General features: G+C 68.3%; 56 protein-coding genes (1 of these 56 running past the window's edge). 27 read left to right on the top strand and 29 right to left on the bottom strand.

The genetic code is table 11. The features are described from left to right. Together CFP71_RS10390 and CFP71_RS10385 are read right to left on the bottom strand one after the other, a co-directional pair. Window positions 1-131 carry the 5' portion of a sensor histidine kinase gene (locus tag CFP71_RS10390; RefSeq protein WP_208635923.1) on the bottom strand. It extends 973 nt beyond the left edge of the window, so only the first 131 of its 1104 coding nucleotides appear in the window; the start codon lies at window positions 129-131; the stop codon falls past the left edge of the window. A gap of 353 nt (window positions 132-484) precedes the next feature. Then, the gene (locus CFP71_RS10385; RefSeq protein WP_093933624.1) at window positions 485-1483 is read right to left on the bottom strand and encodes a LacI family DNA-binding transcriptional regulator; all 999 of its coding nucleotides are present in this window, start codon (window positions 1481-1483) and stop codon (window positions 485-487) included. Window positions 1484-1644: 161 nt separating this feature from the next. Here CFP71_RS10385 and CFP71_RS10380 point away from each other — a divergent pair, with 161 nt between their 5' ends. The 6 genes from CFP71_RS10380 (at window position 1645) to CFP71_RS10355 (ending at window position 10201) form a co-directional block, all read left to right on the top strand. Continuing rightward, window positions 1645-2715, top strand: coding sequence for an ABC transporter substrate-binding protein (locus CFP71_RS10380; protein ID WP_093933623.1), 1071 nt, complete (start codon window positions 1645-1647; stop codon window positions 2713-2715). Window positions 2716-2717: 2 nt separating this feature from the next. Then, a complete protein-coding gene (locus tag CFP71_RS10375; RefSeq protein WP_093933622.1) occupies window positions 2718-4190 on the top strand; it encodes a sugar ABC transporter ATP-binding protein in 1473 nt (490 codons plus the stop codon). A 38-nt stretch (window positions 4191-4228) separates the two neighbouring features. Then, window positions 4229-5185 carry an ABC transporter permease gene (locus tag CFP71_RS10370; protein WP_093933621.1) on the top strand — a complete coding sequence of 319 codons (957 nt, stop codon included), beginning with the start codon at window positions 4229-4231 and terminating at the stop codon, window positions 5183-5185. Continuing rightward, a complete protein-coding gene (locus CFP71_RS10365) occupies window positions 5182-6174 on the top strand; it encodes an ABC transporter permease (protein ID WP_167406066.1) in 993 nt (330 codons plus the stop codon). The genes CFP71_RS10370 and CFP71_RS10365 overlap by 4 nt, the downstream gene beginning before the upstream one ends. A gap of 9 nt (window positions 6175-6183) precedes the next feature. Next, window positions 6184-8907: an AbfB domain-containing protein gene (locus CFP71_RS10360; protein WP_093933620.1), complete on the top strand. Its 2724-nt coding sequence runs from the start codon at window positions 6184-6186 to the stop codon at window positions 8905-8907. A gap of 562 nt (window positions 8908-9469) precedes the next feature. After that, window positions 9470-10201 (top strand): LysR family substrate-binding domain-containing protein, encoded by a 732-nt coding sequence (locus CFP71_RS10355; RefSeq protein WP_093933619.1) that lies wholly within the window; start codon window positions 9470-9472, stop codon window positions 10199-10201. Here CFP71_RS10355 and CFP71_RS10350 read toward each other — a convergent pair. The 3 genes from CFP71_RS10350 to CFP71_RS10340 all read right to left on the bottom strand — a co-directional run bounded on the left by CFP71_RS10350 (window position 10198) and on the right by CFP71_RS10340 (window position 12041). Further along, the gene (locus CFP71_RS10350; protein WP_093933645.1) at window positions 10198-10548 is read right to left on the bottom strand and encodes a DUF5997 family protein; all 351 of its coding nucleotides are present in this window, start codon (window positions 10546-10548) and stop codon (window positions 10198-10200) included. The two genes, CFP71_RS10355 and CFP71_RS10350, sit on opposite strands and share 4 nt — an antisense overlap. A 75-nt stretch (window positions 10549-10623) precedes the next feature. Beyond that, a complete protein-coding gene (locus CFP71_RS10345; RefSeq protein ID WP_093933618.1) occupies window positions 10624-11649 on the bottom strand; it encodes a DUF1648 domain-containing protein in 1026 nt (341 codons plus the stop codon). After that, complete coding sequence (locus CFP71_RS10340) at window positions 11646-12041, bottom strand: GntR family transcriptional regulator (protein WP_093933617.1); 396 nt, start codon at window positions 12039-12041, stop codon at window positions 11646-11648. Before CFP71_RS10340 ends, CFP71_RS10345 begins: the two co-directional genes overlap by 4 nt. A 71-nt stretch (window positions 12042-12112) precedes the next feature. On the opposite strand from CFP71_RS10340, the gene CFP71_RS10335 reads away from it, so the two are divergent. After that, on the top strand, window positions 12113-12475 hold the full coding sequence (locus CFP71_RS10335) for a hypothetical protein (RefSeq protein WP_093933616.1): 363 nt from the start codon (window positions 12113-12115) through the stop codon (window positions 12473-12475). Here CFP71_RS10335 and CFP71_RS10330 read toward each other — a convergent pair. Then, complete coding sequence (locus CFP71_RS10330) at window positions 12472-12966, bottom strand: hypothetical protein (protein ID WP_093933615.1); 495 nt, start codon at window positions 12964-12966, stop codon at window positions 12472-12474. The genes CFP71_RS10335 and CFP71_RS10330 overlap by 4 nt on opposite strands. Window positions 12967-13179: 213 nt before the next feature. On the opposite strand from CFP71_RS10330, the gene CFP71_RS10325 reads away from it, so the two are divergent. After that, on the top strand, window positions 13180-14316 hold the full coding sequence (locus tag CFP71_RS10325) for a serine hydrolase domain-containing protein (RefSeq protein ID WP_093933644.1): 1137 nt from the start codon (window positions 13180-13182) through the stop codon (window positions 14314-14316). A gap of 93 nt (window positions 14317-14409) precedes the next feature. On the opposite strand, the gene CFP71_RS10320 is transcribed toward CFP71_RS10325, so the two are convergent. The 6 genes from CFP71_RS10320 to pdhA form a co-directional block, all read right to left on the bottom strand. After that, window positions 14410-15192 carry a PE-PPE domain-containing protein gene (locus CFP71_RS10320; protein ID WP_093933614.1) on the bottom strand — a complete coding sequence of 261 codons (783 nt, stop codon included), beginning with the start codon at window positions 15190-15192 and terminating at the stop codon, window positions 14410-14412. Window positions 15193-15295: 103 nt separating this feature from the next. Beyond that, a complete protein-coding gene (locus CFP71_RS10315) occupies window positions 15296-15577 on the bottom strand; it encodes a VOC family protein (RefSeq protein WP_244199624.1) in 282 nt (93 codons plus the stop codon). Beyond that, window positions 15477-16865 (bottom strand): MFS transporter, encoded by a 1389-nt coding sequence (locus CFP71_RS10310; protein WP_093933612.1) that lies wholly within the window; start codon window positions 16863-16865, stop codon window positions 15477-15479. Before CFP71_RS10310 ends, CFP71_RS10315 begins: the two co-directional genes overlap by 101 nt. Window positions 16866-16946: 81 nt before the next feature. Beyond that, window positions 16947-18143 (bottom strand): dihydrolipoamide acetyltransferase family protein, encoded by a 1197-nt coding sequence (locus CFP71_RS10305; protein ID WP_093933611.1) that lies wholly within the window; start codon window positions 18141-18143, stop codon window positions 16947-16949. Beyond that, the gene (locus CFP71_RS10300) at window positions 18136-19134 is read right to left on the bottom strand and encodes an alpha-ketoacid dehydrogenase subunit beta (RefSeq protein ID WP_093933610.1); all 999 of its coding nucleotides are present in this window, start codon (window positions 19132-19134) and stop codon (window positions 18136-18138) included. The genes CFP71_RS10305 and CFP71_RS10300 overlap by 8 nt, the downstream gene beginning before the upstream one ends. Continuing rightward, a complete protein-coding gene (pdhA, locus tag CFP71_RS10295; protein WP_093933643.1) occupies window positions 19134-20231 on the bottom strand; it encodes a pyruvate dehydrogenase (acetyl-transferring) E1 component subunit alpha in 1098 nt (365 codons plus the stop codon). Before pdhA ends, CFP71_RS10300 begins: the two co-directional genes overlap by 1 nt. A gap of 134 nt (window positions 20232-20365) precedes the next feature. Between pdhA and CFP71_RS10290 the strand changes: the two genes are divergently transcribed. The 3 genes from CFP71_RS10290 to CFP71_RS10280 all read left to right on the top strand — a co-directional run bounded on the left by CFP71_RS10290 (window position 20366) and on the right by CFP71_RS10280 (window position 22658). After that, window positions 20366-20845: an Lrp/AsnC family transcriptional regulator gene (locus CFP71_RS10290; RefSeq protein WP_093933642.1), complete on the top strand. Its 480-nt coding sequence runs from the start codon at window positions 20366-20368 to the stop codon at window positions 20843-20845. A gap of 144 nt (window positions 20846-20989) precedes the next feature. Then, window positions 20990-21916: a lysyl endopeptidase gene (locus CFP71_RS10285; protein WP_093933609.1), complete on the top strand. Its 927-nt coding sequence runs from the start codon at window positions 20990-20992 to the stop codon at window positions 21914-21916. A gap of 280 nt (window positions 21917-22196) precedes the next feature. Further along, the gene (locus tag CFP71_RS10280) at window positions 22197-22658 is read left to right on the top strand and encodes a hypothetical protein (RefSeq protein WP_093933608.1); all 462 of its coding nucleotides are present in this window, start codon (window positions 22197-22199) and stop codon (window positions 22656-22658) included. Here CFP71_RS10280 and CFP71_RS10275 read toward each other — a convergent pair. After that, window positions 22615-23790, bottom strand: coding sequence for an ROK family transcriptional regulator (locus tag CFP71_RS10275; protein WP_093933607.1), 1176 nt, complete (start codon window positions 23788-23790; stop codon window positions 22615-22617). The two genes, CFP71_RS10280 and CFP71_RS10275, sit on opposite strands and share 44 nt — an antisense overlap. A 96-nt stretch (window positions 23791-23886) precedes the next feature. Between CFP71_RS10275 and xylA the strand changes: the two genes are divergently transcribed. Further along, a complete protein-coding gene (gene xylA / locus CFP71_RS10270; RefSeq protein WP_093933606.1) occupies window positions 23887-25056 on the top strand; it encodes a xylose isomerase in 1170 nt (389 codons plus the stop codon). Here the strand turns inward: xylA and CFP71_RS10265 are convergent. Both CFP71_RS10265 and CFP71_RS10260 read right to left on the bottom strand, forming a co-directional pair. After that, complete coding sequence (locus CFP71_RS10265; protein ID WP_093933605.1) at window positions 25053-26069, bottom strand: alpha/beta fold hydrolase; 1017 nt, start codon at window positions 26067-26069, stop codon at window positions 25053-25055. The two genes, xylA and CFP71_RS10265, sit on opposite strands and share 4 nt — an antisense overlap. 111 nt (window positions 26070-26180) lie before the next feature. Next, window positions 26181-26936: a thioesterase II family protein gene (locus CFP71_RS10260; protein ID WP_093933604.1), complete on the bottom strand. Its 756-nt coding sequence runs from the start codon at window positions 26934-26936 to the stop codon at window positions 26181-26183. A 162-nt stretch (window positions 26937-27098) separates the two neighbouring features. Here CFP71_RS10260 and CFP71_RS10255 point away from each other — a divergent pair, with 162 nt between their 5' ends. Then, window positions 27099-27476 (top strand): hypothetical protein, encoded by a 378-nt coding sequence (locus tag CFP71_RS10255; RefSeq protein ID WP_093933603.1) that lies wholly within the window; start codon window positions 27099-27101, stop codon window positions 27474-27476. On the opposite strand, the gene CFP71_RS10250 is transcribed toward CFP71_RS10255, so the two are convergent. Continuing rightward, window positions 27473-28333, bottom strand: coding sequence for an alpha/beta fold hydrolase (locus CFP71_RS10250; protein WP_093933602.1), 861 nt, complete (start codon window positions 28331-28333; stop codon window positions 27473-27475). The genes CFP71_RS10255 and CFP71_RS10250 overlap by 4 nt on opposite strands. Window positions 28334-28390: 57 nt before the next feature. Between CFP71_RS10250 and CFP71_RS10245 the strand changes: the two genes are divergently transcribed. Then, the gene (locus tag CFP71_RS10245) at window positions 28391-29227 is read left to right on the top strand and encodes a helix-turn-helix domain-containing protein (protein WP_093933601.1); all 837 of its coding nucleotides are present in this window, start codon (window positions 28391-28393) and stop codon (window positions 29225-29227) included. Here the strand turns inward: CFP71_RS10245 and CFP71_RS10240 are convergent. Continuing rightward, window positions 29198-29890 (bottom strand): hypothetical protein, encoded by a 693-nt coding sequence (locus CFP71_RS10240; RefSeq protein WP_244199623.1) that lies wholly within the window; start codon window positions 29888-29890, stop codon window positions 29198-29200. The genes CFP71_RS10245 and CFP71_RS10240 overlap by 30 nt on opposite strands. Before the next feature lie 97 nt (window positions 29891-29987). Between CFP71_RS10240 and CFP71_RS10235 the strand changes: the two genes are divergently transcribed. Beyond that, on the top strand, window positions 29988-30845 hold the full coding sequence (locus CFP71_RS10235) for a fructosamine kinase family protein (protein WP_093933600.1): 858 nt from the start codon (window positions 29988-29990) through the stop codon (window positions 30843-30845). A gap of 1 nt (window position 30846) precedes the next feature. Here CFP71_RS10235 and CFP71_RS10230 read toward each other — a convergent pair whose 3' ends face one another. Beyond that, complete coding sequence (locus CFP71_RS10230; protein WP_093933599.1) at window positions 30847-31521, bottom strand: TetR/AcrR family transcriptional regulator; 675 nt, start codon at window positions 31519-31521, stop codon at window positions 30847-30849. Window positions 31522-31613: 92 nt separating this feature from the next. Here CFP71_RS10230 and CFP71_RS10225 point away from each other — a divergent pair, with 92 nt between their 5' ends. After that, window positions 31614-32339 (top strand): SDR family oxidoreductase, encoded by a 726-nt coding sequence (locus CFP71_RS10225; RefSeq protein WP_093933598.1) that lies wholly within the window; start codon window positions 31614-31616, stop codon window positions 32337-32339. A 224-nt stretch (window positions 32340-32563) separates the two neighbouring features. Here the strand turns inward: CFP71_RS10225 and CFP71_RS10220 are convergent, their stop codons facing one another. Beyond that, entirely contained in the window at window positions 32564-33373 is an 810-nt protein-coding gene (locus tag CFP71_RS10220) for an RDD family protein (protein WP_093933597.1), read from the bottom strand. Continuing rightward, window positions 33370-34116: a hypothetical protein gene (locus CFP71_RS10215; protein ID WP_093933596.1), complete on the bottom strand. Its 747-nt coding sequence runs from the start codon at window positions 34114-34116 to the stop codon at window positions 33370-33372. Before CFP71_RS10215 ends, CFP71_RS10220 begins: the two co-directional genes overlap by 4 nt. Before the next feature lie 105 nt (window positions 34117-34221). On the opposite strand from CFP71_RS10215, the gene CFP71_RS10210 reads away from it, so the two are divergent. Next, complete coding sequence (locus tag CFP71_RS10210; protein WP_244199622.1) at window positions 34222-35064, top strand: helix-turn-helix domain-containing protein; 843 nt, start codon at window positions 34222-34224, stop codon at window positions 35062-35064. Here CFP71_RS10210 and CFP71_RS45520 read toward each other — a convergent pair. Beyond that, window positions 35037-35453 carry a DUF397 domain-containing protein gene (locus CFP71_RS45520; protein ID WP_093933594.1) on the bottom strand — a complete coding sequence of 139 codons (417 nt, stop codon included), beginning with the start codon at window positions 35451-35453 and terminating at the stop codon, window positions 35037-35039. The two genes, CFP71_RS10210 and CFP71_RS45520, sit on opposite strands and share 28 nt — an antisense overlap. On the opposite strand from CFP71_RS45520, the gene CFP71_RS10200 reads away from it, so the two are divergent. Then, window positions 35452-36228: a helix-turn-helix domain-containing protein gene (locus CFP71_RS10200; RefSeq protein ID WP_093933593.1), complete on the top strand. Its 777-nt coding sequence runs from the start codon at window positions 35452-35454 to the stop codon at window positions 36226-36228. The two genes, CFP71_RS45520 and CFP71_RS10200, sit on opposite strands and share 2 nt — an antisense overlap. Before the next feature lie 66 nt (window positions 36229-36294). Here CFP71_RS10200 and CFP71_RS10195 read toward each other — a convergent pair whose 3' ends face one another. Genes CFP71_RS10195 through CFP71_RS10185 form a run of 3 tightly spaced genes read right to left on the bottom strand, consistent with a single transcriptional unit; the run spans window position 36295 to window position 38391 of the window. Further along, complete coding sequence (locus CFP71_RS10195) at window positions 36295-36615, bottom strand: amphi-Trp domain-containing protein (protein WP_244199621.1); 321 nt, start codon at window positions 36613-36615, stop codon at window positions 36295-36297. Between the two features lie 18 nt (window positions 36616-36633). Further along, on the bottom strand, window positions 36634-37233 hold the full coding sequence (locus tag CFP71_RS10190; RefSeq protein WP_093933592.1) for a formylglycine-generating enzyme family protein: 600 nt from the start codon (window positions 37231-37233) through the stop codon (window positions 36634-36636). 12 nt (window positions 37234-37245) lie between these two features. Continuing rightward, window positions 37246-38391: a Cmx/CmrA family chloramphenicol efflux MFS transporter gene (locus CFP71_RS10185; protein WP_093933591.1), complete on the bottom strand. Its 1146-nt coding sequence runs from the start codon at window positions 38389-38391 to the stop codon at window positions 37246-37248. A 396-nt stretch (window positions 38392-38787) separates the two neighbouring features. On the opposite strand from CFP71_RS10185, the gene CFP71_RS10180 reads away from it, so the two are divergent. Together CFP71_RS10180 and CFP71_RS10175 are read left to right on the top strand one after the other, a co-directional pair. Further along, window positions 38788-39867 (top strand): NAD(P)H-dependent amine dehydrogenase family protein, encoded by a 1080-nt coding sequence (locus CFP71_RS10180; protein WP_093933590.1) that lies wholly within the window; start codon window positions 38788-38790, stop codon window positions 39865-39867. Then, complete coding sequence (locus CFP71_RS10175; protein ID WP_093933589.1) at window positions 39864-40343, top strand: carboxymuconolactone decarboxylase family protein; 480 nt, start codon at window positions 39864-39866, stop codon at window positions 40341-40343. The genes CFP71_RS10180 and CFP71_RS10175 overlap by 4 nt, the downstream gene beginning before the upstream one ends. Before the next feature lie 399 nt (window positions 40344-40742). Here the strand turns inward: CFP71_RS10175 and CFP71_RS10170 are convergent, their stop codons facing one another. Beyond that, complete coding sequence (locus CFP71_RS10170) at window positions 40743-42362, bottom strand: GMC oxidoreductase (protein WP_482746719.1); 1620 nt, start codon at window positions 42360-42362, stop codon at window positions 40743-40745. A 141-nt stretch (window positions 42363-42503) separates the two neighbouring features. On the opposite strand from CFP71_RS10170, the gene CFP71_RS10165 reads away from it, so the two are divergent. The 3 genes from CFP71_RS10165 (at window position 42504) to CFP71_RS10155 (ending at window position 46405) form a co-directional block, all read left to right on the top strand. Continuing rightward, window positions 42504-42869, top strand: coding sequence for an RNA-binding S4 domain-containing protein (locus CFP71_RS10165; protein WP_093933588.1), 366 nt, complete (start codon window positions 42504-42506; stop codon window positions 42867-42869). Window positions 42870-42992: 123 nt separating this feature from the next. Then, a complete protein-coding gene (locus CFP71_RS10160) occupies window positions 42993-45329 on the top strand; it encodes a cellulose binding domain-containing protein (protein ID WP_244199620.1) in 2337 nt (778 codons plus the stop codon). Then, window positions 45326-46405: a right-handed parallel beta-helix repeat-containing protein gene (locus tag CFP71_RS10155; RefSeq protein ID WP_244199619.1), complete on the top strand. Its 1080-nt coding sequence runs from the start codon at window positions 45326-45328 to the stop codon at window positions 46403-46405. The genes CFP71_RS10160 and CFP71_RS10155 overlap by 4 nt, the downstream gene beginning before the upstream one ends. Window positions 46406-46449: 44 nt before the next feature. Here CFP71_RS10155 and CFP71_RS10150 read toward each other — a convergent pair whose 3' ends face one another. Further along, window positions 46450-47253 carry a class I SAM-dependent methyltransferase gene (locus CFP71_RS10150; protein WP_093933585.1) on the bottom strand — a complete coding sequence of 268 codons (804 nt, stop codon included), beginning with the start codon at window positions 47251-47253 and terminating at the stop codon, window positions 46450-46452. A gap of 50 nt (window positions 47254-47303) precedes the next feature. Between CFP71_RS10150 and CFP71_RS10145 the strand changes: the two genes are divergently transcribed. Further along, on the top strand, window positions 47304-47876 hold the full coding sequence (locus CFP71_RS10145) for a TetR/AcrR family transcriptional regulator (RefSeq protein ID WP_093933584.1): 573 nt from the start codon (window positions 47304-47306) through the stop codon (window positions 47874-47876). Between the two features lie 44 nt (window positions 47877-47920). On the opposite strand, the gene CFP71_RS10140 is transcribed toward CFP71_RS10145, so the two are convergent. From CFP71_RS10140 to CFP71_RS10130, 3 genes are all read right to left on the bottom strand, one after another. Beyond that, on the bottom strand, window positions 47921-48754 hold the full coding sequence (locus CFP71_RS10140) for a bifunctional 5,10-methylenetetrahydrofolate dehydrogenase/5,10-methenyltetrahydrofolate cyclohydrolase (RefSeq protein ID WP_093933583.1): 834 nt from the start codon (window positions 48752-48754) through the stop codon (window positions 47921-47923). Further along, complete coding sequence (locus tag CFP71_RS10135; protein WP_093933582.1) at window positions 48751-49374, bottom strand: cyclodeaminase/cyclohydrolase family protein; 624 nt, start codon at window positions 49372-49374, stop codon at window positions 48751-48753. Before CFP71_RS10135 ends, CFP71_RS10140 begins: the two co-directional genes overlap by 4 nt. A 121-nt stretch (window positions 49375-49495) precedes the next feature. Continuing rightward, complete coding sequence (locus tag CFP71_RS10130; protein WP_093933581.1) at window positions 49496-50326, bottom strand: peptidoglycan-binding protein; 831 nt, start codon at window positions 50324-50326, stop codon at window positions 49496-49498. Window positions 50327-50499: 173 nt separating this feature from the next. On the opposite strand from CFP71_RS10130, the gene CFP71_RS10125 reads away from it, so the two are divergent. The 3 genes from CFP71_RS10125 (at window position 50500) to CFP71_RS10115 (ending at window position 54912) form a co-directional block, all read left to right on the top strand. Then, a complete protein-coding gene (locus CFP71_RS10125; protein WP_093933580.1) occupies window positions 50500-50955 on the top strand; it encodes a hypothetical protein in 456 nt (151 codons plus the stop codon). A 189-nt stretch (window positions 50956-51144) separates the two neighbouring features. Continuing rightward, a complete protein-coding gene (locus CFP71_RS10120) occupies window positions 51145-53478 on the top strand; it encodes a chitobiase/beta-hexosaminidase C-terminal domain-containing protein (RefSeq protein ID WP_093933579.1) in 2334 nt (777 codons plus the stop codon). A 141-nt stretch (window positions 53479-53619) separates the two neighbouring features. Further along, entirely contained in the window at window positions 53620-54912 is a 1293-nt protein-coding gene (locus CFP71_RS10115) for an aldehyde dehydrogenase family protein (RefSeq protein ID WP_093933578.1), read from the top strand. The last annotated feature ends 335 nt before the right edge of the window (window positions 54913-55247 follow it).

Here is a 55247-nt window from a genome sequence, read left to right as displayed (position 1 = left end):
CCGGCGATCGCGATCGCCGCGTAGACCAGACCGGTGAGGAGCGTCGGCAGCACGAGCGTCTCGTATTTGGCCGAGCCGAGGGGCAACGTCACGTACGCGACGAGGGTCAGCGCGGCCAGGGCCCGGTTCACGGACACACAATGCTGGACTCCGCGCTATCGCCGCAAGTAGTCACCTGCTCGCACCGTCTCGCTCCGGTCCGTGAAGGCCTCCTTACCTACCCTGAAGGTAGTGAAGGAGGCCTTCACGGACTTGCGGATCGCTACGCTCGCGCCAGGCGCACCAGATGTCACGGCGGCTGCGCGTGGATGCGCCGCGGCCTGGCCACGTGAACGTCCCGATTCCTACATCGTCACGAGCGCGACCCGGCCGGCGAGCTTGATCAACCCCTACCGACAGCCGAGCGGGGAAGAATCCGGACACTCGACGCCCGAAGTACCCGTCCGCTCCAACCCGAATCGCCGCTCACGACCCGAGGCGGGAGTCAGGCGACGGTGCTGTTCCGGATCTCCAGCGAGAACGGCGTCTGGACGTCCTCGGGTTCGATGTCGCTGCCGCCCGCGATGCGCCGCCGCAGCAGATCGACCGCCGTCCGCGCGATCGCCGCCTTGTCCGGCGCGATCGTCGTCAGCGAGGGGAGGCTGTACGCGCTCTCCTCGTTGTTGTCGAAACCGACGATCGCCATGTCCGACGGCACCTGGACCCCGCGTTCGGCCGCGGCGCGAAGGGCGCCGATGGCGAGGAGGTCGTTGAAGCAGAAGACCGCGTCGGGCGGCTCCGGCAGTGCGAGGAGATGCGCCATCGCCTCGGCGCCGTTGGCGCGGTGGTAGCGCAGCGCGGGCAGGACCAGTTCCGGAACGGGCGCGAGCCCAGCCTCCTCGAGCGCAGAGTGGTAACCCTCCAGGCGCTGCGCGGCGGTGTGGCGCTGCGGATGCGCGCCGATCGCGGCGATCCGCCGCCTGCCGAGCGAGAGCAGGTGCCGCACCGCGATCCGGGCGGCCTGGACGTTGTCGATGCCGACGTGATCTATCGGGACGTCGACGACGTGCTCGCCGAGCATCACCAGCGGGACACCCGGTGCGAGGTCTTCGAAGTCGTTGGTGTGCAACGCTTCCGGGCTGATGATTGCGCCGTCGATCAGATGCGGGCCCAGCGCGGACAACGTGTTGCGCTCCCGCTCCCTGGTGCCGAGGGTCTGCTCGATGAGCACGTTCCACTCGTGCTCCTGCGCCGCCTGGAGCACGAGGCCCGCCAGTTCGCCGAAGTACGGGATGCTCAGTTCGGGCAGCATCAACCCGAGGAACCCGGTGCGGCCGCGACGGAGGTTGCGGGCACCGAGATTGGGCCGGTAGCCGGTCGACGCCAGTGCCTCCTCGACGCGCTTGCGGTTCTCCGGCTTGACGAAGTCGTAGCCGTTGACCACGTTCGACACGGTCTTGACGGAGACGCCCGCAAGCTTGGCGACGTCCTTGAGCGTGGCCACCCTCGCTCCCCTCTGCAGTGGTCCGGCACAGATCCGGCACAGCCTAGCCGCGCGAACGGCGGATTTACAACGTTGTACCAACGATGTAAATCTGGCATCGTCCCTATGAGTGACATGGGTCACCGCAGATCCGTGTGCTCGACTTTCCCGAGGAGCGATCGATGTCCCTGCCCATCCGCCGCACCCTGCTCCTGGTGACCGGCCTCGCGCTCGCGCTGACGGCCTGCACCAGCCGTGAGACCCAGCAATCCGCCCCGTCCGGGGCGGGGCCGGCCGCTTCGGCGGCGCCGAGCCAGGCCGCCGCCGGACCGGGATGCGCCCGCGAGAAGACCGGCTACCCGCAGGTGGACGTGAAGAACGCGGTCGTCGGTTTCTCCCAGTCGGAGAAGGAGGCGAACCCGTTCCGGATCGCGGAGACGCAGTCCATTAAGGACGAAGCCGCGAAACTCGGCATCCCGGCGGACAAACTCCTGGTCACCAACGCGCAGAGCGATCTCAACAAGCAGGTCAGCGACATCAAGTCGTTGCTGGACCGGGGCGCGCAGCTGCTCATCGTCGCGCCGCTGAACTCCGACGGCCTGCAGCCCGCCCTCGACGCGGCGAAGGCCAAGAAGGTCCCGGTCGTCACGATCGACCGCAAGGTGACTTCGCAGCCGTGCTCGGACTACTTGACCTTCATCGGCTCGAACTTCGTCGAGCAGGGCAAGCGCGCGGCGCAGGAGATGGTGAAGGCGACCGGCGGCACCGGCAAGGTCGCGATCCTGCTCGGCGCGTCCGGCAACAACGTGACCACCGACCGCACCAAGGGTTTCAAGGACGAGATCGCCGCCACGGCGGGCATCCAGATCGTCGCCGAGCAGACCGGTGAGTTCGACCGCTCCAAGGGGCAGGCGGTCATGGAGCAGCTGATCCAGAGCAACCCCGAGATCACCGCCGTCTACGCCGAGAACGACGAGATGGGCATCGGCGCGGTCACCGCGCTCAAGGCCGCGGGCAAGACGCCGGGCAAGGACGTCAAGGTCGTCTCGATCGACGGCACCCGCAACGCCGTCCAGCTCATCGCCGACGGCAGCTACAACGCGGTCATCGAATCCAACCCGCGCTTCGGCCCGCTGGCCTTCTCCACCTTGGCGGACTTCGCCGCCGGCAAGGAGATCCCGGCGACCGTGGTCATCTCCGACGACCAGTACGACTCGGCGAACGCGGCCCAGAAGCTCGGGAACGCGTACTGACGATGGAACCGGTTCTCGAGGTCGAAGGCGTGACGAAGACGTTCGCCGGGGTGCGCGCGCTCGACGACGTGTCGTTCGCGCTGCGGCCGGGCGAGGTGCACGCGCTGGTGGGCGAGAACGGCGCCGGCAAGTCGACGCTGATCAAGGTGCTCACCGGCGTGCACAAGCCGGATTCCGGCACGATCCACGCGCGGGGCGCGATCTCCACGATCTACCAGGAGGTCAACCTCATCCCGCTGATGAGCGTGGCGAGCAACGTGTACCTCGGCCGCGAGCCGAGGAAGAGGTTCGGTCTGGTCGACTGGGCGCGGATGAACTCCGACGCGGCGGCCCTGCTGGCGGACTACGGCATCGAAGCCGACGTCCGCCGTCCACTCGGGACACTCGGCGTCGGCGCCCAGCAGATGGTCGCGCTCGCCCGCGCGGTGTCGGTCGACGCCGACGTCGTGATCATGGACGAGCCGACGTCCTCACTGGAACCGCGTGAGGTCGAGACGCTGTTCGAGGTCATCGGCAGGCTGCACGAACGCGGGATAGCGATCGTGTACGTCAGTCACCGGATGGACGAGCTGTACCGGATCTGCGAACGGGTGACGGTGCTGAGGGACGGCAAGCGGGTCCACACGGGACCACTCGCCGACCTGCCGCGCCTGGAACTGGTGTCGATGATGCTCGGCCGCAGCGTCGGCGACATCCGCTCGCACGGCGCGACGGCCTTCGAAGGCGACCACGAGGCGGGCCGGGAACCGGTGCTGCGCGCGGAGAACCTCACCAGCGGCAACCGGCTGGCCGGGGTCTCGGTGGACATCAAGCCAGGCGAGATCGTCGGGCTGGCCGGGCTGCTCGGCTCCGGCCGGACCGAGACCGCGCGGGCGATCGTGGGCGACCTGCCGCTCTCCGGCGGCACGGTGCTCGTCGGCGGAAGGCAAGTGCCGCAGGGGAATGTGGCCGCCGCGATGCGCGCGGGCGTCAGCATGCTCGCCGAGGACCGCAAGACCGAGGGGATCATTCCGCATCTTTCGGTGCGGGAGAACATCGTGCTCGCCGCGCTGCCGAAGCTGTCCCGCTTCGGCCTGGTCAGCCGCGCCCGGCAGGACCGGATCGTCGACACGTTCGTGAAACGCCTGCGGATCAAGGTGTCCAGTCCCGATCAGAAGGTCGCCGAACTGTCCGGCGGCAATCAGCAGAAGGTGCTGCTGGCTCGCTGGCTGTGCACCGAACCGAAGGTGCTGCTGCTCGACGAGCCGACCCGGGGCATCGACGTCGGCGCGAAGGCGGAGGTACAGGCGCTGATCGACGAACTCGCCAAGGACGGACTCGCCGTCCTGCTCATCTCGTCCGAGATGGAGGAACTCCTCGACGGCGCCGACAGGCTGGTCGTGCTCAAGGACGGCGCGGTGGTCGGCGAGCTGGCGGGTGACCGGCTGACCCAGGACCACGTGCTGGCCGCGATCGCCTCGGGCGGCGCGGAATGACCAGTACCCAGCGCAGAACAGAGGAACCGGGAACCACCATGACGGACACGGCGAAAACGGTGGACCGGACCAAGGTAGCGCGGTGGCTGCAGGAGTACGGCGTGTACGTCGCCGTCGTGGCGCTCGTGCTGTTCAACATCGCGTTCACCGCGAACTTCCTGACCGTCGGCAACTTCCGGACCCAGCTCATCCAGGCCGCGCCGGTACTGGTGGTCGCGCTCGGGATGGCGCTGGTGATCGGCACCGAGGGCGTCGACCTGTCGGTGGGCGCGGTGATGGCGCTGTCGGCGGCGATCATCCCGTTGTACCTCGGAGCCGGGACGCTGCCCGCGGTCGCCATCGCGCTCGTCGCGGGGCTGGCCGCCGGGACGCTGAACGGTGTCCTCGTGGCGAGGATCGGGATCCAGCCGATCGTGGCGACCCTCGCGTTACTGGTCGGCGGGCGCGGGCTCGCGCTGGTGCTCGCCGACGGCCAGCTCGTCCAGCTGCACGATCCGGACTTCCTGGCGCTGGGCACCGGCGAGGTGCTCGGGATCCCGGTGAGCGTCCTCATCGCGGCCGTGCTGGCGGTGCTGATGGCAGCGCTGGTCGGGAAGACGACGTTCGGCAGGCGGCTGGTCGCGATCGGCGGCAACCGGCGGGCCAGTGTGCTCGCCGGTCTGCCGGTGAACCGCGTCCTCGTCGGCGTCTATGCCATCTGCGGTCTGCTCGCGGCCTTGGCCGGGGTGCTCTCCACCGCCCGGCTCGGCGCCGGCGACCCCGCGGACGCCGGATTGCTGATGGAACTGTCCGCGATCACCGCGGTGGTGGTCGGCGGCACCCCGCTGACCGGCGGGCGCGTCCGCATCCTCGGCACGGTGATGGGCGTCCTGCTCATGCAGCTCGTTCGCGCCACGCTCATCAAGCACAACCTGCCGGATTCGACCGCGCAGATGATCCAGGCCGCGATCATCGTCGGCGCGGTGTACGTCGCACGGGAACGGAGCAGCCGATGACCGCGGCGCCCACGATGGCCGCCCAGGACTCCACCCGGCGCGAGCTGATGACCGGGGTCCTGCAGAAACAAGGCGCGGCGATCGCGCTGGTGCTCATGGTCGCCGTCGCGTGGCTGCTGTTCCCGCGCTTCGGCAGCCTGGACAACCTGCGCGACATCGCCTTGCAGAGCTCGTTCCTCGCGATCATCGCGCTCGGGATGACGTTCGTGATCATCACCGGCGGGATCGACCTGTCGGTGGGTTCGGTCTACGCGCTCGGCGGCGTCCTCGCCGCGTACGGGTCGCAATGGGGCTTCCTTGTCGCGTTGCTGCTGCCGCTCGCCGTATGCGGGCTGATCGGGCTGATCAACGGGCTTCTCGTGGCGAAAACCGGGATGGCGCCGTTCATCGTCACGCTGGCGTCCCTGCTGTTCGCCCGCGGGCTGCTGCTCGCGATCACCAGCGAGGGCGCGACGACGTACAAGATCCCGGCGGGGGAGGCGTTCGTCGAACTCGGCCGGGGCACGCTCTTCGGGTTCGGCTATCCGGTGTTCATCGCCGCGGCGCTGTGCCTGATCGGCGGGCTCCTGCTGCGGCGGACCCGGTTCGGCCAGTCGGTGTTCGCGACCGGCGGCTCGGAACAGTCCGCGAAGCTGATGGGACTTCCGGTGGCGCGCACCAAGGTCACCGTCTACGTGATGAGCGGCGTCCTTTCCGGTCTCGCGGGCGCGCTCACCGCGGCCTACCTGCAATCCGGCGTCACGGTGATCGGGGTCGGCCTCGAACTGGACGCCATCTCCGTCGTCGTCATCGGCGGCACCCTGCTGACCGGCGGGATGGGCACGATTCTCGGAACGGTCATCGGCGTGGGCATCCGAACGGTCATCCAGAACGTCATCAACCAGATAGGAACTCTCGACAGCAACTACCAATCGGTGGTCAGCGGTGCGTTCCTCTTGGTGGTCGTTGTGCTGCAACGGTCATTGGCCCGCACGACCGCCCGGAGATAGGGAGATCGCATGCACCGAAGAACCGCGCGCGCCCTGAGCGTCGTGGCCGGTCTGCTGGCCGCCGCGACGACGCTCGTCCCCATCGCCCAAGCCGCACCGGTCCCGCTGCCCACCCCGTGGACGGACCAGGTCTCGCCGTCGAACGCGCTGCCCGAGTATCCGCGCCCGCAACTGGTGCGCTCGGAATGGCTCAACCTCAACGGGACCTGGGGGTTCACCGGCGCGCCCAACCTGAACTCGCCGCCGATCGGCAGGCCGCTGAGCGAGAACGTCCTCGTGCCCTACCCGATCGAGTCGATGCTGTCGGGGGTCAAACGGCACGAGGACAACATGTTCTATCGCCGGACGTTCACCGTTCCGTCCACTTGGGACGGTCGGCGGGTGAAACTCAACTTCGGCGCCGTCACCTGGGAGACCAGGGTCTGGGTCAACGGGACGTCGATCGGGAGCCACACCGGCGGCTTCGACGCTTTCTCGTTCGACATCACCCCGGCGCTGAAGGCGGGGGAGAACGAGATCGTCGTCGGCGTCGCCTCACCGGTCGACGGCAGCCGCTACCCGGTCGGGAAGCAGCGCAGGACGCCCAGTGGCATCTTCTACACGGCGGCGTCCGGGATCTGGCAGACCGTGTGGCTGGAACCGGTCCGGGCGGAGCACATCACCCGGCTCGACACCACACCCGACGTCCCGGGCGGCGCGCTCGACCTCGTCGTCCAGGGCACGGCCGGGCAGCAGGCGACCGCCGAAGTGCTTTCCGGCGGTCAAGTCGTCGGCACCGCCACCGGCGCCGTCGGATCCCACCTGCGGGTCCCGGTCCCGAACGCGCGGCTGTGGTCACCGGACGATCCTTTCCTCTACGACCTGCGGGTGCGGCTGCCGGGAGGTGACGTCGTCACCGGGTACTTCGGGATGCGGTCGCTGGGCAAGGCGATGGTCGGCGGCGTGATGAGGCCGCTGCTCAACGGCAAGTTCGTCTTCCAGATCGGCACGCTGGACCAGGGCTATTGGCCGGACGGCATCTACACCGCGCCGACCGACGCGGCGCTGCGGTTCGACCTCGAACGCCAGAAGGCCTTGGGCTTCAACATGGTCCGCAAGCACATCAAGGTCGAACCGGCGCGGTGGTTCTACCACGCCGACAAACTCGGGCTGATGGTCTGGCAGGACATGCCCGCGCTGGACGCCGTCGACGAGGTCCCGAACGGGCATGCGAACTACGAATCCGAACTGCGGCGGATGATCGAGCAGCACAAGGGCATCACCTCGATCGTGCAGTGGGTGCCGTTCAACGAAGGCTGGGGCGAGTACGACGCCGGCCGGATCGTCGACCTGGTCCGGTCGATCGACGACACCCGGCTGATCAACCACAACTCGGGCTCCAACTGCTGCGTGTCCGATCCGGATCCGGGCAACGGCGATGTGATCGACGACCACGCCTACCAGATCTCCACCGGCACCAGGCAACCCGACGCGAGACGGGTCGCGGTGCTGGGGGAGTACGGCGGCCTGGGCAGACGCGTCACCGGGCACGAATGGGAGCCGGGTAAAGGTTTCGCGTACGGCGCGCTGTACCCGGACGAGACGTCGCTGACGAACCGGTACGTCGAGATCACCAAGCAGGTCGGGCGGATGGTGCACGGCCGCGGGCTTTCCGCGTCGGTCTACACCGAGCCGTACGACGTCGAGAACGAGGTCAACGGCTTCTACACCTACGACCGTCGCGTGCTGAAGATGACCGAGGCGCGGGTACGCGAGATCAACCAGAAGGTGCTCGCCATCGCCAAGGGCACCGAGGTGGGCCGGGGCGAACTGGTGTCGCTGCGGGTCACGACGCCCGGGTACACGGACCGGTACCTGCGACACCAGGACGACTTCGTCCGGACAGACGTACTCGGCGAAGGCAGCCCTGACGTCGCCCAGAAGGACGCGACCTTCTGGGTCCGGCAAGGGCTGGCCGACGCGTCGTGCCTGTCGTTCGAGTCGCGCAACTACCCCGGGCAGTTCCTGCGGCACGCGTCGTCGAGGATCCGGAAGGACGCGAACGACGGCTCGGCCCTGTTCGCCGGGGACGCGACCTTCTGCGCTCGCGAAGGCGCGGGCGGAACGGCGCTGGAGTCCTTCAACCAGCGTGGCGCCTACCTCCGCCATTACGCCGAGACCGTCTATCTCGCGCGCAGCGGCGGGGCGAACCCTTGGGACACGCCGTCGAGCTTCGCGGAGGACACGACGTGGGCGGCTTCGGTCCCGCTTTGGCGCAGCGGCGCCGACCTGCCGCTGGACCAGGCGCGATCGTTCAAGGTGACCACGCCCGGCTTCACCGACCGTTTCCTGCGGCACCGTGACGGCCTCGCGCGGACGGACGTGGTGAACGCGTCGAGCGCGGCGCTGCTCAAGGCGGACGCGACGTTCGTCGTGCGGCGTGGCCTCGCGGATCCGTCGTGCTACTCGCTGGAGGCGCGCAACTATCCGGGCCGGTTCCTGCGGCACGCGGACTTCCGGGTGCGGCTGGGAGCGAACGACAACACCGACCTGTTCCGGAGGGACGCGACCTTCTGCGCCCAGCCGGGTGCCGGTGGGGTCCGGCTGGCGTCGGTCAACGAGCTCGGCACGAACATGCGGCACTACGCCGAGGAGGTCTTCGTCGCCACCAGCGGCGGTGGCCACCCGTTCGACAACCCGGTCTCGTACGACCAGGACGTCACGTGGGCGGTCTCGGCGGCCTGGGCTCCGTAACCGGTCCTGTCCGTGAGGGCCCCTTACCTACCCTGGCGGTCAGGGTCCCGGCAAAGGGTCGTGAGTGGTAAAGAGGGTTAGAACCCTCTTTACCACTCACGACCCACCGATAAAACCGGACATATATGCTTCAAGTGGGCACACTTCGGTGATCCGGGGTCCTTTGTGGACACCACAGTTCAGGCTCTCAGGTCGTCTGCCCTGTCCGGAGGTCCCGTTCGAATCATCAAGAGCGGCATCGGCCTGCGTTCTTTCGACTTTGCCGAGACCCTGACCGTGAAGGTAGTGAAGGAGGCCTTCACGGACTTGCGGATCGCCATGTTCGTCCCAGAAGCACCAGCAGTCACAGCAGTCACGACGCCTCGGCGAAGTACGTGATGGCCCCCTTCACTGCGCTAGGCGCAAGGAAGGGGCCATCATGTACCGGCGTGCCTGCTTGGGATGTTGTGAAAGTGGCTTTCACAACCTTCAATGTTGCGAAAGTGGCTTTCGCAACGCCGCCGCCTCGTCGGACCGCGCGGGGTCAAGGTGGCGGCGGATCACGCCCGGTAGCCTTGCCCCCATGACCGGCCCGGACACCCCCGCCTCCTTCAAACTCGCGTACGTCCCCGGCGTGACGCCCTCGAAGTGGGTCCGGATCTGGGCCGAGCGGTCGCCCGACGTCCCGCTCGACCTCGTCCAGACGACCGCCGCCGACGCCCGGGCGCTCGTCCGGGACCGCGAGGTGGACGCCGTCCTGCTGCGCCTCCCGATCGACCGCGAGGGCCTGCACGCGATCCCGCTCTACACCGAGACGACCGTCGTGGTCGTCCCCAAGGACCACCTGGTCGCCGCCGCGGACGAGGTCTCCGTCGACGACATCGCCGACGACGTCGTGCTGCATCCGCTCGACGACACGCTGGACTGGGACACCCCGCCCGGGAAACCCGCGCTGGAGCGCCCCGCCACCACGGCGGACGCCATCGAGCTGGTCGCCGCCGGTGTCGGGCTCCTCGTGGTCCCGCAATCCCTCGCGCGGCTGCACCACCGGCGTGACCTGACCTACCGCCCGATCTCCGGCACGCCGGAGTCCGGGGTCGCGTTGTCCTGGCCGGACGAGGAGACCAGCGACCTGATGGAGCAGTTCATCGGGATCGTCCGCGGCCGCACCGTCAACAGCACCCGGGGCAGGCAGCAGGTCCAGGAAAAGCCGGAGAAGAAGACCCCGGCGAAGAGCAACCGCCCCCAGGCAGGCGGCCGGAAGCCGCCGCCCGGGCGGCGTGGCGCTCCCAAGGGCGGGAAACGCCGCCGCTAGCCCTCGCCGCGGGAGGCCTTCACCCGGGCCTCTTCCTTGCGGACCTCGGCCTGGGTCTCGCGCTCCCGCTTCAGCCAGTCGGGGTTCTCGGTCTTGACCGCGTCGATCTGCTCGGTGGTGAGGGCGTCGGTGATGCCGCCCCGCGCGAGGCCGCTGATGGAGATGCCCAGCTTCGCCGCGATGACCGGACGCGGGTGCGGCCCGTTGCGGCGCAGGTCGCGCAGCCATTCGGGCGGTTCGGTCTGCAACGCGTTCAACTCGTCGCGGGAGACGACACCCTCCTGGAACTCCGCCGGGGTGGCTTCGAGGTACACACCCAGCTTCTTCGCCGCTGTCGCGGGCTTCATCGTTTGAGGGGTTTTCTGCGACGTCATTGCCTCAGGGTAACGAGCGGCCCGGGCACCTCCGATCACACCCGGTGATCAGCCTTTCGCCGGGAGGGTCACGACACCGAATCCGGCGAGCACCCCGATGACGGCGACCGCGGCGAGAACCAGCCAGGCCACCGGACGCCCGAGGTTGAGCGTCCAGTAGGTCCCGACCCGCCGGTGCACCAGCAGCGCCGGATCGTTCCGGTTCAGGTAGACCATCCCGGCCGCGTACCAGTGGCGGTCGTCGTCGCGTTGTTCGTACCGGGTTTCGGGTTCGTCGGCGGTGGGGGACAGCCGGTGCCCGGCGTCGCCGCTCCTGACCGAGAAACCGATCCAGGCGATGAAGGCGGCGAGCAGGGGAAGATAGGCCACGATCGTGACCGGCACGGTCGTTTCGACGACCTCCCACAGCTGGAGCGAAACGACGAGCAACGTCGCGTTGGCGCAGCCGGCGGACACCAGCAGCAGGCTGAGCACGCCGTGCAGATACTCCCGATAGCGCGACGCCGACGCGGCAGGCTGCGCGGCGTCGATCTCGGGACGGGCGCGGGAGATCGCGACGGTCAGCAGCGCCACCAGGACGGCGATCAGGGCCTGCGCGAAGACGGTGGAGAAGCTCGTCGTGCCCTTGACCAGGCCGATGACGGCCGTGACCACGGCCAGCAACACCGACGGCGTCAGAAGGATCCACTGTGGACGAACCGGGTCCGAGCGCAGCGAGGTGTCGGCGGCGACAGCCTGCCGTGTCCCGGCATACCAGCCGCCATCGCGTTTCGCGACGACGATCGAACGATGCGCCAGGCCGCCGAGCAGCGCGTAGAGCACGCCGAGACCGGCGATGACGAGGTCGATTCGCGCGGTCCAGCCGGTCAGGACGACGGCGCAGGCGATGACCGCGCCCGCCGCGATGCCCCGGTTGTAGCGACGGCGCGCGAGGGCGATGGCGGGTTCGCCGGCGCGCCCAGCGGGAATCCGGACACCGAAGGGAAGCGTCGGCCGAGCCAGTGCGGGGCCCGAGCTGAAGGCGGCCGAGACGAACGCGATCAGGGCCAGGTGCGGCCAAACCGGTCCGGTCATCGCCGCGCGCTCACCGCGAAGGAGTCCAGCACGGTTTCGCACCGGCTCGTCACCTCGCGCGGGCCGAGGCCGAGCGCGACGGCCTCGGCGAGCAGGGTGCGCAGGCGTTCCTGCCACTCGTCCGCGTAGCCGTCCTCCGCCGGACCGGACGACGCGTCCCGCCGGACGACGGCGCCGGTCTTGCGGTTGATCCGGATGAACCCCTGTGTCCGCAACAGGTCGTACGCCTTGTTGACGGTGTGGAAGTTGATCCCGAGATCGGCGCCGAGCTGCCGGGTGGAGGGCAGGGCGGTGCCCTCGGCCAGTGCGCCGTCGGCGACGGCTTCGACGATCCGGTCGCGGATCTGCTGGTAGATCGGAACCTCGCTGTCGAGGTCGAGAGTCAGCAACACCCGTCAAGGATATCTGCTATACACTTGCTATAACAACTACATCAGCTAGCTATCATGGGAAGGTGGTCAGGATGGCGACGATCGACATCGCCGACGGCGGCGTACGAGTGCGGTTCCCGGGTTGGGAGAGGCTGGCCGTGTGGCGCGAGGAAGCGGTCGTGCCGCGGGCGGCGATCAGGGCCGTCGAACTCGTCGACGCGCCGGTGGGGCGGGCGCGGGGAGGCCGGGCCGGAGTGCTGGTCAGCGGAGTGCTGAAGGTGGGTTACTGGGGGCTGGGGACAGGAGTCCGGCAGCTCGTGTCGGTGCGCAGGGGAGTCCCGGCGCTGCGGATCGCGATCGATCGCGAGGCCGCCGGGCTCCCCTTCGACGAGGTGCTCGTCAGTGCGCGGAACGCGGCGGAACTCGCCGGCGCGCTCGTGCCGAGCAACGTCTAGAGATAGTCGAAGAACCGGTCCCACCACGACGGTGGCCGGTCCGGCGGATAGAGGGCGTCGAATCCGCTGATCCCGGTGTACTTGGTCCATAGCGGGTGTTCGGGGACGGGCAGGTAGCCGAGCGCTTCCAGTTCGTCCTCGACCCGTCTTCGATCCCGCGCCGGGAAGAGCTCCCGCTCCTCGTCTTCGTCGTAGCTGCCCGGATTCCCCAGTGTCACCGCGACGAGTCCGCCGAAGTTGCTGACCGTGACGGTCACCTGGTCCTGCGCGGACGTCGCGCTCGCCGGGATCACGATCCTGCCGAGATGACTGGCGTCCTGGACGTGGCGATCGACTTCGCACGTGCAGTCGAAACGCAGGTCGAGCCGTTCGGACAGCCGCTCGAAGCGCGCCCGCGCGGCCGGTCCGTCGAAGTCGTGGGGCACTTCCCAGTGGCCGGGTTCGTCCAGCTCTCGCAGTAGTGCCCAGGTCTGCTGTTCGTCGAGGGGCATCGTCGCCTCCCGGCCTCGGGTGGTCTAGTCCACTTATCGAACTGACTTTAGCGAGCCGCGTCCCGTGCGGACAATGGTGGGACGAATTCCGGTCCGAAAATATTCGCTCCGGTAGCGCCAGCGCTACCCGATATTCGGCAGCCTGCACTCCTGACCTTCGTGCCCGATTCGACCAGTGTCGTCGGTGTCGAACCGATCGAGCAAGGAGTACGGATGACAGTACGCAAGGGGGTTGTGGTCCTGACGGTGGCGGGGCTGCTGGGCACCGTGTGGACCACCACGGCGGACGCGGCCCCGACCAAGGGACAAGAGCTTCAGAAGAGCCTCGACTCGTTGGTGCGCCAGGAGAAGTTCCCGGCCGCGCTGGCCTCCGTGACCGGCGGGCGCCGTACGACGTCGCTGGTCGCGGGGTCCTCGCGGATCGATCGCCAGGTCCCCGTCCCCCGGGACGGCACGGTCCGGGCGGGCAGCAACACCAAGACGTTCACCGCGGTCGCGGTCCTGCAGCTGGTGGCCGAAGGCAAAGTGGAACTGGACGCGCCGATCGAGAAGTACCTTCCCGGGATCGTGCGCGGGGAGGGCATCGACGCCGGCAAGATCACCATCCGGCACCTCCTCCAGCACACGAGCGGACTGCCGAACTACACCGAGTACCTCGGGCTCGAGGACTTCGAGAAGGTGCAGCACCGGTACGTCCCGAACCACGAACTGCTCGCCGCGGCGCTGAGCCATCCGGCGAAGTTCGCACCCGGCGCCAACTGGGAGTACAGCAACACCGGCTATCTGCTGGCGGGCATGGTGATCGAGAAGGTGACCGGACGCCCGCTCCACGAGCAGATCACCGAACGGGTGATCAAGAAGGCCGGGCTGAAGAACACCTACTGGCCGCTGATCGGCGACCAGACCATCCAGGGGCGGCACCCGCAGGGATACGCCGTCGGCAACGCCGCCACCGGCAAGGTGATCGACGCGACCGAGCTGGATCCGTCCTGGGGCGGTGCCGCCGGTCAGCTGATCTCGACGCCGGGCGACCTCGGCAAGTTCTTCCGGGTGCTGCTCGAAGGGAAGCTGCTGCCCGCCGCGCAGCTGGCCGAGATGCGCAAGACGGTCGACGCGCCCCTGTTTCCGGGGACGAAGTACGGCCTGGGCCTGATGAGCAACCCGCTCAGCTGCGGAGGGGTGTACTGGGGTCACGGCGGGGACATCCACGGCTTCGAAACACGGGGCGGCGCAACGGAAGACGGCCGCACCGTCGGGCTCGCGGTGACAGCGATGCCAGGAACCTTCGGCGACGCGGAGAAGGGTTCGAAGGCCGTCATGGCCACTGTGGACACTGCCTTCTGCAAGTGAAGGAGTGCCCGGGCCGGATCTCCGGCCCGGGCGGCTCCGCCGATTCGCTGTCGTCCGGCGATCGGGCGCCGGGCGACACCGGTCTTCAGCCGGTCACGCCACGGGATGCGGTGGACGGCAGTTCTGCCGCGGAAGCGCGTGCGAACCGTTGGTGTACACGCCGTCCGCGATCGTGTCCTCCATGATCGAGCGGTGATCGGTGGGACGGGCCCACTGGTAGCAAAGGTGCTGGGCGAAATACCCGCCGGGTGCTTCGAAGGTGTCGAAGTGACAGACGCCGTCGGTCTCGATGCAGTAGCGGATGTACGGGATACCGCCGAAATCGGTGCGACCCGGTCCGAACGAGACGTAGCCGCCGAACGGCGACGGCGCCCCGGTGCCCGCCGGGAGCACCGCGCTGATCCCGCGTCCGGGCGGACCGACGGGCTGCATCGGGTCGGCGAAGATCTTCGCCCTGAAGCGGGACCTGTCGACGGCCAGTCTCCCGTCGGCGATGTCGTTCAGCACCTTGTTCGCGACCAGCGCGCCCTGCGAGTAGCCGACGACGACGAACTCCGCGCCGGGGTTTTCGTCGAAGGAACTCTGGACGACGCGACGGGCCTCTTCGTGCCCGCGCGCGACGCTCTGGTCCATCGGTGTCTGGTCGCAGTTGGGTGCTCCGGCGGCCCCTGCCGGGTAGTGGACCACCTTCTTGATCCCGCCTCGCAACCAGGCGTCGTTGTAGACGGTCGCGGCTCCGTCGCAGGTGCCGCCGATGAGGATGTAGTAACGCGCCTGGTCGGCCGTCTCGGCCTGGACGGACGGCGCGATGGCGCCGATCAGCCCGGTGGCCAGTGCGGCCGCCGCCAGGACCCCCCTGAACTTCTTCACATTCATCGTCCCTTCAGTTCGACTACGGTGCGTGTTCGAACGTTAGGGATGCGTCATGAAATTTTGATGAAACCCGCCGTCAGGCCCAACGAACTGGGCCGAACGGCGGTCAGTGGGAGAGCACGTTGACCACATGGCCGCTGGGATCCCGGACGAAGAATCGCCGGACGCCCCACTCCTCGTCGGTCAGTTCGTGCACGATCTCCGCTCCGGAGGCCTTGGCCGCCGCGTACGCCGCGTCGACGTCCTCGACCTCGATCGAGGCGACCGGCACGACGGGCGCCGTCTCGTCATGGGTCATGAGGCTCAGCTGGACCTCCGGCCGGTCCGGATCCGCCAGTGTCACGATCCAGCCGTGGTCCATCACCACCTCGAAGCCGAGAACCCGCACGTAGAAGGCTTTCGTCTGCTCCAGCGTCCGGGTTTCGAGGTCCGTGACCACTCTCTTGATCGACATGCTCCGATCCTGGCACAGGGGTCCGACGCTTTCGGGGGAGCAGGAGCGGCGTCGCGAGCATGAGCACCCCGGCGATGCCGACGGCGGCGCGCGGGCCGGTGAACGCGGCGAGCAGGCCCCACAGCGCGGTCAGGCCCGCGGTGGTGAGCTTCCCGGCGATCGACCAGGCCGACAGCGTGCGTGCCGCGCGGTCGAGGGGCACGAGTTCGAGCCTGCTGGTGGAGAGCACCGGATTGAACACGCCGATGCAGGTGATCAGCGCGAATTCGACGACGATGACCAGGACCAGCCCCGGAACACCGGGCTGGATGAAGACGAGCCCGACGGGCCAGCAGACGCGCAGCCAACCGGTGACGAAGAGGACCCGGTCCCGGCCGTACCGGGCGACGGCACTCCGGGAGAGCCTCGATCCGATCAGGCCGCCCAGACAGGGAACGGCGAAGGCCACGGCGTACTCCCATGGGGCGAAGCCGAGTTGTCCGAGCATCAGCACGGCCATCAGGGGCGCGGTCGCCATGATCAGGCCGTTGACCACGATCGTGTTGACGAACAGGGGCCGCAACAGCGGATGGGTGAGGATGAATCGCCAGCCTTCCCGCAGGTCACGGCCGGTCGGCCGAGGGCCGTCCGGTTTCGCGGGTGGCGGTTCCGCACCGCCGACGGCGCGGATCCCGGCCGCGGACAGCAGGTAGCTGACCGCGTCGGCCGCGATCGTGATCACCGGTCCGAACAGGCCGACGGCGAAACCGCCGAGCGGCGGGCCGAGCACGGTCGCGGTCCAGGTGGTCGATTCGAACCGCGCGTTCGCGAGGAGCAGATCCTCGCGCGGCAGCAGCGTTTTCAGGAACGCCCCGCTGGCCGCGAGGAACGTGATGTCGGCCGCCGCGACGACGACCGACACCGCGAGGAGCTGCCAGAAACCGAGCAACCCCAGCACGTACGCCACAGGGACGGTCAGCAGCGCGACGCAGCGGATCAGGTCCATCGCGATCATCACCGGCCGCTTGCGGCGGAACTCGACCCAGGGGCCGAGCGGCAGCGCGACCACCGCGCCCACGACGAGACCGGCGGACGCCAAGAGCGAGACCTCGGTGGTGCCCGCGCCCAGCGCCACGATGGCGATCAGGCTGAACGCGTCGAACGCGAACCTCGTACCGAACGCGCTCGCCGCGTATGCCGCCCAAAGCCAGCCGAATCGTCGTCCCAGCGATCTCCCACTCACGCGCGAGATCAAAGCAAGCCGCGACGCGCGAGTCGAACAACGTGTCGTTGGCGGGTCACAACCGTGGGTTGTGCGGCCCGCTCAGAGATCTCCGAGCGCGGTCACCGGCGACTCGACGCAGTCCGCGACGAACCGCAGGAATCCGCCTGCCGTCCCGCCGTCGCACACCCGGTGGTCGAAAGCCAGGGTGAGCTCGCAGATCTTCCGTGCCACCAGCGCGCCGTCGACCACCCAGGCGCGGTCGATGATCCGGCCGATGCCGAGGATCGCCGCCTCCGGGTGATTGATGATCGCGGCGGAGCCGTCGACTCCGAACACGCCGTAGTTGTTAACCGTGAACGTGCCGCCGGTGAGGCCCGCCGGGCCGAGCTTTCCGTCTCTGGCTTGTCCGGTCCGCTCGCCGATCGCCGCCGAAAGCTCCCTTGTGGACAGCGAACCCGCGTCACGGACGACCGGGACGACGAGGCCACGATCGGTCTGCGCCGCGAAGCCGAGGTTGATGTCCCGCAGCTGGACGATTTCGTCGCCCTCGACCCGCGAGTTCAGCTCGGGGAACTTCCGCAGGCCCGCGACGGCGAACCGCGCGACGAGGCCGAGGAGGCTCACCGGGCGATCCGGTTCCGACGCGTTCAGTGCCTTGCGCGCGGTGACGAGTTCGGTCGCGTCGACGTCGACCCAGACCGTCGCCTCGGGGATCTGGCGCCGCGAGGTGGTCAGCTTGTCGGCGACGGCCTTCCGGACTCCCGTCAGCGGGATCCGGGTCTCGCCGTCACGCTGCTCGGGAACGGTGAGCGCCGCTTCGACGTCGGCGCGCCGGATGATGCCGCCGGGGCCACTGCCGGTCAGCCTCGTCAGGTCGATCTTGTTGTCCGAGGCCATCTTGCGGACGAACGGCGAGATCACGCCCGGCGCTTTCGACGGCTTCTCGGGAGTGGCCGTGACGACGGTGCGCGTCCGGCGGCGCCTCGTCGTGGTGGTCGTGCCGTAGCCGATGAGGACGTTGCCGCTGCCTTCGCTCGCGGTCGTCACTCCGGGTTCGGTGAACGCGGGTCCGATGGTGAGCAGGGGAGCGCCCACCGGCAGCGACTGACCGGGTTCGCCGTGGAGGCGCGTGACGACACCGGCGAACGGCACCGGCACCTCGACCGCCGCCTTCGCGGTCTCCACTTCCGCGACGGGCTGGTCGACTCCCACGGTGTCGCCTTCCGCGACGAGCCAGGTGACGATGGTGCCCTCGGTGAGCCCTTCGCCGAGGTCCGGGAGCAGGAAGTCAGGCACCGGCCACCACCGGTTCGTCGTTCCACTGCAGCCGGGCGACGGTGTCCAGGATCCGGTCGACGTCCGGAAGCTGATGGCGCTCCAGCTTCGGTGGCGGATAAGGGATGTCGAGCCCGGTGACCCGCAGGACGGGCGCGTGCAACTGGTGGAAGCACTGCTCGGTGACCCGCGCGACCACTTCGGCGCCGTAGCCGCCAAACCCGGCGGCCTCGTGGACGACGACCGCGCGCCCGGTACGGCGCACCGAAGCGACGACGGTCTCGTCGTCGAACGGGCTCAGTGACCGGAGATCGACCACTTCGACGTCCCAGCCCTCGGCCTTCGCGGCTTCCGCGGTCTCCAGCGCCGTGGCGACCATCGGGCCGTACGCGATCAGCGTGACGTCCTTACCCTTGCGGCGCACGACCGCGCGGTCCATCGCCGCGCCGTTCCTGGTGAAGGACACGGTTTCCTTCGACCAGTAGCGGCATTTGGGTTCGAGGAAGATCACCGGGTCCGGTGAGTCGATCGAATCGCGCAGCAGGTCGTAGGCGTCCTGAGGAGCACCCGGCGTGACGACGCGCAGGCCCGGTGTGTGGGTGTAGTAGGCCTCGCTCGAATCGCAGTGGTGCTCGACGCCGCCGATCCCGCCCGCGTAAGGGATCCGGATGACCATCGGCAGCGACAGCGCGCCGCGGGTGCGGTTCCGGAGCTTCGCGACATGCGAGGTGATCTGCTCGAAAGCGGGGTAGGCGAAGGCGTCGAACTGCATTTCGACCACCGGGCGGAACCCGCCCATCGCCATCCCGACCGCGAAACCGACGATGCCGGACTCCGCCAGCGGCGTGTCGAAACAGCGTTCCTCACCGAAGTCGGTGGTGATGCCGTCGGTCACCCGGAACACGCCGCCGAGCGGGCCGACGTCCTCGCCGAAGATCAGCACGCGATCGTCGTCCTTGACCGCGTCACGCAAGGCGGCGTTGAGCGCCTGTGCCATAGAGATGTCGGTCATCAGCCCTCCACGGCTTCCAGCTCGGCCGCGACCAGCGCGCGCTGAGCGGCCAGTTGGCGGGTCGGAACGGCGTACACGTGCTCGAACAGCGACATCGGATCCGGCTCCACGTCGGCGTTCAGGGTGTCGCGCACCCCGGCCGCGAACGTCTCAGCCTCCGCCCGGAACCGCTCGATATCGTTCTCGGACAACAGGTTCCGGCCGGTCAAGTAGGTTTCGAGGCGGCGGACCGGGTCGGCCGCGCGCCACTTCTCGACCTCGGCCTGGTCTCGGTAGCGGGTGGCGTCGTCGGCGTTGGTGTGCGCGTCGATGCGGTAGGTGTGCACCTCGACCAGGACCGGCCCGCGACCGGCGCGCGCGTGCGCGACGGCGTCGTCCAGCACGGACAGGACCGCGACGGCGTCGTTGCCGTCGACCTGCTCGGAGCGGACGCCGTAGCCGACGCCCTTGTAGGCCAGCGCCGGTGCGGCGCTCTGCTTCTCGAACGGCACCGAGATCGCGAAGCCGTTGTTCTGCACGAAGAACACCACCGGCGCCTTGAACACGGCCGCGAAGTTGAGCGCCTCGTGGAAGTCGCCCTCGCTGGTGGCGCCGTCACCGATGAGCGCGAACGCGACGGCGTCTTCGCCGCGGCGCTGCATCGCGTGCGCGAGCCCGGCGGCGTGGAGGGTCTGGGTGGCCAGCGGGGTGCACTGCGGTGCGACACGGGTCTTGGCGGGGTCGTAGCCACAGTGCGCGTCGCCGCGAAGCAGCGTCAGGATCTCGCCCGGTTCGAGCCCGCGGGCGACCAGCGCGACCGAGTCGCGGTAGGTGGGGAAGAGCCAGTCAGCTTCGGTGAGCGCCAGCGCGCTCGCGACCTGGCAGGCCTCCTGGCCGGCGCTCGACGGGTAAACCGCGAGACGGCCCTGTTTGGTCAGCGCGGTCGCTTGCGCGTCGAACCGGCGGCCGAGCACCATCAGCCGGTAGGCCTCGACGAGCCGGTCGGACGGCGGCTCGGCGTAGCCGCCGTGCTCGTCGACGCGCGTGCCGTCCTCGGCGAGGAACCGCACCGGGATTCCGGACGGCAGCAACGCGGCGGCATGGGTCTCACGCGACATGCGCAGCACCACCTTTCGCAGACATATGATGCTGAGATGGTGGTTTCCGAAGTCCTGGTGTTCAAGAGGCAGGCGAAATGAGCGACAAACTGTCCGAAGGATCGGTTCAGTCGAGCCAAACGTCCAACAGTGGCGTGGCTCACGGGCCGGATCCGGGACGAACGGTCCTTGCCCTCGACGACATCGACCGCGCGATCCTCGCCGAACTGTCCGCCGACGGCAGGCTCGCGATCCGCGCGCTGGCGGAACGACTGCACATCTCGCGCACCAACGCCTACGCGCGGCTCGACAGGCTGATGTCCGAAGGCGTCATCACCGGCTTCCACGCCCGGATCGACCCGCGCCGGGCCGGACTCGGGACGAGCGCGTACATCCTGATCACCGTCGAGCAGACGTCGTGGCGCACGATGTCCGCCGAGCTGCGGGAGATCCCGTTCGTCGAGCACGTGTCACTGGTCGGTGGCGATTTCGACATCCTGCTGCTGGTGCGGACGCCGGACAACGCGTCGTTGCGGGACGTCGTCCTGGAACGGCTTCAGGCGCTGGACGGCGTGCGGTCGACCCGGACCTGGCTGATCTTCGAGGAACAGCAGGGCGGCGGCACCCGCATTTAGTCCTCTGAATGCGGTCGTTACACCACGGTCGTCCTGATGGCGTGAGCTGAATGGTCTATTCCACCGGACAGGTCACCGAACAACTCTGGCTCCGCCGTTGGAAAATCTCATACTCTCCGAGTCGGGCCGAAGGGAGCTGACCTGATGAGCTGGACCTGGGTGCGTGCGACGGTGGCCATGGTGGTCGCCGCGGCGAGTCTCGCGATCGTCCCGACGGGCCGGCCGAGTGCCGCCGAAGCCCCGGCGACCCCCGCCGCGGCCGGGCGATCCGCGATCTACGGCGGGGGACCGTTCTATCAGGACGGACAGGGCGTCATGGACACCCTCCGCTCGTCCGGTTTCACCACGGTCATCCTGTGGAGCATCCACGTCCACGACAACGGCGATCTGTACTACAACGACCACCTGGTGGTCGCAGGCGGCCGGTACGTCGGCGACGCCGGCTGGCCCGCGCGGCTGCGGACGCTGAAGCAGGCGCCGACGTCGGTCAACCGCATCGAGGTCTCGGTCGGCGCCTGGGGAACGCCGGACTGGGAAGCCATCGACAAGCTGATCACCCGCGACGGCACCGGCAGCGGCACGATCCTGTACCGCAACTTCCTGGCGTTGAAGAACGCCACCGGCGCGGACGCGATCAACAACGACGACGAAGCGCACTACGACGTCGACTCCACCGTCACCTTCGCGCGGATGGCGAACGCCATGGGCTACCGGAACTTCACCCTCGCGCCGTACACCGCGGTTTCGTACTGGCAGGGCGTGAAGAACGGCCTCGGCGCCTTGGTCGATCGCGTGTACTTGCAGGCCTACGCGGGCGGGAGCGGCAACAACCCGGCGACGTGGTCGCGGTCGCTCGGCATGCCGGTGGATCCGGGACTGTGGAGCAAGAACGGCTCCGGCTGCTCGTCGGGAGACTCGCCCGCGCAAGTGGAGAGCAAGATGCGGTCGTGGAAGTCGTCCGCGGGCATCCCCGGCGGCTTCATGTGGTTGTACGACGACATGAAGAAGTGCTCGGCGCAGGGCACGGCCGCCGACTACGCACGGGCGATCAACACCGCCACCGCCAGCTGATCCCTTGCCGCGCCAGTGGGTCCCGGGTGACGTCTCGCAGACGTTGCCCGGGACCCTGTAACGCTCACCGCCTTCTCGCCGAATACAGGCGGGTCCCATGGCGGAGGCGGAGGAATCGTGGCGCGTGTCCTGCTCCTGATGTCGGCGGACGGGTGGCCGTGCTGACCGAGAGGCATCGCCGGCCACTCCATTCGGGTGGTAACGGTTCGGCATTCGATGTATCTGATCTACTCCCCATTGACACCTTCCTACGATCGCGGCGACTGGGTGGAGGAATGCGGTGACGGTGGAGGGCGCGGGTCAGGACTACCTGACACGGCAGATCGGGGCACTGCTCGAAGCGATTCGCGAGGAGGGGCCGGTCGGCGAGGGCAGACGCAGCTTCCGGCTCGCCGGGCACCTCGCCGCGGAGGGCGGTTTCCACCTCGGCGACATCCTCGCCGCGACAGCGCACTTGCTGGCCGTCCACGCGTGGAACAACGGCTACCTCGCCGCGGCGGAGCTGCTGACGCGCCGCATGCGGGAGTTCGGTGCCGAGTCGGTGGAGCTGGTGCAGCACCTCGTGCGGCTGGAGACCGGGAGCGAGCAGGGGTGGCTTCCGCTGGCGGACCGGGAGGCCCTCATCGACTACGCGCGGCGCGTCGAGCGACCCGATATCGAACAGCGGGCGCAGGCGATCGCGCCGCTGCTGCCTGACGTCAGCGACCCGGAACGTCCTGATCGGATGGCCAGTGAGTCGTGAGATGGTGCTCGGGATCAGCGAGGATGCCGCGGATCACCGAGCCGGCCGCGCCGCGTACGGCGGCACCAGTGCCGAGAGCCGATCGGATCACCCGCACCGGCGACCATGCCGTGCTGGGCACGCGGCGCTCGAGTTCGGCGAGGAGTGGCTCACGAAGCCACGGCTCGAGTCGCGCGTACGTTCCGCCTAGCACCACGGCCGGAACGTCCATCAGATTGACCACAGTGGACAGTCCGACGCCGAGGTGCCCGGCGGCGATGGTGATCGCCGAAAGCGCCGTGTCGTCACCGGACTCCAGCGCGGAGATCAGGGCGTCCACGGTTTCGGTGCCCGCCAGCCGCAGGATCTCCTCCTGCCCGGCCATGCGTTCCAGGCAGCCGTTCGCGCCGCAGGAACACGGCGGACCGCCGGGCGCGACCGGCAGGTGGCCGATCTCGCCGCCCGCGCCCCGGACGCCCTCGAAGAGCGCGCGGTCGAGCACGATTCCCGCGCCGATCCCGATCTCCCCGGACACGTGGACGAAATCCGGCAACGCCGAACCGTGCCAAAGTTCGGCGAGAGCGGCGAAGTTGGCTTCGTTGGCGACGGTGAAGGTGCCGCCGAGCCGGTCCGCGAGGTCGACGTCGCGCCAGGCCAGGTTGGGGGCGAGCCGCACGAGACCGGATTCGACCAGCCCGGGAACCGCTATGCCGACACCGCCGACGGTCACACCCAGTTCCTCCGCCTGCTTCCTCGCCCGGCGCAGGAACGCCGACACGCGCTGGAAGACGCGCGGGGTCCGGTTGTCCGCGTACCGGACCTCTTCCGCCCGGACGGCGCCGGTCAGATCGACCAGGCAGGACGCCAGGTAGTCGACGCCGATCTCGATGCCGAGTCCGTGCGGGCCGGTGGGGGAGAGGGAGACGACGGTGCCGCGCCGTCCGGGCCCGACCCGCTGTTCCGGCTCGCCTTCGGCCACGAGATCGGCCGCGATCAAGCGGTCGACCACGTTCGACACGGTGGCCTTCGTGAGCCCGGTGGCGGCGGCGAGACCTGCCCGTGAAGTGCCGGGGCCGTCCGCGATCGCGCGCAGGACGAGGGCGGAGTTGTGCTGCCGCACGGTGTGCTGTCCAGCCGGGCGCGTGCCGATCATCGCGCGATTGTATTCGTTCGATGCCTGAACGAAAGGCTTGACCCGCCGCCGGACGCGTCGATAAGTTCAGGCATCAAACTAATTGGTGGAGGCGAGATGGCTCAGGCACCGACGCGTGAGGACAAGTTCAGCTTCGGGTTGTGGACCGTGGGCTGGCAGGCGAACGACATGTTCGGTCCGGCGAGCCGGGGACCGCTCGACCCGGTCGAAGCCGTGCACCGGCTCTCGGAACTCGGCGCCTGGGGCATCACCTTCCACGACGACGACCTCGTCCCGTTCGGCTCGGCCGACGCGGAACGCGCGCGGCACCTGAAGCGCTTTCAGGGCGCGCTCGCCGAGACCGGACTCGTCGTGCCGATGGTGACCACGAACCTGTTCAGCCACCCCGTCTTCAAGGACGGCGGCCTGACCAGCAACGATCGCGACGTCCGCCGCTACGCGCTGCGGAAGGTGCTGCGAAACCTGGACCTCGCGGCGGAGCTCGGCGCGTCGACCTTCGTGCTCTGGGGCGGTCGCGAAGGCAGTGAGACCGACGCCGCCAAGGACGTCCGCGCGGCGATGGACCGCTACCGCGAGGGCATCGACTTCCTCGCGCAGTACGTCATCGACCAGGGCTACGGCCTTCGCCTCGCGCTCGAACCGAAGCCGAACGAACCGCGCGGCGACATCCTGCTGCCGACCGTCGGGCACGCGCTCGCGTTCATCTCCACGCTGGACAACCACGAGATCGTCGGCGTGAACCCGGAGGTCGGGCACGAGCAGATGGCCGGGCTCAACATCGTCCACGGCATCGGGCAGGCCCTGTGGCAGGGCAAGCTGTTCCACATCGACCTCAACGGCCAGCGCGGTCCGCGGTTCGACCAGGACCTCGTGTTCGGGCACGGCGACGTGCTCTCGTCCTTCTTCCTGGTCGACCTGCTGGAGAACGGCGGCTACGACGGGCCGCGCCACTTCGACTACAAGCCGTTGCGCACGGAGAACATGGACGGCGTCTGGGCCAGCGCCGAGGCCAACATGGCCAGTTACCTGCTGTTCGCCGAACGCTCGCGGGCCTTCCGTGCCGATCCCGAGGTGCGGGCCGCACTCGAAGCCGCCCTCGTCCCGGAATTGGCGACGCCGACGCTCAACGAGGGAGAGACGGCCGCGGATCTGCTGGCGGACCGGTCGGCGTTCGAGGACTTCGACCCGGACAAGGCGGCGGAACGCGGGTACGGCTTCATCCGCCTGTCGCAGCTGGCCCTCGAACACCTCACCAGTGGTCGCTAGAACTTGTCGACGTCGATGACCGCTTTGGCGAACTCCACCGGCGCCTCTTGCGGCACATTGTGGCCGATCCCGTTCAGGATCCGGTGTTCGTACTTGCCGGAGAACTTCGACCGGTAGGCCTTGCCGTCGGTGTTCGGGCCGTCGAAGTCGCTGCCGATCGTGATGGTGGGCACCGAAACCGACGGCCCCTGCGCGAGTTTCTGTTCGAGGGCGTCGAGTTTCGGGTCGCCTTCGGCGAGACTGAGCCGCCAGCGGTAGTTGTGGATCACGATGGCCACGTGGTCCGGATTGTCGAAACAGGCCGCCGAACGGTCGTAGGTCGCGTCGTCGAAGGTCCACTTCGGCGACGCGATCTTCCAGATCAGCTTGTTGAAATCGTGGCGGTTCTTCGTGTAGCCGAGGATCCCGCGCTCGGTGGCGAAGTAGTACTGGTACCACCAGCCGAGTTCGGCGGCCGGGGACAGCGGCTCCTTGTTCGTCTCCCGGTTGGTGACCAGGTAGCCGCTCACCGAGACGAGCGCCTTGCATCGCTCGGGCCACAGCGCGGCGATGATCACGGCCGTGCGGGCACCCCAGTCGAAGCCGCCGAAGACGGCCTTCTCGATCTTGAGGGCGTCCAGCAGGGCGACGACGTCGGCGGCGATCGCGGACTGCTGGCCGTTGCGGAAAGTATCCTTCGACAGGAACCGGGTGGGCCCGTAGCCCCGCAGGAACGGCACGATCACCCGGTATCCGGCCGCGACCAGGCGCGGGGTGACGTCGACGTAGCTGTGGATGTCGTAGGGCCAGCCGTGCAGGAGGACGACCACCGGACCGTCGGCGGGACCGGCTTCGGCGTACCCGATGCTCAGTTCCCCGGCGTCGATCTGCTTGAGGGGGCCGAACGAGGTGTTCCCGCCGGTGGTGGCAGGTGCCGCCGCCGGGGCTGCCGCGGGCTGGGCCGAGCAGCCCGCCACGGTGGCTCCCGCCGACGCGGCGATGACGGCCTGTGCGAACCTTCTCCTGCTGAGCATCCTGATTCCTCCCGCGTAACGCCTGGTACGGGATGAAATTAGGGGCGCGGTGCGGGGCGCGGCGACTGTCGGACGACGTCACCGCTGTACGTCATCCGGCTGGGACGCAACCTAGGCGACGTCCGGCTGGACGTCGAGGAAGGCGGCTTCCAGCCGGTGGATCCGGCCCCAGAACTCGATCTCCCGGCCGGATTCGAGTACGCCGAGATACCCGCCGGGGACGACCCGGCCCACGAACGGACCGGACGTCCACACCCGCCAGCCGCCCGTGGCGTCGTCGCCCGAGGCGGACGCCGGATCGTCGGTGCCGCGCATCGCCGCGAGCGGGCACGCGAGCCGTGTCCTGGCGGGCCCGCGGTAGGCGTTCACCAGCTGGAGATCGCCGAGCAGCAGGTCGAGCGCGTACTCCCAGCTCTCGGGCGAGTCGCGGTAGCCCGCGACGGGGGTGAGCCCCGTGCGGCCGAACACCCGCCCCATGGCCGACGCGCCCGCCTTGGCGTTCTTGTCCGGCGAGCGCCGTTGAGGAGCACACGCGTCCACGACGATCAGCGCACCCGGGGAGACGCCCAGCCGCTGCGCCATTTCCAGAGCGACGAAGGCACCCATTCCGAAACCGATCGTCACGGCGCGGGAAAACCAGTCCTTCGACGTCGCACCGGCCAGAAGCGTGGCGAGTTCCTCGATCGACGATGCCGGCGGCTCTGCGAGCTGGTCCCCGTGCCCGGGATATTCGACGCCCCAGACGTCCGCACCGGCTGTTCCGGCGAGCGGGCCGAACGCCCGGACTGTCCCGCCGGCGGGCGGAAGCAGTAGGTAGGGGCGGCCACCACCGTCCGATGTGGACAGTTTGGCGAGGATGGCCGTCATGATCCGAAAGATACGCGTCGTTAACCCGAATGGGGTAACGGTTTGGAATCGACCAAGATCGACTCACCCGGCAGGGGGAGGTATTTCGCGAAAGGCCGCCCGGCCGTGTCGTATCTGGCGCTCCCCGATCGACGTCCTGATAAGAGCCGGAAGGAGAAAGCGATGAACACCACGACACTGGCCTCGATCACGCGGCTGAACCCGGTGAGCCGCACTCTGCCGGTTCTGCTGGCGATGGAGGACGACGCGGAAGACGTCGGCCGCCTGTCCCCGGACGACCGGATGACCTGTCACGTGCACGGCCGCTGGATCCACCAGTGCGTCGCCTCCCCGATGCACGTCAACCCGATCACCCGGCATCGGTGGTGCCGTTCGTGCGCGATCGCGCTGACCGTTTCGGTCGACGAACTGTCCGGCATCGTCACGATGTCCTGCCCCGGGTGTGGCCATGGCGAAAGCGCGGCTTCGGACCGGCTGATCGTCGCGTGCCAGGCCAGCCTGGCCGCCGCGCGTGCGCAGGCCGCCGCACGGGTGGCCTAAGCGACCCACTCGAGGACGCGGTCGACGATCCGGTCGCGATCCTCCGGCCGCAGGTAGAGGTAGTGGCCCGCGTCGGGCAGGATTTCGACGTCGGCCTGGGGGAGCAGACTTTCCAGCCGTGCCGCGGCGTCGGCCGAATCGTGCACGGCGCTTCGCCCGCCGAACAAGGCGAGCGTGGGGACTTCAAGGGACCGCAACGCCTCCTCGCCCGGGCAGACCTGGAACGGCACTCGTGCCCGATAACACCGGATCCCGGCGAGAATCAGCCGGGCGGCGGGCTGGTCGAGAATGTCCTCCCCGGCGGACCACGTCACGAAACGCCGCCACAGGCGTTCGCTGTCGAGTACGGCGGCGGGCAGGCCGTACCAGAACACTTTCCGCGCGAACGGTGCCGAAACGGTCGTCGGGTCCAGGAGCCCGATGGACGCCAGCCTGCCGGGAAAGTGGATCGCCTGATTGACCGCGTGCCAGCCCCCGGTCGAGCCGCCCACGACGTGTACCTCGGACAGACCGAGGCGGTCGAAGACGTCGTCGAGAGCACTGGCGCGTTCGCGGATGTCTTTGAACGGCGCCTTCTGCACGCTTCCGCCCGCCTCGCCGAGAGTGTCGATCGCGTAGACCGTGTGCCGCTCGGCCAGGGCCGGAAGCAGTGCCGCGTAACAGGCGGAAGTCGCCATGAGCCCTGGAAGCAGGACGATCGGCGGGCCGTCGCCGTAGCGGTAGACGCGAGTGATGCCATGGTGTGTCCTGATATTGAAGACCGCGCCCGGCTCCGGGCATTCGGCCATGGCTCGGTCGTAGGCGGCGAAGTAACGCATTTCGGCCGCGGGACTTCTGAAGCTCCCGATCTTGTTCATGGATGGAACGCTAGGCAGAGCCACGTTCCCGGTCTTGAACGAAAGTAAGATGACCGCATGGGCGGGTGGGGTCTCGTGGTGCCGCGACGGGACATCGTCCGCGCGCCCGGTGAACGGGTTCTCCGGTCGCCGCATCCCGGCCTCGCCGCCCACGTCTCGAGTTACGTCGCGCACGACCTGCCCGACGCCGGGCCGACTTCGTGGCAGATCACTCCGTTGTCCGTCCTGATCTGGGTGATCGACCTCGAAGTCCCGAGCCGTCCGGACGGGGAAGACTCGATCCCGGAATCACCCGTACTGGGATTGCGGGACCGGCCACTGCTCGCGGAGCAAGGTGGGGTCTCGCGAGGGATCGCCGTCGCCCTGACCCTTCTCGGTGCGTACGGATTGTTCGGGATCCCGTTGCGCGAGTTGACGAATTCGGCGATCGCGGCGGCCGACCTGATGCCGTCCGGGCCGCTGACCGAACGGCTCGCGGAGGCGGCGGACTGGCCGGAGAGGTTCCGGCCGCTGGACGAATACCTGATTTCGAGGCTCGCTCGCGGTCCCGAACTCGCGCCGGCGGTCCGGTTCGCGTGGGACCGGCTCGCGGCGGGCCCGGTCCGTATCGACGCCCTCGCGGAGGAGATCGGCTGGAGCAGGCAGCATCTCAATACCCGCTTCCGCGAGCAGATCGGCCTGAATCCCAGCATTGTCGGGCGGATCACCCGGCTCAACCGCGTGATGGCGCTGGTGAACCGGGCGTCGTCCCTCTCCTGGGCGGAGGTGGCGCACCTGGGCGGCTACAGCGACCAGGCGCACCTCATCCGCGAGTTCCGCGCTTTGACCGGGTGCAGTCCGACCGAGGTCGGGAAACCGGCCGGACTATTTGTTCCGCCAGGTCACGGCGCGTGAATCGGCGCTTTCGTAGGGCTGGGTCGTGTACGCCAGCGACGCGATCGGGTCCGACGCGACGCCGAAGTGCAGGCGGCAGGACTCGAAGACCGCCCCCTTGACCGAAAAGTCCTTCGGCGCGAAGTTCTGGTCCTCGCAGCCGGTGACGTCGGTCTTCCCCATGCCGAGGAGTGAACCCGGCCAGCCGCCGCTCCTGGTCTTGGCGGTGAGGATCGGCGCGGTCACTTCGGCGAGGTTGGCGCCGTCGACGTTCGTCAGCTTCTCGTGGACGAAGAAGAAGTTCTTTCCGCGCAGTTTGGCCTTGTCTTCGTCCTTGAGCGGCAGACCGTCGATGTCGGCGTCGGGTGCCTTCACCGATTCGACGGTGACGGTGAGCCCGACGACGCCCTTGGCGTACCGGCTGTAGAACGGGATGATCGCCTGCTCACCGAATTTGAGTTTCGTACCCGGTTTGACCGCGTCGCCGGTGACTTCCAGCGTGGGGGTGGTGGTCAGGTACGGCATCGCAGTCGTCGTCGGCGACGGGCCGGCGGGCGCCTCTCCGGGCGTCGTGGCGGCGGCGCTTCTGGCCTGGCCGATATTCGACGGTGGCGTGCAGCCGACCAGCGCGACGCCGGCCATCACGGCGATGACGGCATGACGAATTCTCGGACGTTCGGGCACGGCCGATCTCCCCTCGGAAACGAAAACACCTTGAGTTCCCCTGAAAGCACCCTAGACAACGAGCGTTCACCCGATCGGCGGAGGTAGGTTGCTGGGCATGACCCAGGTTTCGATGCCTGCCGAGGCGGCCATGCGGATCACCGGACGAGCGGTCGCCGAGGAGAGGGGGCTCTCGGGCGCGGTCACCGAAGTGGTGTTGGACAGCGGCGACACGGTGGTCGTCAAACGGGGGCATGCCCGGAACGCGACGTCCGCGGAGGCGGCGGGACTGCGGTGGCTGGGTGAGGCCGAAGCCGTCCGGGTGCCAGAGGTCCGCGGCCACGACGACGAATGGCTCGTCACGGAACTGGTCGGCGGAGGTCGGCCGACACACCACGCGGCGGAACGGCTGGGGCGGGGGCTCGCGGCGTTGCACGCGGCCGGAGCACCCGCGTTCGGCGCGGCTCCGCCGGAGGGGCCCGTCGACGCGTGGATCGGTGTCGCTCCGATGGAGAACGCACCGGAGGAGGACTGGCCGCGGTGGTATGCCGAGCACCGCGTCCTGCCGTATGTCCGCCGCGCTGTCGACGAGGGCACGTTGGACGCCGACGAAGCGGCCGCGATCGAACAGGCTTGCACGCGGCTACCGGGGATTTCCGGACCGGCCGAACCTCCTGCCCGTCTGCACGGGGATCTGTGGAACGGCAACGTGCTGTGGGGTGCCGTCGAGGCGGCCCTGATCGACCCGGCCGCGCACGGCGGTCATCGTGAGACCGATCTGGCGATGCTGCAGTTGTTCGGCTGTCCGCTGCTCGACCGGGTGCTGGCCGCCTACCAGGAGGTCGCCCCGCTCGCCGAGGGCTGGACCGACCGGATCGGCGCGCATCAACTGTTCCCGCTCCTGGTGCACACCGTCCTTTTCGGACGGTCCTACGCCGGGCAGGCCGTCGCGGCGGCAAGGGCCGTCGGCCGGTAGCTCACCGCGCGACGCGATCGAGCCACTCGGCGAGCATCGCGTGCTCTGCCGGGGTCAGCGCGTCCCCGGGATCCTTCTCCAGGGCGGCTTTGAGCGCGATCGCACGACTGGGGATGTCCGAAGCGGCCTCCAAACTTTCGGCGGTGATGGTCGCGATGACGTGTTCGCGCGCGGCGGTGATCAGGTCCGCGTCGCGCTCTTCGGGTGGGCTCGCGATGAGCGAGAGAATCACGCCCATCCCGGTCGCATGCACCAACTGGGCGGCTCGTTCGACCGGTACGCGCAGTCTTCCGGCCTCGGCGATGCGTTCGACGATCCGGCGGAGCATCGCGTCCGCCTCCTGGCGTGCTTCGCGGACGCGGGGTTCGCCGTACATGAGCATGTAGAACGCGGGCTGGGACAGACCGAACTCGACATGCAGATCCCAGCCGCGCCGGAGGTCGTCCACCGGGTCCTCGGTCTCGCCGAGATGGTGCTTCTCGCACAGGTAACTCTGGAAGCCATATGTGGCGACAGCGTCGAGGAGGCCGTCCTTGTCACCGAAAGTGCGGTAGAGCGTGGGTGCTTGCACTCCCGCGGCGGCGCTGACCGCACGCGTCGACAACGCGTCTCGCCCGCCCTCCAGCAGAAGTTCCGCCGCCGCGCGGACCAGCCGGTCCTTCGTCGTCAACGTCATGTATCAACGATAACACTCATCGGGTAGCACTGGTTCTGTATCGGTGATATCTTGATAGCGTTATCAATGGAAACACCTGATGGGAGCGCATCATGACACGCGTAGCGATCGTCACCGGCGGATCGCGGGGCATCGGCAGGGAGTCCGCCGAGCGGCTGGCGTCCGACGGATTCGCGGTCGTCGTCGGATACGGCGGCAACAAGGACGAGGCGCGGGCCGCGGTCGACGCGATCACCGCTTCGGGCGGCCAGGCGATCGCGGCGCAGGCCGACGTCGCCGACGAGAACGCCGTCTCGGCGCTGTTCGACACCGCCGAGAAGACCTTCGGCGGGATCGACGTCGTCGTCCACGCCGCCGGGACCATGTATCTGGCGCCGGTGGCCGAACTGGATCTCGACCGGCTGGACCGGTTGCACCGCACCAACATCCGCGGCACCTTCGTGGTCGACCAGCAGGCCGCGCGCCGCGTGCGCGACGGCGGCGCGATCGTCAACTTCTCCACCTCGGTGCTCGGTCTCGCCCTTCCCGGGTACGCGGCCTATGCCGCCACGAAGGGTGCGGTCGAGGCGATCACCCTGGTCCTCGCCCGCGAACTGCGCGGCCGCGACATCACGGTGAACGCGGTGGCCCCCGGTCCTACAGCCACGGCGCTGTTCCTCGACGGCAAGGACGAAGAGACCGTCGCGCGCATGGCCGCGCAGCCGCCGCTCGAACGCCTCGGTACGCCGACAGACATCGCCGAGGTCGTCTCGTTCCTCGCGGGCCCGGCCCGCTGGGTCAACGGTCAGGTTCTCCGCGCCAACGGCGGAATCGTCTGAGGGAGGTCTCGTCGTGAGCGAAAAGATCATCGTCATCACCGGCGCGTCCAGTGGCTTCGGCGCGCTCACCGCGTCGTCCAGGCGCCCGACGCGGTGAGCGTCCGTTCCGCGTGCACATCGATCCGTCGAACGACGGTTCCGGGGAGGTCAGTGCCGTGGCAGACCGGATCCGCGAGCGGTTCCTGAAGCGGATCGGGCTCGAAGACCTGCTGCGACCCGCCCGTTCATGACGGCTCGTCGTCGCGCCTTATCGCCTGACGGCCTCGTTCCCGCACCTGCTGGAAGGTCGCCTGAGCCTGCTGGGAGAGCTGTTGGACCTGCGGCGCTTGCCAGGCTTGGCGAGCGCGCGCCACTCCACTGTCCAGGGCGCGCTGCTGGAACTCGCGGGCTTGCCGCAGTTGTTCCGTCCAGGTCTTGGGCACCACGACCGAACCGGTCCGCCGATCGTGCCAGGAGGTCTTGCCCGCCGGTGACATCCGCAGGACGGCGCATTCGACGGCCGAGAAGATCAAGAGCGCGACGCCCGCCAGCATGAGCAGCACGCTCAAGGTGAGGACGGCCGCGATGAGCAGCACCCAGCCGAGGCCGGGGACGAGGACCGTAATGGTGGACCGCGCACAGATCCGGCCGAAGCTCAGCCGTCCACCGTCGGCGCCGCGCACCGTCAGCGCGAAGGCCGCCTTGCCCAGGGTGCGTCCCCAAAGGCGGGTGAGGAGAACCTCGTACGCCATGATCAGCAGAACCTGGACGGCCAGTGTCAGGGCGATGTAGAAGACGATGTCGCTCCACAGTTCGCCCGCCTCGTCGCCGGCGGCGTCACCGAGCGCGCCCCAATCACCGAACACGGACTTGAAGATTCCCTTGCCCGCCAGCGTGAAGCCGTGTTTCGTGGCTTCGGTCTGGATCTTTTCGGCGGTCAGGAACCAGAGTGGCGAGGTGACCAGCCAGGGTACGAGCCAGTCGATCCAGCGGGCTCCCCACCGGCGGGCCGACGTCGGATGTGGCGGGAACAGTGTCCCCGGCGGCTGGATCATCGTCCCATCCCCGGCCGCACTCGCCTGTCCCACAACGGGTTCTTGACCGCGTCCCACCACATCAGCGCGGCGAGCAGCCCGGCCGCGATCTCCATCGGGTCGAAGCGGAAGACGAGGTTCAGGTCGTCGAGTTCAGCGACGGATTCGACCAGGCAGGCCACACCGACGACAGCTGCGGACCAGCGATTGCGAAGAAGGAGGGCGATCAGACTGAGGATCACGGCGATGGTGGCGTCGACGACCAGCATCGTCACGGTCGCCATGACGATCTTGACCAGGAGTACGCGGAGCAGGGCGAGCTCGTTTCGTTCATCCTTCGGGAGCTTGCGCCGCGTATCAGCCGGATACTGGGAGAGCTGAAACCGTTCGTCGAACTTGTCGAGCATCGCCGGGTAGGCGGCGCCCCAGATCAGGAAGACGAGGAAGCCGACGAGGATCAAGCCGGTGTGACCGTCTTCGGCCGCCTTGTACTTCCCGAGGAAGAAGGTGGGCACCAGTGCCGCCAGTCCGGCGATCACCAGCAGAGCGGTCGAGACGCGGCCCAGGCCGTGGAACCTGGAGCTGAGGAGCAGGATCAGCGGGGGGCCGATGACCAAGACTCCGTAGACCAGTCCCGTTTGCAGGAACCAGAGGGCGAGGATCGCCGTCGTCAGCCAGAAGACGGGATACAGCAGCCATCTGCCGAGGCGATCGACCACCTCCGGGACACCCTCGTCGATCAGTTTGTGCAGCCCATCGGCCATGACCTGTCCCCTCGTGCAAATATTGCATTCTGCATGGACGCTAGCGAGTGGCGGCCAGTAGTGCAAGATTTGCATTGTGTAGTTTTTGCTTCGATAGGAGTTCGAGTGCCAGAGACGTCTGACGCGGTGGAAGATCGTCGCCGGTTCGGTCGCGAACTCAGGCGTCTGCGCGAGCAGGCGGGCCGGACGCTCGACGAGGCCGCCGCGCGGCTGGAATGCTCGGCCGCCAAGATCAGCCGGATCGAGACCGGCCAGGTTGCCGTCCGGCCGCTGGACCTGCGCGAACTCCTGGACTTCTACGCGGTGGCCGGTGCCCGCCGGGCGGCGATGCTCGCGGTGTCGAGGCAGCGGGGCAAACGGCCGGACCTCGACGGTGTCATCTACGACGGCTACAACCTCTACCTCGGCTACGAGGAAGAGGCCGGTGACATCCGCGAGTACCAGCCGCAGTGGATCCCCGGTTTGCTGCAGACGCGCGAGTACGCGCACGCGCTCTCGCTCGCCGCCGGCTCGACACCCGAGGTCGCCGAGCGCCGGGTCGCCCTGCGGATGGATCGTCAGGCGCTCCTCCGCAGGGAGAAGCCGCCGCACCTGTCGGTCGTCATCGACGAAACGGCGCTTCGCTGTCCGGTGCCCGAGCCGGGACTGATGGCAGCGCAACTGCTGCGTCTGGCCGACGCGGCGGGGGACCCGCACGTCACCGTGCGGGTCCTGCCGTCGTCCGTGGGAATGCACCCCGCCCAGGCGGGCGGGTTCATCATCCTGGGCTTCCCGCGTCCCGAGGATCCGGACGTCGTCTACACCGACGACCTGACCGAGGGACGACTCACCCAGGATGCCGACCGGGTGAAGCAGTACCTCACCGCGTTCGATCGGGTCCAAGAGCTGGCGCTGGCGCCCGCGGACTCGGTCGAACTGATTCACGAGGTGGCGGAGTCGCATCCCTGACCGTCCGCCGTCCCGGAACAATGGCGGACGAAAGACGACCAGCTCCCCGGGGAGACCACGAACGCGGGGCCGGGATCCTTCGAGTCCCGGACGCCGACCCCCGATTCCAAGAAGGCGACTTCCACGCAGGTCGGTCCGCCTCCGCATCGACTGCTCTTGAACCATGCAGCGCCGGTGAGATCCTGTGTCACAGGAGTTCCTCCCTCATTTGTTTCTCCGGATGAGGAAAGAGCGTGGAATACTCCGCCGTCGCGACGTCGGGGAACTTTGTCGCGACAGCGCACAACTTGTTCACCAGCGGAAACCTGGCCGCGAATGCCCACCGTTCGCGGTGTCGCTAACCTACCTCTGCGCGGTCGCGCAAGCGCTGAGGGACAGGGGAGCGCCATGGAAGTCCGGGGCGGCGATTCCGGTGACATCGCCGACGTCGAAGAGCTCGGTGCACTGATCAAACGGCTCCGGGACAAACGGAGCCTGACCCAGGACAACCTCGCGGGCCGCGCGGCGAAACACGGTCTCCGGATCAGGCGTGAACGAATTTCGGAAATCGAGAACGGCAGACGCGAACCGCCGACCCAACGCGAGTTGCGGGCCATTCTTCTCGGCCTTGGGCAAACGGAAGAGACGGTAAGGCGATTGCAGGGCCTCCTCGCCGGGACTGCCACTCAGCCACCGGAAGGCGACGTCGTCGAACTCGCTTTCGGCGATCCCGTGCGGCAGCCGCCCCCGGCACCTCACCGGATCGGCTTCGGTCATCGGCTCTTGCTGCTGCTGTCCGGCGCGGTGGCGGGGGTGCTGATCGCGACCGGCGTCGCCGGGGTATGGCCGTGGACGCTCATCTCCTACGAGGGCGAACTCCAGGTGAACGTCGGACGCCCGAACGGTGCCGACGCGCAGGGCACCTGCCCACAGCGGAGCACCGATGTCCGCGATCACCGCGACGACACTGCCGGGTCGATCTGGTACCGCGAGTGCCAGGACTACCTGGAGATCTGGGTGACCGACCACATGAAGGACGGCCGCTGCGTCTGGGCGATCGTGCACTGGAGCAACGGCATCGTCGACTCGTCGAAACGGGCTTGCCCGGCGGGCAAGATCGAGTTCTCGAAGATCGGCAAGTACGCGCCCGACTTCTGGATGGAGCTGGTCGCGAGGCCGACCTAGAGAAGAAGGACGGGCCCGCGATGGAAATGCGGGCCCGCCCGGTTCCGGTCCTTTGTGGACGGAAAGTCAGACGACGGTGCCTTCGGAGTCGTCGTCCGAGTCGGTCTCCTCGATCTTCCACTTCAGCTGGAACTCGACCTCTTCCTCGCCGTCGCCGCGCTCGTGCTCGATCGAGAACTGCGCGCGGGCGGGGACGCGGAACCGTTCTCCGGCGATCTGGATACGGAACGAGGTCTCGGACTCGAGAGCGTCGGCGAGCCGGCGCAGTTTCGCGACGACGTCGGCGGTGGAATAGACGCGTTCGACGTCTCGGGGAGCGGTCACGGTTTCCTCCAGGTTCCGGCACCCCGGCGGGGTGTCCGTGACGTCATTCAATCGCGTGATCATCAAGGACTCCAGCCGGGGTCACAGTGATCTGGCGAGACGGAAGCCGACGTCGTCGACGTGGAAGGTCGGGTGACTACGGCGCCGCACCGATGCCCGGCAACTCCACTGTTCGTCGAACCAGCCACCGCCCCGCAGCACCCGGTACTCGCCGTACACCTCCGCGTCGTACACGTCCCAGCACCATTCCCAGACGTTGCCCAGCATGTCGTGCAGGCCCCAGGCGTTGGGCGTCTTCCCGCCGACCTCGTGCACGGACTCCGCCGAGTTCTCGCGGTACCAGGCGATCTCGTCGAGCGGACCGTAGCGAGGTCCGGTCGTGCCGGCGCGGCAGGCGTGCTCCCACTCCGCCTCGGTGGGGAGGCGGTAGCCGTTCGCGGTCCGGTCCCAGGTCACCTCGGGCTCCAGCCGGTAAGCCGGAGTCAGCCCTTCACGTTCGGACACCGTGTTGCAGAACCGGAGGGTGTCTTCCCAGGAGACCTCGACGAGGGGGAAACGGCCGGACCCGCGGGTGACCGGACAGGGCGCGAGCAGGTAGGACTCGACGCCGACAGTCCAGCTCCGCTGCGTCCGCCGGTCCGAAAGCGTGACCTCGCCCGCCGGCACGGTGATCATCTCCATGATCCGCCGATGCTACCCAGAGAGTGGTACTTCCTTCCGTCGGACGAGCAGAAGCGGAACGAGGGCGATCGACGCGCTGATCCAGACCGCGTGGCGATAGTCGCCTGTCGCTTCCGTGACGAAACCGGCGAGGACCGGCCCCAGGAACGCGCCCGCGTTGAGCGCGACCGTCGCGAACGAACCACCGAGTGTCGGCGCGCCCGGAGCCACGTGCATGACCCGCGCCACGAGCGCGGAACCGCAACCGAAGGACAGTCCACCTTGGACGGTCGCCATGGCGAACAGGGCGACCGGATGTGCTCCGGTCGCGGCGAGCACCGCCCAGCCGACCGGCAGGGCGCACAACGCGACGACCAAGCCGCGCTTGAGTTCACCATCGCCCGTACGGCCGGCCACGGTGACCCCGACGAACGCGCCGACACCGAATGCCGCCAGCAAGGCGGAAACCGCGCCGGCGGGGAGATGGGCGACCTCCGTCGCGATCACCGCGAGGAACGCGAACGTCGCGAAGGTCGCGCCGTTGACCAAGGCCGCGAGGATCATCGCACGCCGGACGGGAGGCGCCTTCACCTCGCGTACTTCGCGCCTGATGGAGACGTCATGCGGGCCCGCCGCGTCGGCGGGCGCCGAACGGAACACCAGCACCAGCGCGGGTAGGCACAACGCGGCGACCGCCCAGAACGCGGATCGCCAGCCCGCGAGATCGCCCAAGATGGCTCCGGCGGGTACGCCGGCGACGCAAGACAGCGTGATGCCTGCCAGCAGTACCGAGGTCGCTCGTGCCTGTTTTCCCGGTGGCGCCAAGGCGACCGCGACAGGCATGGCGACGGCGAGAAACCCGGCGTTGACGATCGCCGCGACGATCCGCGTGCCGAACAACACCGGAAAGCTCGTCGTAACGGCGCCGACGACGTGCACCGCGACGAAGGCGGTCAGAAACCCGGCCAAGGCCCGGCGGCGAGGCCAGCGCGCACTGAGTACGGCCATGGCGGGAGCGCCGACGATCATTCCGACGGCGTACGCGGACGTCAGCGCGGCCGCCGCGCCCACGGGGACGGACAGCTCACCGGCGATCCCCGGCACGAGACCGGAGGCCATGAATTCGGAGGTGCCTTGCGCGAAAACGGCAAGGCCGAGGACATAGACGAACAGAGGCAACGGACGACTCCCCAACAGAAGACGAGCAGGAGGAAGCCGTGCACGGGACAGGAGGAAACCCGGCCGGGCGCACGGAACAGCGCTCGGTCATCGGAAAGCGGGTCATCGGAAAGCGAAGAAGGCCGCTACCTAACGGCCGGACAGGACGACACGCCGCCGGATGACCGGCGGCGAGGTTCTGTCCGACTCAGGGCTCGTCACGAGACCGCACACTACACAGGGCCGTCGGTGGCCGTCGAGAGGATTGCCGCTCACCGACGAAAACGGCGCTCGTTCCGCGTGCCGGAACGCTTTCGTTGCCGCCTCGAATGAACCCGAGTAATGCACTCTGACCTGCGGTTTTCGTGATTGTTTCGGTACTGGGAACCGATCCGGGATTCGGTTAACCTCGACTTCATGATTCCCACAGTTGTCTGGGGTACAGGCAACATCGGCCGTGCCTCCATCCGGGCCGTCGAAGCGCATCCGGCGCTGGAACTCACCGGTGTGCTCGTACACGACTCCGCGAAGGTCGGTCGCGACGCGGCCGCGCTCGCGGGAGTCGACGGCGAACTGGGTGTGGCGGCGACCGATGACGTCGAAGCGGTTCTGGCGGCGGGTCCGCGGGCGGTGGTGTACGCGGCTTCCGGTGACATCCGGCCAGCGGAGGCGCTGGCCGACATCGTCCGCGCGATCCGGGCGGGGGCGGTGGTGGTGACACCCGCGCTCTACGCGTTGTACGACCAGCGAAACGCGCCGGAAGAACTGCGGGAGCCGGTGCTCGCGGCGATCGCCGAGGGCGGCGGCTCGCTGTTCGTCTCCGGTGTCGATCCGGGCTGGGGCAACGACATCCTCCCCTTGCTGATCAGCGGGCTCGGCACCACCGTGGACGCGGTCCGCTGCCAGGAGATCTTCGACTACTCCACCTACGACCAGCCGGACTCGGTTCGCTACCTGGTCGGCATGGGACAGCCGATGGACTATCAGCCGCCGATGCTGGCCCCGTCGGTCCCGACGATGGTGTGGGGCGGGCAGGTGCGATTGATCGCCCGCGGCCTCGGTGTCGAACTGGACGAGATCCGCGAGACGCTCGACCGCCGTCCGCTCGACGAAACCGTGACCACGCGGGCGATGGGGGAGTTCGAGGCGGGTACACAGGGCGCGGTCCGATTCGAAGTGCAGGGGATCGTGGACGGAGAACCCCGCATCGTCATCGAGCACGTCACCCGTATCCACGCGTCGTGCGCGCCGGACTGGCCGACGCCGCCCAGCGGTGACGGGGCGCATCGGGTGATCATCGAAGGCCGTCCCCGGATCGAAGTCTCGGTCGAGGCCACCGACGAGGGCGAAAACCGGTCGGCCGGCGGCAACGCGACCGCGGTCGGCAGGCTGGTCGGCGCCATCGATTGGCTCGCGGACGCCAAACCCGGCCTCTACGACGCACTCGACGTCCCCCTGCGACCGGCCACCGGCAAGCTCGGAAGGAGCGCGCGATGAACATCAACATTCCCGAGGGCAAGGACCCGATCGGCTACGTATGGGGCGAGATGGTGCCCGGGATCGGTGTCGCGGCGTCGAATCTCTCGCTCGCGGTGTACGCGCACACCACGCTGGGACTTCGCGAGTTCGAGGCGGCGCGGCTGCGGATCGCGCAGATCAACGGCTGCGTCTTCTGCCTGGACTGGAGGACCGAACGCGACGGCGTGAAGGTCGAAGAAGAGTTCGCCGACGCGGTGACCGAATGGCGCACCACCGACGCGTTCGACGAGCGGACCCGGCTGGCCGCCGAGTACGCCGAACGCTACGCCATCGACCACCACGGAATCGACGACGAGTTCTGGAAGCGGATGGCCGAGCACTACAGCCAGAAGGAAATCGTGGAACTGAGCATGAGCATCGGTTCCTGGCTCGCCTTCGGGCGGCTGAATCACGTCCTGGGGATCGACACGGTCTGCGTGCTCCCGAAGTTCTGAGCCCGGCGGGGAGTGTCCCGGGCTCCACGCTCCGATGCGCTCCACCCAGAACCCGACGTCGCGAAAGCCCCTTTCAGGACATCAGACGTCCCGAAGGAGGCCTTGCATTTGTGTACCTACGCCTGACCTGCGCGGGAGGCGTCCGCGTGCGCTGGGGCGACGGTGAAGGAATCGGGACGTTGAATGTCCCGATTCCTTCACCGTCGCCAGGGCGCCCGGTTCCGGATCTTGATCAACGGAAGATCCGGGACACTCAACGTCCCCATCCTCCGTTGATCAAGGTCGTACCGGTCACGTCCGGTGACAGACGAGGCGCACCAGGCCACCCCAGCGGGTAAGCAAATGTGAGTCCGCTAAAGCGGCTTTCGCGGCACTCGAAAACGGCGGACGCGAGCGGACTCACAGGTCGGTCGCGACGATCTTTTCGATGTTCCTTTCCGCCAGCGCGGTAATGGTGACGAACGGGTTCACCGAGGTATTACCCGGAATCAGCGCGCCGTCGATGACGTAAAGTCCCGGATAGCCGTGGAGCCTGCCGTAATTGTCGGTCGCCTTGCCGAGCACCGCGCCGCCGAGCGGGTGATAGGTGAGATGGTCGCCCCAGATCTTGTACACGCCGAAAAGGTCCGTCCGGTAGATCGTGCCTTCCTTGGCGTTGATCTTGTCGAAGATCGTCTTCGCCATAGCGATCGACGGCTGCTTCCACGCGGTCTGCCAATCGAGGTCGACCTTGTTCGCTCCGGCGTTCCACGAGAACGTCCCGCGGTTGGGGTTCTTGGTGATCGACAGGTAGAACGAGGCGTAGGTCTCGATGCCGGTCGGCAAGGGCGCGACCTCGGCGAACGCGCCGCCCGCGGCCCAGTTGTCGATGCCCGCGGTCGGGATGGACGATTGCAGTGCCCCGGTGGCGTCCCACATGTGGTTGGCCCGGCCGCACATGACGTTCCCGTTGTCACCCCAGCCCTTCCCGACCTCGTTGTTGAGGTTGGGCAAGGCTCCGGTGGCCTTGAGTTTCACCAGGAGCTTGCTGGTGCCGACGCTGCCCGCGGCGAAGAACACCTTGTCCGCGGTGACGGATTTCGTCCCGGTGACCGTGCCGGCGGTGTCCAGCTGCTCCATCACCACGGTGTACCCGCCGCCGGAAGCCGGCGTGACCGACGTGACGCGGTGCAGCGCCGAGATCGTCACCCGGCCGGTCGCCTTGATCCGCGGGAGGTAGGTCTGCTGCAATGATTTCTTGCCCGCGTTGTTGCCGTAGAGGATCTCCCCGGCCAGCGCGGACCTCGGGACCGTGCCCGCCTGCTCCTTCTTCATGTAGTCCCAGTCGTACACGTCCGGGACGAACAGGAACGGGAAACCCGACCGCTGCGCGTGTTTCCGGCCAACCCGCGCGTACTGGTAGCACTCGGCGGTCTCGAACCAGTTCGGGTCGATGGTGGCGACGCCGAGGCCCGCGTTGGCGCGCGGGTAGTAGACGCCGTACATCTCGTCGGCGTTGACCGTAGGCAGGACGGAGCCGAAGTTCTCGCGTTTCGGTGTGACGGCCATGCCGCCGTTGACCAGCGAACCGCCGCCGAGACCGCGACCTTGGTAGACGGTGATGCCGCTGAACTCCTCGGCGTCGAGGATCCCGGTGTGGCGCGGGACGTCCTTGTCCAGCGGGAAGCCGAGGAAGTTGCTCAACGGCTGTTTGGTCCTCGTCCGCAGCCAGAAGGACCGATAGTCGGGAGTGGTGGTGTTGGCGAAGATCTTGCCGTCCGTACCCGGGGTGTCCCACGCCTTGCCGAGTTCGACGAGGTGGACGTCGACGCCCGCCTCGGCGAGCCGGAGCGCGGCGACGCAACCGCCGTAGCCGGAACCTACGACGAGCGCCGGAATACGCGCGGCGTCACTGATCGAACTTTTCGCGGAGGCGGTCCCTCCCAGGGCGGCTGCTCCTAAGATAGAACCAGTTCCAGCAATGAAAAGACGGCGGGATAACTGTCCGGAAGGGCTTCTCCACATGGCTTCGTCGCTCACGTGATCTTCCTCACCGTTGAGGGATTTAGAACAAGTTATACCTGCGGCCCTGTCGGGTGGCAATAAAGGTGGGAGTTCTTTCCGGGCGTCCGGCCCAGGTGGCCGGGCATCGTGCCGGTGGATGGGCCACTATGTACTGCTGTGGAGTCCACTCGAGTTGATCGCTGGCTGTGGGCCGTCCGGCTCACCAAGACGCGCCCGGATGCCGCGGCGGCTTGCCGCGGCGGCCATGTCCGCGTGAACGGCAAACCCGCCAAACCCGCCACCACGGTCGTGGCGGGTGACGAGGTGCGCGCTCGGGTCCACGACACCACCCGGATCCTGGAAGTGACGCGGGTGATCCAGAAACGTGTCGGCGCCGCCGACGCGGCGACCTGTTTCATCGACCGGACGCCCGCGCCGCCGTCCGAGTCCGCCGTGCCGGTCGCGCGACGGGAACGGGGTGCGGGCCGGCCGACCAAACGGGAGCGCCGGGTGCTCGACCGTTTCCGGTCGGGAGAGAACTGATCTCGTTCACATACGTGGACGCTATTCACATCCGTTGACGGGTGACAGGCACGTGAACTATAAAGAGTGAGTCCGGGTGTACACGCCGCAACACCTTCCGTCAGTCCGTCACGGAGGTTTCGGGTGTCCCGAAAAAGTCCTCTTCGTCGTGCCGTCCTACCGGCGGCCGCCGCCGTGGTCGCCACCGCCGCGCTCTTGCAGGTACCGCCCGATGTGGCGGACGCGGCGCCGGGACCCGGCGCGCTGCCCGGTCTCGACGTCGGCGCGGCCAATCGCCGCGCGCCGGTCGCGGGGCTCTACGACTGGTCCAAGGCCGGATATCGGGGCGGCGCCGCGCTGCCCGGCTCCGCCGAAGTGAACCCTGACGCGACCTGTCAGGTCACCGCGGCGGAGCTGGCGAGCCAGTACAACGTCAAACCCGGTGACGGCGCCGACGACACGAACGGGATCCAGGCGGCGATCGACGGCATCAAGAGCGCGTGCTCGCCGTCCGGGAGCTACAGCAGACTGAGCACGATCACCTTCCCAGCCGGCCGGTTCGACGTCACGCACGAGATCCACGTCGACGCCGACTACCTGATCCTGCGCGGCGCGGGCAAGGAGGCGACCAAGTTCGTCTACAAACCCGACGCGAACACCCTTTACGACACTCTCACCCCGGACGGCTCCGACTGGGACGAGGACGGGATGACCTCGGGTGCGGGCAAGGGCGGCTGGCTCTGGCCGGGGCGCGGTCTGTTCCGCGTCCAGTCCAGGGGGGTGAATTCGTCGTACGCGAGCGACTACGCGTCGGCGCCCGCCAACCGCAAGGACATCTTCGAGGGCACGGTCAACGTCCACTGGAAGGCCGGGGTGAAGCTGCGCGGCAAGCCGGGGGACACCGCGTTCGCCGCCAGGACGGGGGACAAGGTCGTCCACCTGGCGAGCAGCGGCGCGCTGACCTCGCTCGCCGCCGGGAACCTGGTCAACATCCGCGCGGCCAACTCGCTGAAGTTCTACGAGCAGCAACAGGCCACGCCGACCACGTTCCCGTTGCTGAACATGCACATGCGCCAGCAGATCTTCACGATCACGGCGCTCGACACCGCCGCGCGCACGATCACCCTCGACAAACCGCTCGAGTACGACGTCCCGGTGAACTCCACCTCGGACGGTTCGGCGCCGATCGACGGCGCCACCTACGACTCGAAAGCGGCCCCGCTGGTCGACCCGGTGCTCGGTGTCGGGTTCGAGAACCTCGGTTTCACCCAGGACATGCCAGGCCTGAACCCGCCGGAGGCGAACAACAACTACGGGAACATGGCGCCCGCCGCGGAGATGCACGGGATCGTGTTCAAGTGGGCGGCGAACTCGTGGGTGCGCGGCATCCGCGCGGATATGACCGGTTCGCATCCGATCGTCACCGAGGAGGCCAAGAACCTCCAGATCGTCGACAACGAACTCAACGGCTCCTGGAACAAGGGCAAGGGCGGCAACGGCTACTTCCGCGGCTCCCGGGTCTGGGACTCGCTCTACGCCGGCAACACCTCGACCCTGATGCGGCACTTCACTTTCCAGTGGTCCGCTTCGGGCAACGTGGTGATCGGCAACTCGTTCGACTCCGACCTGAACCTGCACGGCGGCTGGGAACGCAACAACCTCTTCGAACTCAACACGGTCAAGGTCCCGTACGCGCATCGCTCCGGGAACTGCCGGGCGAACTGCGGTGAAGAGGGCGGCGGCGGTCCCGACGACTCGAACTGGTTCCCGATCTGGTGGGGTGCGGGCAAGAAGGCCGTCAAATGGTCGGGCGCGTCCGGTCCGCGCAACGTCTTCTTCAACAACGCCATGACCAAACAGCTCGCGGACAACGGCCCGTATAACGACTTCTACGCCGACCGGCACCGCGTCTACGCCTTCGGGTGGGACGGCACCGCGTACAAGCACCTCGACGTCGGCGGCACGCCGATCGCCGACTGGGCGAAGAACGAGCAACGGGACTACAGCGGCGGTCACGGGGTCGACGCGTCCAAGACCGACGCCGCGGCTTCGCTGTTCCTGAAGTCCGTCGACGGAACCCCGCCGCCGTCGTCGACGGGGCAGACCTCCACCACGACCACGCCCACCTCGACGACTCCGACCACCGCGACCTCGTCGAACCCTGGCGCGTGCCTGACGGCGGCATTCGTCCGTAAATCGGTGTGGGACAGCGGCTACGGCGGCGGGTTCACCGTCACCAACACCTGTTCGGCCGCGGTGGGTTCGTGGACGGTCGAGTTCGACCTGCCCGCCGGGACGTCGGTGACCAGTTCCTGGAGCTCGGTGCTGACCAAGACCGGCCAGCACTACCGGTTCGGGAACGCGACCCACAACGGCAGCGTCAAACCCGGTGGCACGGCGACGTTCGGCTTCAACGCCGCCGGTCAGGGACTCCCGGTCGCGTGCACGATCGCCGGAACGAAATGCGGAGGCACGGAATGACGAGGAAACGACTGCTCGCCGCTTTCGCGGCCATGGCGTCCGCGGCGGGTCTGTTCGGCGCCGCCGTCACCGCCGCGTTCGCCGAGGGTTCGGTCCCGGACGGCGACGTCGTCGATGTGGGCACCGCGGCGCAGTTGCAAGCCGCGCTAGCCGCCGCGAGCCCCGGCCAGACGATCCGGCTGGGCGCCGGAACCTACCGAGGTTCGTTCGTGGCCACGAAACCCGGGACGGCGACCGCTCCGATCACGGTGACCGGGCCGTCGACGGCGGTCCTGATCAACGACGGCCCGTCGGGTGAGGCGCCTTCCTGCCCGGCACCGACGGCGGGCTGGGACTCCGGGTACGGACTCTGGCTTTACGGCGCGCCGTACTGGCATCTGCAGGGCTTCACCGTGCAGGAGTCCAAGAAGGGCATCGTCGCCGACGATTCGCACCACACCGTGATCGAAGGCGTGCGAGTCCACCGGATCGACGAGGAGGCCGTCCACTTCCGCCGTTCCTCGGCCGACAGCGTCCTCCGTGACTCGACGATCAGTCACACGGGTCTCGTGCAGGCGGGATACGGCGAGGGCGTCTACCTCGGCTCGGCGAACTCGAACTGGAAGTGTCACGGCAACTCCGGCGGGGTCGACCGTAGCGACCGGATCCAGGTGCTCGGCAACCACATCGGACCGTACGTCGCCGCGGAAGGCATCGACGTCAAGGAAGGCACCGAGGGCGGCGTCATCCGGGGCAACACCTTCGACGGCCAAGGGGTTTCCGGGCAGAACTCGGCCGATTCCTGGGTCGACGTCAAGGGATTCGGCTACGTCATCGAGGGCAACACCGGCACCTTCGCCTCGCCGGGGACGTTCGCGAACGGCTACGAGACGCACAACCCCGGGACCACGCCGTCGTTCCCCAACGGCTGTGGGAACGTCTGGCGGGACAACAAGTCCGACCTCGGCGGTGTTGGCCAGTACGCCATCAAGATCACGTCGACGTCGAAGTGCTCGGAACGGCCCAACGTGGTCTATGCGTCCAACACCGTGTCGAGGGCGGTGAACGGGCTGACCAACGTACCCGTCACGCCGTGACGGATGCCGGTGGCGGGAGCGGCGCGGCTCCCGCCACCGGCGAGTCAGTTCCGGACCGCGGTGAGCGCGACGGTGGCGTACCTGGTGGTGAACCGGCCGCCCATTCGGTCGATCGCCGCTCCGACTTCAGCGAGGATCTCTTGTCGCACTGTGGATTCGACCCACGTCAGCGAGCCGAACGTCGGGAGCTGGTCCAGCCATTCGTCACGGGTGTAGACCCGGTCCCAGTCGTAGCGGCTTCGTTCCGGCCCGCCGAACCCGCCCGCTTCACGCAGGCCGTCGGCGATCTTCACGATGAGTGGCTCATACGGGTCAGAGGGCTGTTTCGGCACGCTCTTGAGGTCGATCGGCGCATCCGGCACGAGCCGCCGGTAAGCGTCCGCCAAGGCGTCCGCGACCTCTTCCGGCGGTTCGGGTACGTGCCAGAACACGGACAGGAGTCCGCCAGGGCGTAGCACTTCGGCGGCCTTGGCGGCGCCGGCCACCGGGTCGACCCAGTGCCAGGCCTGGCCGGAGACGAGCAGATCGAATCGGCGCCCGGCGGGATCCCAGGTCTCGAACTTCGCGACTTCGACGTCGATCCCGCTCCGGCGGGCGAATTCGGCCATCCGCGGGTCTGGTTCGACGCCCAGGACGTGACAGCCCGCCGACTGGAACTGGCGCGCTTCGATCCCGGTGCCGATACCGACGTCGAGGGTGTCGCGGCCGGGGGCGGCGGCGATGAGGTGGCCGATGAGTTCCGGGGGATAGGCGGGCCGGGTCCGGTCGTAGCGCTCGACGTCCGCGCCGAAGGACTCCGCGGCCTGTCGATACCGGTGAGGCTCCTGCCCCGAAGGTAGAGTGGGCATGCGCCCACCTTAAGTGGGCACGTGCCCACTCGTCAACGCAAGGGAGCCGTATGCCGACCGGGGTAGCCCTGCGCGCCGTCCGCGCGCAGTTGTTCGACGCCGCCGAACGTGTTCTGCTGCGGGACGGGCCGAGCGGTCTCACCAGCCGCGCCGTGACCACGGAGGCGGACTGCGCGAAAGGCGTGCTGCACAGGCATTTCGACGACTTCGACGGGTTCCTCGCCGAGTTCGTCCTCGACCGGATAGACAAGCTGGACGAGAAAGGGCTTCGGGAGGCCGTCGGCACCGGGACCGTCGTGGACAACCTCACGGCGGCGCTCACCGCGGTCTTCGAGTCGGTCGCGGTCGCCATCGTCCCGCTCGTGATCTTCCGTGACGAGCTGCGCGCCCGGTTGCGCCGCGAGTGGCCTGCCGGGGTCCCGGTGCTGACCCAGGCCGCCGTGATGATCGGCGGCTACCTCGAAGAGGAACGAGGCCAGGGCAGGATCGCCGAGGACGCCGACGTCGAGACGCTCGCGGCCACGCTCATCGGCGCCACGCATCTGCTCTTCGCCGACCGCACCGCGCCCGCGCCCGAGACGGCGCAGGTGCGGAAGGTGGTGGAAACGGTGATCGGGGCATGAAAAAGCGGCGAGTCCTCAGTGGACTCGCCGCTTCTGCCGGTGTGTCAGGACTGCGCGGCGGTGACGGTGTGCCGCAGCAGCAGCGACGTCGTGACCGGGCCGACGCCGCCGGGGACCGGCGTGATCGAGCCCGCGATGCCCTCGACCGCGGCCTGGTCGACGTCGCCGACGAGCCCGCCTTCGGGCGTCGGGTTGGTGCCGACGTCGATCACCACGGCGCCGGGCTTGACGTGGTCCGCGCCGGCGAAATGCGCGCGGCCGACGGCCACGACCAGGACGTCCGCGGTCTTGGTGACCGCCGCGAGGTCCTTGGTGCGGGAGTGGCAGACGGTCACCGTCGCGTTCTCGCCGAGCAGCAGCAGCGCGGCGGGCTTGCCGACGACGGTCGAGCGGCCCACGACGGCGACCTGGGCGCCGGTCAGGGCGACCTGCTCGCGCTTCAGGATCTCCAGCACCGCGGCGGCGGTGGCGGGCGCGTAGGTCGGGAGGCCCGCGGCGAGACGGCCGAGGCTGACCGGGTTGGCGCCGTCGACGTCCTTGCGCGGGTCGATGTGCGCGCCGACGTCGTCGAGCGTCACACCTTCGGGCAGCGGGGTCTGGCAGATGATGCCGTGGACCGCCGGGTCCGCCGACAGCTTGTCGAGCTCGCGGGTGACGTCTTCGCCGGTCGGCTTCTCGAGCTGGACCACCCGGCAGTCGACGCCGACCTTCTTCGCGGCGCGCTCGATCGAGCGCACGTACCAGGCGGTCGCGTCGTCGTCGGTCGGCACGAGCACGGCCAGCGTCGGGACGGTGCCCGATTCACGCAGCTTGGCGGCGGTCTCGGTGACCTCGGCGGTGATGGCGGCGGCGATCGCGCGCCCGTCGATCAAGGTCATCGGGCGAGCCTTTCGCGAACCTGGGAGATGAGGGCGTCGGCGCGCCCGGCGGCGGGGAGGTACTCGGCGAGGCGGGCCTCGGTCTCCTTGCGGAGCTGCTCGTCCGACATGGACGCGAGGTTGACCTCGACGTTGACCACGCCCGACTCGAGTGCCGACTTGGCGGAGGACGCCGCGACCGCGATGTCGGAGATGACGTTGACGTTGGCGCCTTCGAGGATCGAGGCGGCGACGTCGACGACCTCGGCGGCGAGAGCGGCCGTGCGCAGCGGGACCTCGGCGGCGCCGACCAGGGCGGCCTGGATCGCGGCGGTGCGGGCCTTCTTCTCCTCGTCGGTGGCCTTCGGGAGTTTGTACGCGGCGACCACCGCGTCGAACGCGGCGGCGTCGTCGGCGGCGAGGCCGAGCGCGCGCGTCCGGAGGTCCTCGGCCTTGCCCAGCGCCTCGGTCATGGTGGCTTCGTGCTCGGCGTACTTCGGCTTGCCGATGGTCAGGTTGCACACCATGGAGACCAGGGCGGCACCGACCGCGGCGTTCATCGCGGCACCCGCGCCACCACCGGGCGTCGAGGCCTTCGAAGCCAGCTCGTCGAGCCACTGACCGACCGGTTGAGCCTCCACGCGTTGTTCCCTTCCCGCTGGTTTTGCCGTCGCGCCGAAGCCTACCCGGGTGTTCCCGGGCAGCCTGAAGGCCACCTTCGCGACGATCGACGCCGGTGAAGGTGGCCTTCGGGCAGCGGGGTCAGGACCGCTGGTACTCCTCCCAAGTGAGCTTCGGGGAGACGGCGGGGCCGTCGTCGGAGCCCCGGCCGGCGAGACCGTTGTAGCCGAGGTAGTAGTCACCGGCCTGGTGCTGCGCGCCGGACGAGAGGTCCGGATCGGACAGTGCGATGGCGTGGATGTGGTAGGCGAAGCCCTGGGCCGGAGTCCGGACCCAAGCCGCGAAGCCCACCTGGCGGAGCTTCCGCGCGACGTCGGTCCGCGTGGTCGAGGACATGCCTTCGACGCCGATGTCCAGCGCGCCGCCACCGTCGTGCGTACCGGCCGAAGCGCCGACGCCGCCGGGGTTGTACGAGCCCTGCGTGATGGTGAGCTGCCTGCCGAGCAGACCCTCGGCCTTCACCAGCATCGCCTTGGTGCGGGTGTTCATCGTCTTGCCGTGGTAGGTCAGCCGGCTACCCGCCGCGACCGTCGCGGTCACGGTGTACCGGCCGTCGCCCAGCTTCTCGAGCGACGTCTTGCCGGGCAGGCCGGAAGCGTCGATCCCGGTGTAGCCCAGCGACTTCTGGTAGCTCGAATACGCCGTGATCGTCGACGTGCCGAAATGACCGTCGACGTACTGCTGGTCGAGCAGTCCCTTGGCGGCCAGCGCCTGCTCCACCAGCAGCACACTGTCCTTGGCACCCGGAGTCAAGGCGCTGTCGGCCCGGCGCGGGTCGATCTGCGCGGCCTTGAGCACCGCTTCCATGCTGGCCGCGGGCAACGCGGCCGCGGTCACTTCGGCACTGGCCGGTGCGGCCACGCCGAAGGAGAGCGCGGCCGCTGTCGCGACCACGGCAACCTTGGTCAACAATTCCTGCCTCCTGAACGGACTTCGTTTGTCCGGCCAGCATGGGCAGGGCGAATACAAGGGCCATACAAACGAACTTCTCTCGCGTCCGCGTTGTCGCCCGGTCGGGTGTCGCTCCGGCGAAACCCGGGGTGACCTGATAAGACTCTCGGTGGACGCCGAAAGGTCGAGATCCCATGGTGCTTCGTACTTCGCCACCCTCTAGGGCTCATCTCAGACTGCTCGCGGAGGCCGACGCGGCCCCGCCGGCCCGGCGCCGGGACTTGTACGCCGAGATCGCCGACCGTCGCTTGGCCGCGATCCTCGCCGCCGAAGACGTGGCGGAGGAACACGGGTTGAGCGCCCACGTCCGGACGACCTGTTACGTCCACCGCTGCTGGGTGCACCAGTGCGTCTCGGATCCGATGCACGTCCTGATCGTCACCGGGCACCGGTGGTGCCGCCGCTGCGATCGCACCGTCGACGTCGAGATCGACGAGACCTTCCCGGGATCGGTCGAGCTCTCGTGTGACGGCTGCGGTGTCCCGCCGGACACGGTCGCGAACCGCGAGGTGCTCCTGGCCTGCCGGACCAGCCTGAGGGCCATGCACGGCGGGGAAGCGTCGACGCTGTACGTCGTCCCGGAAAGCTGAGACACGTCCGATCGCGCCGTTCGGTGACGCCGAACGGCCGCCTTCCTGTCGGCTGACAGGCCCAGTCAGTGGTTTGGACCACCACTGTTACCGAAGCGTGATCTGGACATATCTCGCGGACCGTTACTTTGTTGTGGCGCGCAACGAATTGCTTCGCCCGTGGATTTCCAACGCCGGAGGTGTCACGACGTGGACCGGATCTTTGTGCAGCCCAAACGGCGGAAAGGGGTCCGGGGCGCGCTCGCCCTAGGCCTTTCCGCGCTCCTGATCGCCGCGGGTCTCGGCGGTGCCACCGCCGCGGCCGCGGACTACAGCCAGAGCGCCGCGTCCTTGAACGCGAGCCAGGCGCAGTTCTCCTTCACGCCAGCGACGGCCGCGCGGTACGTGGACATCCACTACACCGGCGTCCCGGGAGTGGGACAGCAGAACGTCCGCATGACCGACAGCGGGGGCACGTGGCGGCACACCGTCGGTTCGCTCGCGGCCGGCACGGTGCTCGACTACTGGTTCACCTACGAGAAGAACGGGCCGCAGTACGACACCCCGCACTTCGGCTACACCCATGGCGGCAGCGGCACGACCGTCGCTTCGCCGACGTTCGACCCGCCGGGCGGCAGCTATCCGAGCGCCCGTTCGGTGACGCTGACGTCCGCGACCGCGGGCGCGACCATCCGGTACACGGTGGACGGTTCCACGCCGACCGCGTCGTCCACTGTGTACACCGGCCCGATCACCGTCTCGGCGTCCTCGACGATTTCCGCGATCGCCCTCAAGTCCGGCTCCGCGAACTCCCCGGTGGTGTCGGCGAGCTACACGATCGGATCGACGCAGGCGACCTGCCCGGCTCAGGCCGAGGTCCCCGACTTCGGTCCCAACGTGCGGATCTTCGACCCGGGCATGTCGGCGTCGTCGATCCAGGCCAAGCTCGACGCGGACTTCAACGCGCAGAAGGACACCCTGACCGCGCAGTTCACCGAACGCCGGTACGCGCACCTGTTCAAGCCCGGTGTGTACAACGGCATCCACGACGACGTCGGCTACTACACCTCTGTCGCGGGGCTCGGCCAGAACCCGGGCGACGTCGTCATCAACGGTGACGTGACCGTCGACGCGTTCAACGAGTCGGACAAGGGTGTGGCGCTGCAGAACTTCTGGCGCTCGACGGAGAACCTGGCCGTCGTGCCGAGCAGCGGCGCGACCCGCTGGGCCGTCGCGCAGGCCGCGCCGTTCCGCCGGATGGACATCCGCGGCGGACTGAACCTCTTCCCGGCCAGCTACGGCTTCGCCAGCGGCGGCTATACCGCCGACAGCAAGGTCTCGGGCAAGACCGCGTCGATCTCGCAGCAGCAGTGGTACACCCGGGACAGCAGCTACGGCAGCTGGGAGGGCGGCGTCTGGAACATGGTGTTCTCCGGGACTAACGGCGCCCCGGCGAACACCTTCCCGAACCCGCCGGAGACGACGCTCGGCACCACGCCGGTCTCCCGCGACGTCCCGTACCTGTACCTGGACGGGTCCGGCAAGTACCGCGTGTTCCTGCCTTCGTTGCGTACCAACGCTTCCGGGCCGAGCTGGGCCAACGGCGGCACCCAGGGCAGCTCGCTGCCGATGAGCCAGTTCTACGTCGTCAAGGCGGGGGACACGGCGTCGTCGATCAACAACGCCCTCTCCCAGGGCTGCAACCTGTTCTTCACGCCTGGCGTCTACCACCTCAGCCAGACGCTGAACGTGACCAAGGCCAACACGGTCGTCCTCGGTGTCGGCTACCCGACGCTGGTGCCGGACAACGGTGTCGACGCGATGAAGGTCGCCGATGTGGACGGGGTCCGGCTCAAGGGTCTGCTGTTCGACGCCGGGACGACCAACTCGCAGTCGCTGCTCACCGTCGGCCCGGCCGGCTCGACGGCGAACCACTCGGCCAACCCGACGACGTTGCAGGACGTGTTCTTCCGGATCGGCGGTCAGATCGCCGGGAAGGCGACGAACAGCCTGATCGTCAACAGCCGTGACACGATCATCGACCACATCTGGGCCTGGCGGGCCGACCACGGCAACGCGGGGACCTACGGCTGGACGATCAACACCGGCGACACCGGCGTGGTCGTCAACGGCGACAATGTGCTGGCGACCGGCCTGTTCGTCGAGCATTACCAGAAGTACCAGGTGATCTGGAACGGCCAGAACGGCAGGACGATCTTCTTCCAGAACGAGATCCCTTACGACGTCCCGAACCAAGCGGGCTGGAAGAGCCCCAATGGGCTCAACGGGTACGCCGCCTACAAGGTGGGGGACAACGTGACCACGCACGAGGCGTGGGGCCTGGGCAGCTATTGCTTCTTCAACGACAACCCGGCGGTGAACCTGTACCACGCGTTCGAGGTGCCGAACCGCTCCGGCGTCCGGTTCCACAACATGGTGACGGTCTCGCTGAACTACAAGGGGACCATCACCCACGTGATCAACGACGCGGGGGCGGTGACGCCGCCGGACACGCGGCCGAGCAACCTGGTGAGCTACCCGTAGCGCTCACCTCTGTCCGTGAAGGACTCCTTGAGGGACCCAGAGTCCCTCAAGGAGTCCTTCACGGACTTCGTCCTTGATGTATAACGACCTATACTGCCCGGCGTCAGGCAGCGATTTCGGTTCGCGGTTAGGCTCGGGTCCATGATCAGCAAAGAAGTCGGTGACCTGCGCGAACTCTTCCGTTCCGGCGTCACGAAGCCGGTGGCCTGGCGGCGGAAGCAGCTCACGGGCTTACGTGCGCTCCTGAGCGAGCAGGAGGACGTCTTCCTGAAGGCGCTCTACGCCGATCTGCGCAAGAACGCCGTCGAGGCCAAGCGCGCGGAGATCGCGCTCGTGCGGAACGAGATCGACCACACACTGGAGAACCTCGACTCCTGGCTGAACCCGGAGCCGGCCGACATCCCGCGGCCGCTGCGACCGGGCGACGGCCGGGTCGTCCGCGAACCGCTCGGCGTCGCACTGATCATCGGGCCGTGGAACTACCCGCTGCAGCTGGTGCTCGCGCCACTGGTCGGAGCGCTGGCGGCGGGGAACTGCGCGGTCGTGAAGCCGAGCGAGCTGTCGCCGAACACCTCGGCCGCGATCGCGGCACATCTGCCGACCTACGTCGAAGGCGTCCGCGTCGTCGAGGGGGCGATCCCGGAGACGACGGCGTTGCTGGAGCAGAAGTTCGACACGATCTTCTACACCGGGAACGGGACCGTCGGCCGGATCGTGATGACCGCCGCGGCGAAGCATCTCACGCCGGTCACGCTCGAACTGGGCGGGAAGAGCCCGGCGATCGTCGAGCCGGGCGCGGATCTCGCCGTGACCGCGCAGCGGCTCGCCTACGGCAAGTTCGCCAACGCGGGCCAGACCTGCGTCGCGCCCGACTACGTCCTCGCGATCGGCGACACCGGCCCGAAGCTGGCGCGGCACCTCGCCGAGACCGTCGAGGCGATGTTCGGCGAGGACCCGGCGACCAGCGAGTCCTACGGCCGGATCATCTCGACCCGACACTACGACCGGCTCGCCGCCTTGCTGGACGACGGGACCGCGGTCGTCGGCGGAAAGGCCGACCGGGACGAAAAGTACATCGCGCCGACCGTGCTCACCGGCGTTTCCCCGGACGCCCCGGTGATGAAGGACGAGATCTTCGGCCCGATCCTGCCGATCATCGAGGTTCCCGACCTCGACGCGGCGCTGGCGTTCGTCAACGAACGCGACAAGCCGCTGGCGTTGTACGCCTTCACCGAGTCGGACGAAACGAAGCGCCGGGTCGAGACGGAGACGTCGTCCGGCGGGCTGGTGTTCGGAGCGGCGATCATCCACCTCGCGGCGCCCGAACTGCCGTTCGGGGGAGTGGGCGAGAGCGGGATGGGCCGCTATCACGGTCGCTATTCGATCGACAACTTCAGCCATGTGAAGGCGGTACTGGACAAGCCCCTCGGGTAGCTCGCAGGGGCAAAGGTGTCCTGTTCGCTTCCTACTTGGGATGTTGCGAAAGCCACATTCACAACCTTCAACGTTGCGAAAGTGGCTTTCGCAACGCCGCCGACCCGCCAGACCGCGCCGAGCCGAGGTATGAGCTGCGGCGGAGCGCAAGTCCGGTCCGTGAAGGCCTCCTTCCCTACCCTGAAGGTAGTGAAGGAGGCCTTCACGGATCTCGTGATCACCATTTTCACCCCACATGCACCAGCGGCCACAGTGGCCGCGCGTGAAGGCCCCCTTCCCGCGGCTCAGCCAAGGGAACTCGACCTTCACACCTTCCCCAGTACATGAAGGCCCCC

Source organism: Amycolatopsis thailandensis (assembly GCF_002234405.1).
Classification (GTDB): Bacteria; Actinomycetota; Actinomycetes; order Mycobacteriales; family Pseudonocardiaceae; genus Amycolatopsis; species Amycolatopsis thailandensis.
This window is presented reverse-complemented; position numbering and strand designations above follow the sequence as displayed.

Excerpts from the sequence above, each read along its gene's own strand:
- CFP71_RS10380 (WP_093933623.1), top strand. The coding sequence starts at position 1,645 with ATGTCCCTGCCCATCCGCCGCACCCTGCTCCTGGTGACCGGCCTCGCG.
- CFP71_RS10375 (WP_093933622.1), top strand. The coding sequence starts at position 2,718 with ATGGAACCGGTTCTCGAGGTCGAAGGCGTGACGAAGACGTTCGCCGGG.
- CFP71_RS10370 (WP_093933621.1), top strand. The coding sequence starts at position 4,229 with ATGACGGACACGGCGAAAACGGTGGACCGGACCAAGGTAGCGCGGTGG.
- CFP71_RS10365 (WP_167406066.1), top strand. The coding sequence starts at position 5,182 with ATGACCGCGGCGCCCACGATGGCCGCCCAGGACTCCACCCGGCGCGAG.
- CFP71_RS10360 (WP_093933620.1), top strand. The coding sequence starts at position 6,184 with ATGCACCGAAGAACCGCGCGCGCCCTGAGCGTCGTGGCCGGTCTGCTG.
- CFP71_RS10355 (WP_093933619.1), top strand. The coding sequence starts at position 9,470 with ATGACCGGCCCGGACACCCCCGCCTCCTTCAAACTCGCGTACGTCCCC.
- CFP71_RS10350 (WP_093933645.1), bottom strand. The coding sequence starts at position 10,548 with ATGAAGCCCGCGACAGCGGCGAAGAAGCTGGGTGTGTACCTCGAAGCC.
- CFP71_RS10345 (WP_093933618.1), bottom strand. The coding sequence starts at position 11,649 with ATGACCGGACCGGTTTGGCCGCACCTGGCCCTGATCGCGTTCGTCTCG.
- CFP71_RS10335 (WP_093933616.1), top strand. The coding sequence starts at position 12,113 with ATGGCGACGATCGACATCGCCGACGGCGGCGTACGAGTGCGGTTCCCG.
- CFP71_RS10330 (WP_093933615.1), bottom strand. The coding sequence starts at position 12,966 with ATGCCCCTCGACGAACAGCAGACCTGGGCACTACTGCGAGAGCTGGAC.
- CFP71_RS10325 (WP_093933644.1), top strand. The coding sequence starts at position 13,180 with ATGACAGTACGCAAGGGGGTTGTGGTCCTGACGGTGGCGGGGCTGCTG.
- CFP71_RS10320 (WP_093933614.1), bottom strand. The coding sequence starts at position 15,192 with ATGAATGTGAAGAAGTTCAGGGGGGTCCTGGCGGCGGCCGCACTGGCC.
- CFP71_RS10300 (WP_093933610.1), bottom strand. The coding sequence starts at position 19,134 with ATGACCGACATCTCTATGGCACAGGCGCTCAACGCCGCCTTGCGTGAC.
- pdhA (WP_093933643.1), bottom strand. The coding sequence starts at position 20,231 with ATGTCGCGTGAGACCCATGCCGCCGCGTTGCTGCCGTCCGGAATCCCG.
- CFP71_RS10285 (WP_093933609.1), top strand. The coding sequence starts at position 20,990 with ATGAGCTGGACCTGGGTGCGTGCGACGGTGGCCATGGTGGTCGCCGCG.
- CFP71_RS10275 (WP_093933607.1), bottom strand. The coding sequence starts at position 23,790 with ATGATCGGCACGCGCCCGGCTGGACAGCACACCGTGCGGCAGCACAAC.
- xylA (WP_093933606.1), top strand. The coding sequence starts at position 23,887 with ATGGCTCAGGCACCGACGCGTGAGGACAAGTTCAGCTTCGGGTTGTGG.
- CFP71_RS10265 (WP_093933605.1), bottom strand. The coding sequence starts at position 26,069 with ATGCTCAGCAGGAGAAGGTTCGCACAGGCCGTCATCGCCGCGTCGGCG.
- CFP71_RS10260 (WP_093933604.1), bottom strand. The coding sequence starts at position 26,936 with ATGACGGCCATCCTCGCCAAACTGTCCACATCGGACGGTGGTGGCCGC.
- CFP71_RS10255 (WP_093933603.1), top strand. The coding sequence starts at position 27,099 with ATGAACACCACGACACTGGCCTCGATCACGCGGCTGAACCCGGTGAGC.
- CFP71_RS10250 (WP_093933602.1), bottom strand. The coding sequence starts at position 28,333 with ATGAACAAGATCGGGAGCTTCAGAAGTCCCGCGGCCGAAATGCGTTAC.
- CFP71_RS10245 (WP_093933601.1), top strand. The coding sequence starts at position 28,391 with ATGGGCGGGTGGGGTCTCGTGGTGCCGCGACGGGACATCGTCCGCGCG.
- CFP71_RS10235 (WP_093933600.1), top strand. The coding sequence starts at position 29,988 with ATGACCCAGGTTTCGATGCCTGCCGAGGCGGCCATGCGGATCACCGGA.
- CFP71_RS10230 (WP_093933599.1), bottom strand. The coding sequence starts at position 31,521 with ATGACGTTGACGACGAAGGACCGGCTGGTCCGCGCGGCGGCGGAACTT.
- CFP71_RS10225 (WP_093933598.1), top strand. The coding sequence starts at position 31,614 with ATGACACGCGTAGCGATCGTCACCGGCGGATCGCGGGGCATCGGCAGG.
- CFP71_RS10220 (WP_093933597.1), bottom strand. The coding sequence starts at position 33,373 with ATGATCCAGCCGCCGGGGACACTGTTCCCGCCACATCCGACGTCGGCC.
- CFP71_RS10215 (WP_093933596.1), bottom strand. The coding sequence starts at position 34,116 with ATGGCCGATGGGCTGCACAAACTGATCGACGAGGGTGTCCCGGAGGTG.
- CFP71_RS10200 (WP_093933593.1), top strand. The coding sequence starts at position 35,452 with ATGGAAGTCCGGGGCGGCGATTCCGGTGACATCGCCGACGTCGAAGAG.
- CFP71_RS45520 (WP_093933594.1), bottom strand. The coding sequence starts at position 35,453 with ATGGCGCTCCCCTGTCCCTCAGCGCTTGCGCGACCGCGCAGAGGTAGG.
- CFP71_RS10195 (WP_244199621.1), bottom strand. The coding sequence starts at position 36,615 with ATGATCACGCGATTGAATGACGTCACGGACACCCCGCCGGGGTGCCGG.
- CFP71_RS10190 (WP_093933592.1), bottom strand. The coding sequence starts at position 37,233 with ATGGAGATGATCACCGTGCCGGCGGGCGAGGTCACGCTTTCGGACCGG.
- CFP71_RS10180 (WP_093933590.1), top strand. The coding sequence starts at position 38,788 with ATGATTCCCACAGTTGTCTGGGGTACAGGCAACATCGGCCGTGCCTCC.
- CFP71_RS10175 (WP_093933589.1), top strand. The coding sequence starts at position 39,864 with ATGAACATCAACATTCCCGAGGGCAAGGACCCGATCGGCTACGTATGG.
- CFP71_RS10155 (WP_244199619.1), top strand. The coding sequence starts at position 45,326 with ATGACGAGGAAACGACTGCTCGCCGCTTTCGCGGCCATGGCGTCCGCG.
- CFP71_RS10150 (WP_093933585.1), bottom strand. The coding sequence starts at position 47,253 with ATGCCCACTCTACCTTCGGGGCAGGAGCCTCACCGGTATCGACAGGCC.
- CFP71_RS10145 (WP_093933584.1), top strand. The coding sequence starts at position 47,304 with ATGCCGACCGGGGTAGCCCTGCGCGCCGTCCGCGCGCAGTTGTTCGAC.
- CFP71_RS10140 (WP_093933583.1), bottom strand. The coding sequence starts at position 48,754 with ATGACCTTGATCGACGGGCGCGCGATCGCCGCCGCCATCACCGCCGAG.
- CFP71_RS10125 (WP_093933580.1), top strand. The coding sequence starts at position 50,500 with ATGGTGCTTCGTACTTCGCCACCCTCTAGGGCTCATCTCAGACTGCTC.
- CFP71_RS10115 (WP_093933578.1), top strand. The coding sequence starts at position 53,620 with ATGATCAGCAAAGAAGTCGGTGACCTGCGCGAACTCTTCCGTTCCGGC.